This is a genomic window from Pseudomonas sp. GW460-12-10-14-TSB1, assembly GCF_017349775.1.
GTDB lineage: Bacteria > Pseudomonadota > Gammaproteobacteria > Pseudomonadales > Pseudomonadaceae > Aquipseudomonas > Aquipseudomonas piscium.
In genome coordinates this window covers 172,141-228,797 of the sequence record NZ_JACNAC010000001.1, presented here as the reverse complement: position 1 = coordinate 228,797, position 56,657 = coordinate 172,141, and the positions used below count along the sequence as shown (strand labels likewise).

Genomic DNA, 56,657 nt, shown 5'->3' with positions numbered 1-56,657 from the left:
GTTCTACGACTTCGCCGCCGAACTGGCCGATCAGTACCTGGTGATGTCCCGGGGCGAAATCGTCCAGCAGGGCCGCGGTGAAAATATGGAAGCCGAGGGTGTACGAGGACTGGTTACGATCTAACCTGTAGCGTCCGGACACTAAGCACGAATCATGAATCTGCCTGCCCACACCGCCCTGTTCACCCCCAGCTGGCATGCCGAGCTGGAACTCGGCTACGCCCGCTTTGGCGACAGCACGCGCCCGGTGCAGCGCCGGCACAAGGGCCCGCTGCGAGTGCAGAAGCACCTGTATGCCGAAGGCCCCGAAGTCTGCCAGCACATCATCGTCCATCCGCCCGGCGGGATTGCCGGCGGCGACCGCCTGCAGATCCGCGCCAGCGTCGACCGCGATGCCTGGGCGCAACTGACCAGCCCCGGTGCCGCCAAGTGGTATCGCGCCGCCGGGCCGGCCTATCAGACCCTGGAATTGAACGTCGCCGCCGGCGCCACCCTGGAATGGCTGCCCCAGGAAAGCATCGTGTTCAGCGCCGCCCAGGCCGAGTTGAGCACCCGCATCGAGCTGCAAGGCAACGCCCGGCTGTTCTACTGGGACCTGGTGGCCCTCGGCCGTCCCGCCAGCGACGAACGTTTCGACCTCGGGTATTTCCAGTCGCACCTGGATATCCGCCGCGACGGCCAGTTGCTCTGGCACGAACGCCAGCGCATTGTCGGCGGCGACGGCTTGCTCGACTCACCGATCGGCCTGGACGGCCAGCCGGTCTTCGCCACCTTGCTGGCCACCGGCGAAATCGACAGCCAGTTGCTGGAACGCTGCCGCGCACTGCCTCATGCCGTGCGCGGCGACCTGACGCAACTGCCCGGCCTGCTGGTGGCCCGCTGCCTGGCCAGCGAAGCGCTGTTGGCCCGCGCCTGGCTGATCGACCTGTGGCGCCTGTTGCGCCCCGCCCTGCTGGGCCGCGAGGCGCTGCCGCCGAGGATCTGGAGCACATGACACAGTTACCCGTAGGAGCGAGGCTTGCCCGCGACCCAGGCGCCGCAACGTTGCGGGCACACCGCGTTATCGTTCATCGCGGGCAAGCCTCGCTCCTACCCATGTTTTTCAAACTGCCCAACGACGGATCTTGAACGATGGACCTGACCCCACGCGAAAAAGACAAACTGCTGATCTTCACCGCCGGCCTGGTGGCCGAACGGCGCCTGGCCCGGGGGGTGAAGCTCAATTACCCGGAAGCCATGGCCTACATTTCCGCGGCGCTGCTCGAAGGCGCCCGCGACGGCCAGACCGTGGCCGAGCTGATGCACTACGGCACCACCCTGCTGAGCCGCGAACAGGTGATGGAAGGTATCCCGGAGATGATTCCGGAAATCCAGGTGGAAGCGACCTTCCCCGACGGCACCAAGCTGGTCACCGTCCATCAACCGATCGCCTGAGGCTGCGCCATGACGTATTCCATCCGCGATGCCGTGCATGCCGACCTGCCGGCGATCCGCGACATCTATAACGACGCCGTACTCAACACCACGGCGATCTGGAACGAGCAAGCCGTGGACCTGGGCAATCGCCAGGCCTGGTTCAGCGCCCGCCAGGCCCAGGGTTATCCGGTGCTGGTGGCGGTCGACGCCGACGACAGCGTGCTCGGTTATGCCTCGTTCGGCGACTGGCGGCCCTTCGACGGTTTCCGCCATACCGTCGAGCACTCGGTCTATGTGCGCAGCGACCAGCGCGGCAACGGCCTCGGCCCGCGCCTGATGCAAGTGCTGATCGAACGCGCCAGGACCTGCGACAAACACGTGATGGTCGCGGCCATCGAAAGCGGCAACGCCGCCTCGATCCGCCTGCACGAACGCCTGGGCTTCGTCACCACCGGACAGATGCCGCAAGTGGGCACCAAGTTCGGGCGCTGGCTGGACCTGACGTTCATGCAACTGACCCTCGATCCGGGGGCGCTACCGCCCACTATCCACAAGGAGTGATACCCGATGAACGCCGCCCAACTGCGTCGAGTCCATGCGGAGAGCTTTGCCCACTATCGCCAGGGGTTGATTGATCTGTTGTTCGACGCCGTGGGCCACGGCGCCTCGGTGGGTTTCATGGCCGACCTCGACGAGGAGCAGGCCCGCGCCTACGTCAACAGCGTCCAGGCCAGCGTGGCCGACGGCAGCCTGCTGCTGTGGGTGGTGGTGCAGGACGAGCGGGTCCTGGCCAGCGTGCAATTGGCGCTGTGCCAGAAGCCCAACGGCCTCAATCGCGCCGAGGTGCAGAAGCTGCAGGTGCGCCACGACGCGCGCCGCCGTGGCCTGGGCCAGCAGTTGATGCACGCCGTGGAACAGGCGGCGCGCCAGCACAAGCGCGGCCTGCTGTACCTGGACACCGAAGCCGGCTCGGACGCCGAAGCCTTCTACGGCGCCCTCGGCTACACCCGCGTCGGCGAACTGCCGAACTACTGCCAAAGCCCGGACGGCACCTACACCCCGACCGCCATTTACTTCAAGACTCTGGGGCAACCCGTATGATTCCAGGCCAATACCAGATCCAGCCCGGCGACATCGAACTCAACGCCGGCCGCCGCACCCTCAGCCTGAGCGTCGCCAACAGCGGCGACCGACCGATCCAGGTGGGCTCGCACTATCACTTTTTCGAAACCAACGACGCCCTGACTTTCGACCGCGCCGCCAGCCGAGGCATGCGCCTGAATATCCCGGCCGGCACCGCCGTGCGCTTCGAACCGGGGCAGACCCGCGAGGTGGAACTGGTGGACCTGGCCGGACATCGCCGGGTGTTCGGTTTTGCCGGGCGGGTCATGGGCGACCTTTAAGGTGCATTGCCTGTTCTGACGCCATCGCGGGCAAGCCTCGCTCCTACAGAAGAACGCGATCACATGTAGGAGCAGGGGGGGACGCCTAGTTCTTGCCCGCGAATAGCGAGCTACGCGAGCGGTCTCAAATCCAATTGAATCCCAAGGCAAGCACATGAAGATTTCAAGACAAGCCTACGCCGACATGTTCGGCCCCACCGTCGGTGACAAGGTGCGCCTGGCCGACACCGAGCTGTGGATCGAAGTCGAGAAGGACTTCACCACCTACGGCGAAGAAGTGAAGTTCGGCGGCGGCAAGGTGATCCGCGACGGCATGGGCCAGGGCCAGCTGCTGGCGGCCGAGGTGGTCGACACCCTGATCACCAACGCGCTGATCATCGATCACTGGGGCATCGTCAAGGCCGACGTCGGCCTCAAGGACGGGCGCATCGCCGCCATCGGCAAGGCCGGCAACCCGGACATCCAGCCCGACGTGACCATCGCCGTCGGCGCCAGCACCGAAGTGATCGCCGGCGAGGGCATGATCCTCACCGCCGGCGGCATCGACACCCATATCCACTTCATCTGCCCGCAGCAGATCGAAGAGGCGCTGATGAGCGGCGTCACCACCATGATCGGCGGCGGCACCGGGCCGGCCACCGGCACCAACGCCACCACCTGCACCTCGGGGCCGTGGCACATGGCGCGCATGCTCCAGGCGGCGGACTCGTTCCCGATGAACATCGGCTTCACCGGCAAGGGCAACGCCAGCCTGCCGGAGCCCTTGATCGAACAGGTCAAGGCCGGGGCCATCGGCCTCAAGCTCCACGAAGACTGGGGCACCACCCCGGCCAGCATCGACAACTGCCTGAGCGTCGCCGACCAGTACGATGTACAGGTGGCGATCCACACCGACACCCTCAACGAATCGGGCTTCGTCGAAACCACCCTCGGCGCGTTCAAGGGCCGCACCATCCACACCTATCACACCGAAGGCGCCGGCGGCGGCCACGCCCCGGACATCATCAAGGCCTGCGGCTTGCCCAACGTGCTGCCAAGCTCGACCAACCCGACCCGGCCGTTCACCCGCAACACCATCGACGAACACCTGGACATGCTGATGGTCTGCCACCACCTCGACCCGAGCATCGCCGAGGACGTGGCCTTCGCCGAAAGCCGCATCCGCCGCGAAACCATCGCCGCCGAAGACATCCTCCACGACCTGGGCGCCTTCTCGATGATCAGCTCCGACAGCCAGGCCATGGGCCGGGTCGGCGAGGTCATCACCCGCACCTGGCAGACCGCCGACAAGATGCAACGCCAGCGCGGTCCGCTGCCGGGCGACGGCGCCGGCAACAGCAACTTCCGGGTCAAGCGCTACATCGCCAAATACACCATCAACCCGGCGATCACCCACGGCATCAGCCACGAAGTGGGCTCCATCGAAATCGGCAAATGGGCCGACCTGGTGCTCTGGCGCCCGGCGTTCTTCGGGGTCAAGCCAACCCTGATCCTCAAGGGCGGGGCCATCGCCGCCAGCCTGATGGGCGACGCCAACGCCTCGATCCCGACCCCGCAGCCGGTGCATTACCGACCGATGTTCGCCAGCTACGGCGGCAGCCGGCACGCCACCAGCCTGACCTTTATCAGCCAGGCCGCGCTGGAGGCCGGGGTGCCGCAGCAACTGGGGCTGAAAAAGCAGATCGCGGTGGTCAAAGGCTGTCGGGACGTGCAAAAGACCGACCTGATCCACAACGATTACCTGCCGGATATCGAGGTCGACCCGCAGACCTATCAGGTCAAGGCCGACGGCGTGCTGCTCTGGTGCGAACCGGCGGACGTGTTGCCGATGGCGCAGCGCTACTTCCTGTTCTAGAAACCTGGATCCAACGGGCGCCCATCCGGGCTGCCCAACGGTCAGCAAAGCCGGGCGTCGTAGCGTGTTGAAAGCGTGAATCGCGACTAAAATTCGACACGCCGTCCTCACTCTTTGCTGCCTGACAGGGTTTCCGGCCATGCGTTTACCCGACTTCATCGTGCAACATGTCGATCGCATCGTTGATGAATGGGAGCGGTTCGCCCGATCCATCGCCCCCGAAACCGACTCCCTGACCCGCCTGCAATTGCGCGACCACGCCAAGTCCATCCTGCTGGCCGCCGCTCGCGATATGCGCACCGCCCAGACCGCCGGCGAACAGGCGGCCAAGGCGCGGGGCGAAGGTCCGGAGAAAACCCCAAGCCTCGACGAGGCCGCCGCCAGCCATGGCGAGTCGCGGCACAGCGTCGGCTTCGACCTGGTGCAGATGACCTCGGAATTCCGCCACCTGCGTGCCTGTGTGATCCGCCTCTGGGTCGCCAGCCTGGAGTCGCCGGAGCTGGCCTATTTCCAGGACATGATCCGTTTCAACGAGACCATCGACGAGGCGCTGGCCGAATCCACCGCGGCCTATGCCGAACAGGTCAACCGCTCGCGGGATATCTTCCTGGCGATTCTCGGCCACGACCTGCGAACCCCCTTGCAGGCGGTGAGCATGTCCACCGAGATGCTGGCGCGCAAAGTCGCGCTGGACGCCGATGCGCTGACCTACGTGTCGCGGATCAAGAGCAGCTCCCGGCACATGGCGGCGATGGTCGGCGACCTGCTGGAATTCGTCCGCAGCCGCCTGGGCAGCGGCCTGCCCATCGAGCCGGCGCCCATGGACCTGGCCAGTGCCGCCAAGGCGGCCATGGACGAAGCCTGCGCCGGCCAGCCGGACTGCGCGCCGGCGCTGAACTTCCATGGCGACAGCCATGGCATCTGGGATCGCGGGCGCATCGAGCAGATGCTGCAGAACCTGATCGGCAATGCCCTGCAGCACGGCAGCGGCAACCGTACCCTGACCCTCACCCTCACCGGCAGCGCCGAGCAGGTGCTGCTGACCATCCACAATTACGGTCAGCCGATTCCCAAGGAAGCCCTGCCCACCCTCTTCGACCCGCTGGTGCGCAACGCCAACGAAGAGCTCGGCGGCCCCTCCACCAGCCTCGGTCTGGGCCTGTTCATCGTCAAGGAAGTGGTCACCGCCCACCAGGGCAGCATCGAGGTCAGCTCCAACGAAACCGATGGCACCACCTTCAGCGTGACCCTGCCGCGGGTATCGCGCGCCGAACCGCTATAGGGCGAGCCCTATCACCGCCAAACACGCACAAGCCCCTGTAGGAGCGAAGCTTGCTCGCGATGAAGGATAACGCGGTGTGCCTGCAAAAACGCGGCGTCCCGATCGCGGGCAATCGAGCGTCGACCGGCCGCTCCTACAGAAGACGGGCAGGATCAGTCGACCAGCAGGCGTCCCAGGCGCTGCTTGAGCATCTGGTTTTCCGTGCGCAACTCGCGCACTTCGTCGAGCAGTTCCAGCGCCAGAGCGACGCCTTCCCACTCCAGTTCCAGATCGCGCCGCAACTTGGCGGCGCGCTTGGCGACCGCCAGTTCGTAGTCGGTGAAGCGCCAGTCGCGGGGCGCCGAGCCATGGGGATCGAGGATCCCATGCTCGACGATTTCCATCACATAGGCGGCCGGCAGATCGGCCACCTCGCAGAACTCTTCCATATCCAGCTGAACGATCAGGGTGCTCATGGTTAGCGACTCCTTGTTTCAGATCAGAATGGGTTGCGGATCAGAAATGCTCCCGCGGGTTGAAGGCAGCCTTCTTCGCCAGCTCCTGCCACAACGCCTTGACGTCGTCGCCGGAAGCCTTGGGCATTACTGCCTTGAGCTGCACGAACAGATAACCGCGATGCCCGGCCTTGTTCAGCAGGCCATGGCCCTTGGCGCGCATGCGCTGGCCGTTCTGGCTGCCGGCCGGCACCTTGAGGTTGATCTTGCCGGTCAGGGTCGGCACCGCGACCTCGGTCCCCAGCGCCAGCTCCCAAGGGGCCAGCGGCAAGGTGATGATCAGGTTCTCGCCCTCGATATCGAACTTCGGATGGGGCGCGAAACGAATGGTCAGGTACAGATCGCCATTGGCTCCGCCACCGGCGCCCGGCGCGCCCTGGCCCTTGAGGCGGATCCGCTCGCCGTCGCTGACGCCGGCCGGGATCTTCACGTTCAGGCTCTTGCTGGTGTTGCTGACGTGCTGACCCGCAGCGTTGTACTGCGGCACCTTGAAGCTGACCTTCTTCGACTCGGCCGACAGGGTCTCTTCCAGGAAGATCGGTAATTCCATTTCCACGTCTTGCCCCCTGCGCCCGGCGCTGCGCGATTGTCCACCGCCGAAACCCGGCCCGCGGTTGCCGAAGATCGAACTGAAGAAGTCCGAAAAGTCCCCGCCATCGCCGAAACCGCCGGTATCCGCGCGCCCCTTCCAGCCCGGAGGGCCCTGGAACGGTTGGCCATGCTGGCCATAACGCCGCAGATCGTCGTATTCGGCCCGCTTATCCGCGCTTTTCAGCGCTTCATAGGCTTCCGACGCGTCCTTGAATTTGGCTTCGGCGTCTTTTTCCTTGCTGACATCGGGGTGGTATTTGCGCGCCAGCTTGCGATAGGCGGCCTTGATCGCCTTGTCGTCCGCCGTCGGCTCCACGCCGAGAATCTTGTAATAGTCTTTGAAGTCCATCTAAGGATCACCATCCGTTATCAATGTGGCGCGGCGGAACGTACAGCATGCACTGCTGGCCAGCGTCGGGGCTGACCGATCTCAATACTGTGACTCACGCGGCGCGGCAGAAGTTTATCGGCAGCTGGCGGCGGTTCTTGCGACCGCCCGATGGCTGCCCGGCCCATGCCTGCAAGTTTGGGGGTGAAGAATAGTCTTTCAAGGCTTGCAGGTTTCGATTTAGCGGATAGTCGGCCTTCGATTCTGCGAACGACTGGCATACACTGCGCGGCCGTTTTTTTAACCGGAACTCGAAAGACATGAAAAACGCATCTGCGGCCCGTGCCTGCGGTATCGACTTCGGCACGTCCAACTCCACTGTCGGCTGGCTGCGCCCCGGCATGGAAACGCTGATTGCGCTGGAAGATGACAAGATCACCCTGCCGTCGGTGGTCTTCTTCAACATCGAAGAACGCCGTCCGGTGTATGGCCGCCTGGCGCTGCACGAGTACCTGGAAGGCTACGAAGGCCGGCTGATGCGCTCGCTGAAGAGCCTGCTGGGTTCCAAGCTGATCAAGCATGACACCAGCGTGCTGGGCACGGCGATGCCGTTCAAGGACCTGCTGGGCCTGTTCATCGGCCAGCTCAAGAGCCGCGCCGAAGCCGCCGCAGGGCGGGAGTTCGAGGAAGTGGTGCTGGGCCGCCCGGTGTTTTTCGTCGATGACGACGCCGCCGCCGACCAGGAAGCCGAAGACACCCTGGTGGAAGTGGCGCGCAAGCTGGGCTTCAAGGAAGTCTCCTTCCAGTACGAACCGATCGCCGCGGCCTTCGACTACGAGTCGACCATCGAACGTGAAGAGCTGGTACTGATCGTCGACATCGGCGGTGGTACTTCCGACTTCTCCCTGGTGCGCCTGTCGCCCGAGCGCCGTGGCCTGGACAACCGCCACGAGGACATCCTCGCCACCGGCGGCGTGCACATCGGCGGAACCGACTTCGACAAGCAGCTTTCGCTGGCCGGCCTGATGCCGCTGTTCGGCTACGGCAGCCGGATGAAGAGCGGCGCCTACATGCCCACCAGCACCCACATGAACCTGGCGACCTGGCACACCATCAACTCGGTGTATTCGCAGAAGTCCCAGCTGGCCCTGGGCAGCATGCGCTACGACATCGAAGACACCGGCGGCATCGACCGCCTGTTCAAGCTGATCGAGCAACGCGCCGGGCACTGGCTGGCAATGGAAGTGGAAGAGACCAAGATCCAGCTGACCCACGCCGACAACCGCCTGGTGCCCCTGGACCGTATCGAGGCCGGCCTGAGCGTGGACCTGAGCCGGGCGCTGTTCGAGTCGTCCATCGACAGCCTGCTGGAGCGCATCCGCGGCAGCGTCACGCAATTGCTGGGCGATGCCAATGTCGGCGTCGGCCAGGTCGATACGGTGTTCTTCACCGGCGGTTCCAGCGGCATCCCGGCCCTGCGCCAGAGCGTCTCGGACATGCTGCCCAACGCACGCCACGTCGAAGGCAACATCTTCGGCAGCATCGGCAGCGGCCTGGCGATCGAAGCGAAGAAACGCTACGGCTGATCAAGGATCGGGGCGCGCCCATCGCGGGCAAGCCTCGCTCCTACAGAGACTGCGAGCGCTTTGTCTTCTGTAGGAGCGAGGCTTGCCCGCAATAGCGTCAGATCGGTCCCACGCAGCTCAAACCAACCCCGCCAGCTTCAACTCACTCTTCAGGTAGGCGTAATAGATCGGCCCGGCCACCACCCCCGGCAGGCCGAACGCCGCCTCGAACACCAGCATCGCCAACAGCAACTCCCAGGACTTGGCACTGATCTGCCCGCCGACGATCCGCGCGTTGAGGAAGTATTCCAGCTTGTGGATAAAGATCAGGTAGCCCAGCGCCGCCGCGGCCACCCAGATCGACAGCGACATGCCGACGATGGTGATCAGGGTGTTGGAGATCAGGTTGCCGATCACCGGCAACAGCCCCAGCAGGAAGGTCAGCACGATCAGGGTCTTGGTCAGCGGCAGCTTGACGCCGAACATCGGCAGGATCAGCGCGAGGAAGATCCCGGTGAAGAAGGTGTTGAGCAGGGAAATCTTGATCTGCGCGAACACGATGTTGCGAAAGGCCTGGACCAGCAGGTGCAGGCGGTCGAACAGCGCGGCCGCCAGTGGCTTGCGCTTGGTCAGGTCGGGCACGCGCTGCAAGGCGATGATCGCCCCCAGCACCATGCCGATCAGCAAGGTCACGAACATGTGCGCCGCGTCCTTGCCCACCAGCTGCAGCTCGCTCAGGTGCTTGCTGGCCCAGGCGCCGATGGCCACCTGGAACTCCGCCGCGCTGGCCGGCAGATAGGAGTCGAGGAACGGCGGCAGCTGGCCGCGCGCCTTGTCCACCACCGTCATGAATTTGTCCAGGGAAGCCCCCGGGTTCTCCGCCTCGTGCAGCAGGAAGCTGATGGCGCCGGCGAACAGCAGCGTCAGCACGCTGACCACCAGGGTGCCGAGCAGGGCCACCGCCAACCAGCGCGCCCGCCGACCTTCGATCAGCCGTTGCAGTTGCGGGGTCAGCATGTTGACCAGTTCGAACACCAGCAGGCCCGCCAGCAGGCTCGGTAATAGCCGCAACGGTATTACCAGCAACAGACCGCCGAAGATGATCACCCAACTGAACAACAACAGATGACGCTGAGAAAACGTTGGCATACAGCCTCAAACAAACAGCGTGAAAGGATTGGCAGTCTGCCAGCGTTGCACTGGCGATGCGAGGCCGACAGGCGCGGGTTTGCTGGCGATCAAGAATACAGGGTGTGTCAGGCAAACCGCCGCGACCGGATCGTGAACAAGCTCGCGCCTGCAAGGGAAAAGGTTATTGCTTCTTCAGGCAGGTGCTCATGAAGGCCTTGCGCTCATCGCCCTTGAGAGCCTTGGTGGTGGCGTCGGCGTTGCAGGTCTTCATCTTTTCCTGTTGCGTGGCCGGGACGGCGGCCGCGGCTGGGGTGGCTTTCAGGCAGGTGCTCATGAAGGCTTTGCGTTCATCGCCCTTGAGGGCCTTGGTGGTGGCTTCGGCATTGCAGGACTTCATCTTGTCCTGTTGGGCCTGTTGGGCGGCGGTGGCGGCAAAGCCTTGGGAGCAAAGCAGCAGACCGACCATCAACAAAGGGATACGCAGCATCTTCATGGAGTTTTCTCCTTGTTACCGCACCGACGGGCGCGGCCTCCAGCGCAGTGTAGACAAACCCTGTTACAGGTTCACCTGTTCTGTAGGCTGGTGCGTCGGTACTGCTCGGGGGTGCAACCGGCCTGGCGCTGGAACATCGCGATAAATGCCGAGGCGCTGCTGTAGCCCATGTCGAACGCCACCTCCTGGACACTGCGCGCACTGTCCAGCGCCTCGATGGACGCCAGGAAGCGCAGGCGCTGGCGCCACTCACCGAAACTCATGCCCAGCTCGCGCACGAATTGCCGGGCCAGGGTGCGTTCGCTGACATGGATCTGCCGCGCCCAATCGGCCAGCGCGCGGTTATCCCCCGGGGCGGCCTGCAACGCCTCCAGCACACCGAGCAAGGCCGGGCTGCTGGCATAAGGCAGGTAACCGTCATGCACCGGCGCCTGTTGCAACTGGTCTAGCATCACTTGGGCCAGGCGACTGTCCGCTTCCTGCTCGGGGATCTGCACGTCGCGCGCGGCGAAGTCCTTGAGGATCGCCTTGAGAATATCGCTGATGGCCAGGGTACAGGCCTGCTGCGGTAGCACCCGGCACAGCTCCGGAGCCAGGCACACGGCGCGGTACACGATCGGCTGCGGGCTGTAGAAGCTGTGCTCGGTGCCCGGCGGAATCCAGATGGCGTACTGCGGAGGCGACATGAAGCGCTGGCCGGCGATCTCCATGTGCATCACGCCGTGGGCCGAATACTCCAGGCAGCCCCAGGGGTGACGATGTTCCAGCGCATGGCTGTGGGCGTCGAAATCGGCATAACGAAAGTACACCGGGGCCGGCAGACCGCTGAAGGGCAGCAGGTCGATGTGTTTTTTGCTCATGCTGTCCGGATTCAGGGGCGGGTTGTCTGGATCGAAGTATAGGCCTGGATCCAGACAGAGGGATAATCACCCTTCATCAACGTTCTGGTTGTCCTCATGCAATACGCTTATCCGTTACTGGCCGTCTTTATCTGGGCCGGCAATACCGTCATCAACAAGCTGGCGGTCGGGGCGATCTTCCCCGCGGAGATCGGTTTCTATCGCTGGCTGCTGGCCGGCCTGCTGTTCACGCCTTTCATGCTCAAGGCCGTGGTGGCCCACTGGGCGGTGATTCGCCCGAACCTGGGCAAGATCTTCATCCTCGGCGTGCTGGGCATGGCGGTGTATCAGAGCCTGGCCTACTTCGCCGCGACACTGACCTCGGCCACCAACATGGGCATCATCCTCTCGCTGATGCCGCTGATGTCGCTGGCCATGGCGATCGCCAGCCTCGGCCAGCGCCTGACGGCCGGGGCCCTGGTCGGTGCGGTGCTGTCGTTTGCCGGGGTGCTGGTGGTGGTGTCGTCCGGTAGCCTCGACGTGCTGCTGGAGCACGGGGTGAACCTGGGCGACGCGATGATGCTGATCGCCACCCTGGCCTATGCGATCTACAGCACCCTGCTGAAAAAATGGCAGCTGCGCCTGCCGCCGCTGGTGCTGCTGTACCTGCAGGTGCTGGTGGCCGTGGTGGTGCTGTTTCCGCTGTTTTTGGCCTTGCCGAAAACCGGCCTGACCCTGCACAACATTCCCCTGGTGCTCTACGCCTGCCTGCTGGCCTCGATGCTCGCGCCACTGGCCTGGATGCAGGCGGTGGTGCGCCTGGGGCCGAGCCGCACCACGCTGTTCTTCAACCTGCTGCCGCTGATTACCGCGCTGATCGCCGCCGTGGTGCTGCATGAACAGCTGGCGCTGTATCACCTGGTGGGTGGGGTGCTGACCCTGGGCGGGGTGATTCTTTCCGAGCGCTGGACCACAGTGCTGGGGCGCAAGGTCAGCGTCGCCTGATCGATAGTCATCGCGGGCAAGCCTCGCTCCTACAAAGGTGTATCTGTATGCCCGCGATCAACGATGACGCGATATCGCTGGCTACACCCCCGCCGCTTTCAGCCGCTGCGCATGCTCGACGAACAGCCGGATCGGCTCGGCGCCTCGGCCCACCAGCCCCAGCGACTGGTTGACGATATCGAAGTGGTCCAGGGGGTAATCGTCGCCAATCACCGTGCCCAGGTGCGAGCTGTAGCGGCCGACCATGCCATCGCACTGCCCGGCCTCGCGGACAAAGGTCCTGGCGAACAGCCGGCAGCTGCGGTTGGTGCCGTCGAACAGGTTGCGCCCGCGATCGGTCTTGCCCGGCTGCAAGGTGCCGGACCAGGAGTAGTAGCGCACCCCGTTGACCTCTTCCGGCCCCTGCCCGCCCCAGGTTTCCGGTAGGCCCTGGGGATACTGGCGGTTGAACAGCGCCACGCCCTCGCTGGTCAGCGAGCGGTGCGAGGCATGGATATCCGCCGGCAGCTTCGGCCCGCGATAGCCGGTGTCCAGCCAGCTCATCAGCACGGCAATCACCCGCAGGATAAAACTCAACACGCGCCCGCGCAGGGTGTCGATGGAATGGTGGCGCTCGATGTAGTCGGCCAGCTCCGAGCCATGATTGGGCCCGGCCACCGAGGTCACCGAGGCCACCCACTCCGGCCGTTTGGCCGCGGCGTAGCGGGCGGTGAGCGAACCCTGGCTGTGGCCGATCAGGTTGACCTTGTCCGCGCCGGTTTCGCGGCGGATCTCCTCGATCCGCGCCAGCAACTGCTCGCCGCGCACCTCAGTGCTATGCAGCGGCGAAACCTGCACCGCAATCACCGTCGCCCCGCCACGGCGCAACGCCGACTCGATGCCGAACCAGTAGGAGTACAGCACCAGCCGGATAAACCCCAGCATGCCGGGGACCAGGACCAGCGGGTAACGCGTGGCAAGCTCTTGGGACATGGGAACATCCTTGTGATCGGATTTGTATCAGGGATATCAGCGCCCAAGGCTGGATGCAGGACAGCAGCCAAGAGCATCGACAGCCAAGATGACAGCTTCACGACCACTGTATGACATTCGCCGAAGGCTAACGCGAGCAAGCTCGCTACAGGGGATTAGCAATAAATGGATCGCCCCGGGTCTGTAGGAGCGAAGCTTGCTCGCGATAGCTCCGGTTCAGGCAATGGATTTCTTCCAGTAGAACCGAAGCGGGTTTGGGGCTGCTGCGCAGCCCATCGCGAGCAAGCTTCGTTCCTACAAGGGATACGCTATTTCAACCCCACCACCCCGGCCACGATCAGCCCCACCGACACCAGCTTGACCAGCGTCAGGCTCTCCCCCAGCAAGGCAAAACCGAGGAACACCGTGCCCAGGGAGCCGATGGCGGTCCAGATCGGGTAGGCGATGCTCACCGGCAGTTCACGCATCGCCAGGGTCAGGAAGTAGATGCCGCCCAGCGCGGCCACCACCGTCAGCAGCGACGGCCATAGCCGGGTGAAACCCTCGGCGTACTTCATGCCCATGGCGAAGGTGACTTCGAAGGCGGCGGCGATCAGCAAGAACAGCCAGGCCATGTCGCCTCCTCAGAAGGTCCGCGCCAGCGCCAGCAGGCGTTGCTCGGCTTCGGCGCAGGACACCTGGAACGTGCGCTCGGCCGATTCCTCGCCTTCGGCCGCGACCACCGTGACGTCGTCGATGCCGATAAAACCCAGCGCGGTGCGCAACCATGGGTCGGCATGGTTCATGGCCTCCAGTTCGCCGCCCGGGCCAAAGCCGAAGCCACCGCGACTGGTGACAATCAGCGCTTTCTTGCCCCGTACCAGCGGCTCGTACTGGGCGATGCCGTTGTCCTGGACGGTATTGAAGGTCAGGCCCAGGCGCACGATCTGGTCGACCCAGGCCTTGAGGCCGCTGGGCACGCTGAAGTTGTACATCGGCGCCGAGATCACCAGCAGCTCATGCTCCAGCAACTCGGTCACCAGCTCGTCGCTCAGGGCCAGGTCGGCCTGCATCGACAGGGGCCGCGCCTGGGGCTCAGGATAAAACGCTGCGGCGACGAAGGCCTCGCTGACATGGGGCAACGAGGCCCGGCCAACTTCCCGACGGGTCAACTGGCCCTGGGGATGGGCCTCGAGCCAGGCCTGGAGAAAGCCTTCCGTCAGCCGCCGCGAATGGGAGCGTTCGCCACGGGGGCTGCCGTGTACTGCTAGAATTCTGCTCATCTGTCATTCCTCATCCTGGATAATTGCGGAAGACCGTAAAAGCCTTCCTGGGTGGGAATAAAACTATTGATGCCGGCCCCCGTGAACAAATGAGCAATAGTTGATCAGGATGAATCCATTTCATCCATAAGGTGACCCTTTATGTTTGCCAATCTGCCGCTGACCGCTTTGCGCGCCTTCGAATCGGCGTCCCGACTCCTGAGTTTCAAGGCCGCCGCCGAGGAGCTGTCGGTCACGCCCACGGCGATTTCCCACCAGATCCGCTCCCTGGAAAGTTGGCTGGGTGTGCCGCTGTTCCAGCGCCTGCCGCGCCAGGTGCGCCTGACCGAATGCGGCGAACGCCTGTTCCACAGCCTGCACGGCGCCTTGCTGGAAGTGGCGCAGAGCGTCGACAGCCTGCGCCCGCAACGCAGCGGCGCGAACCTGATGATCTCCACCACGCCGGCCTTCGCCGCGCTGTGGCTGGTGCCGCGCCTGGGGCGTTTTTATGCCCGGCACCCGAACATCAACCTGCGCCTGGACACCAATTGCGAGGTCATCGACCTGCAACAGGATGCGAGTGTCGACCTGGTGATCCGCTACAGCCTGGACAACTACCCGAATCTCTACGGGCTGTGCCTGTTCGATGAGTGCTTCGCGGTCTACGGCTCGCCGGAGCAGGTGGCCCAAGCCCACCAGCAAACGCCGACGCTGATCAGCGTGCGCTGGCACAACTCCAAGCTCTACGCCCATGGCTGGGAAGCCTGGTGCGACAAGGCGCAGGAAAGCTGGATGCAGGGCCGCCCAGTGATTCGCGAATACGACGAGGAACACTACGCCCTGCAGGCGGCCATCGCCGGCCAGGGCCTGGTGCTGGCCAGCAATATCCTGGTGTCGGAAAGCGTGGGCAGCGGCCTGCTGGTGCCGTATCGCCCGGAGATCCACGTCGACGGCGCGGGCTACAGCGCCTTGTGCGTGCCCGGGCGCGAACGGCATCCACCGGTGCGGGCATTTTTCCAGTGGCTGCGCGAAGAAGCCCAGGCGGCCGGGCATCCGATGCTCGCCGCCGGCTGAGGCCCTCCTACGCTGGATGCGTGGGGTCATCCGTCCCCGTAGGAGCGAGGCTTGCCCGCGATCCAGGCACCGCGGAGTGTCTGTAGTACCGCGTTATCGTTCATCGCGAGCAAGCTTCGCTCCTACACCGGATGCGCGGGGTCATCCTCCCCCGTAGGAGCGAAGCTTGCCCGCGATCCAGGCACCGCGGAGCATCTGTAGCACCGCGTCATCGCTCATCGCGAGCAAACTTCGCTCCTGCGGTGAAGCGTGAGCTTAACGGGTCGGCTTGACCGCCACCGGGGCCTTGCCCGAACGCATCTGCTGGAGCAGCGGCGCGCACTGGTTCGGCTCGCCGCCGCTCGGCGCCACCAGCGCCAGCAACCCGGCCGCCGGCCCGGCGATCACCCCCAGCGCCACCATGCCAGCGCCGCGCAACATCAGCGGTACGGCCTTGACCCCGGCCTCCGGCTTGATGAACTTGCCTTGCACATAGAGCGGCGAACGCAGGGAGAACAGGCGCAGGCCCTTGGATTCCGGAGTGATGGTCAAGTCCAGCCGCTCGCTGGCCATGTTCGCGGTGCCGTCGATGTAGATGATCGCGTTCTCGGTATCGAACACGAACAGGCGACTGGTGGCCAGGCCGGTCTTGATGCCGAAGTCGGCGGCGGCGCAATTGATCTTCACTTCCTTGTCGCCAAACATCTTGCCGATCACATAGTTGCCGACGTTGAGCCCAGCGATCTCCATCAGGCTGCGGCTGATGGCGCCGTCGTTGATCAGCATCTTCAGCTCGCCGTTGGCGCTGCCGAGCAGGGCCGCCACCGAATTGCCGCGCCCGGCGATATCGGCATCGCCGTTGAGTTCGCCGAAGCTGGTTTTCATCGGCTCGAAGGTCGGGAACAGCTGCTTGAGCTTGAAGTTGCGCGCAGTCAATTTGGCCCGGCCTTCCAGCGGCGTGGCCTGGCCGTTGAGGCGAATCTGCGCGTCCAGCTTGCCGCCGGCCACGCCGAAACGCAGCGGCTCCAGGCTCAGGCGCCCGTCGTCGAGCACCAGGTGGGTGTACAGGTCGGTGAAGGGTAAATCGGCGCTGTGGACGATACGCTTGCCGGTGAATTCGACATCGGCGTCCATGTCGCGCCAGCGCTCGGTGCGGAACTCCTCCACCGGCAGCACCTTGTCCGCCGGCTGCTTGCTGTCGCCGCCACGGGCCTTCTGCTCGGCATTGGAGTCGGCACCGATCAGCGGCGCCAGGTCGCTGAACAGCAACTGATTGGACACCAGCGCGCCGGTCAGTTTAGGCCGCGGCTGGCTGGCGACGTAGGTCAGGTTGCCATGAATGTCGCTGTCGCCGATCTTGCCGTTGAAGTCCTGGTACTGGAACTTCGCCCCGGCCGGATCGCGCAGCTGCGCGCTCAGGTGGCCATCGGTGGCATAGGCCGGCGAGTCCGGCAGAGTCACGCCAGTCAGCGGGTACAGGTTGCCCAGACTGGTGCCGGCGAGCTTCATGCGCAGATCCAGCGCGCCGAGGTTGAGCGGGTCGGTCAGGGTGCCGGCCAGTTCGACGCGGGTATCGCCGATCGTTGCCTGGACCTGCAGCGGGAACGGCTTGCTCGCGTCCTGCAGCGCCAGCAGGCCGCCGATCTTGCCGGAGCCGGCCAGGGCCTGGCCGTGATATTGCCCCTTGGCCTTGAAGGCAAAGGCATAGGACTGGGGGGCGGCCCCCTTCTCCTCGGCTTTCTTCGCCGCCTTGTCGCCGACGATGTCGCTGAACGGAATCGGCTTGCCCAGCGGGTCGACCAGCAGGTCGAGGCGGGTTTTCAGGCTTTGGTCATTGAGGGTGATATGCCCTTTGTCGAAACCGATGGCGCCGATATCCACCACCCAGTTGGAGGGTTCGGCGTTCGGGTCTTTCGGGTCGAACTGGAAAGTCCAGTTGGCGCGGCCGTCGGCCAGGCGCTCGAGGGCGGCATTCGGCTCGGTGAGGTCGATACGCGGAATGCGCACGCGCTGCGCCAGCAATGCCAGGGGCGAAATACGCAATTCGACGCGCTTGAGGCTGACCATCTGCGGCGCCTTGGACCACTCGGGGTTGCCCAGGGTCAGGTCTTCAGCCACCACATGCGGCCACGGCACCCAGGCCCGCCAGCCGCCTTCGTCGGGCTCGCGCTGCCAGATCACCGCCAGGTTGCCGTTGATGGCGAAGGGGCGATGCAGCTCTTCGGAGACTTTGGCATTGAGTGGCGGCTTGATCCGGTTCCAATCGAAGAACGCGATGATCAGTACCAGCACGGCCAGCAGCAGGAAAAGGCTACCGACTGTCCAGGCGAGAATTTTACGGGTGCGCGTCATGCACAGGGCTCCTGACTACTGACGGGCGCCTGGATGGCGACGCCCTTATGAACTGCCGGGGTTGAAATCCACCGGTCATGGAAACTAGGACTGACAAACGGCCCGCAGGTTTAACCCAAAAGCCGCGACTCAGACACAAATACACGGATTTTTCTGACCGAAGCGCCAGCTTGGCGTTACCGCCGCCGCACTTTTGCGAGGCGCAGGTGGGTCGAAAATACCCACCCCGGTGCAAAACCCTTCTTCGAAAACGCCCGTTCTAGAGCCCTCGGGCCGAACAATCAATTCTGTTGATTATTACCATTGTCTTTATGAACTTTTATATCGATTTAGCGCGCGTAACATTGGCTTCGTACCCACTTTATCGCCCCCCCAAGGAGCAACTCATCATGAAACGCCAATTACTGCTTAGCCTGACCCTCTCGATCCTGGCAGCCAACGCTTTCGCCCTGCCAGCCGCTGAACAGGCTACCCCACAAGTCAAGGCAAGCACCTCGGTATTCACCCAGACCCTGGCTGCCGATGGTGGCGACCGCACTCCACAAGGCCAAACCCTGGCTGCCGACGGTAGCGACCGCACCCCACAAGGTCAGACCCTGGCTGAAGACGGCTTCGATCGCACTCCCCTGGGCCAAGCTGTAGCTGAAGGCGGCCGTGATCGCCTGGAAGAGAAAGGTCTGGTTTAAGACGGCAACGACCGTTTGGCCTAACGCAACCCAGCTGTGAGTCAAGCCTATGATGCCTCTACAGAAAAGCCCGGTCCCTGGATCGGGCTTTGTTTTTTCCTGAGCTGCGCCGTTTTAGTCCTGCGTTCCGCCACTCCGATCCAAACCTCGCCTTCGACCCACCATCCCCACCAGGTTCGACGCCGGCAAAGTTGATTTGCTAGAGTGCGCCGCTCTCTTGATCAGAAACCAGTCAGCCGATGCTGCCCCGCGCCGAACAGAAACAACAGACTCGCAACGCTTTGATGGACGCTGCCCGCCACCTGATGGAATGCGGCCGCGGATTCGGCAGCCTGAGCCTGCGCGAAGTGGCGAAAACCGCTGGCATAGTGCCGACCGGTTTCTACCGGCATTTCGCCGATATGGACCAGCTCGGCCTGGAGCTGGTCAGCGAAGTCGGCCAGACCTTCCGCGCAACCATCCGTCTGGTGCGCCATAACGAATTTGTCATGGGCGGCATCATCGATGCCTCGGTGCGGATCTTCCTCGACGTGGTGGCGGCCAACCGCTCGCAGTTCCTGTTTCTCGCCCGCGAGCAGTACGGCGGTTCGCTGCCGGTGCGCCAGGCGATCGCCAGCCTGCGGGAAAACATCAGTTCCGACCTGGCGGCCGACCTGACCCTGATGCCCAAGCTGCAACACCTGAACATCGCCGACCTGACGGTGATGGCCGACCTGATCGTCAAAAGTGTGTTTGCCACCTTGCCGGACATCATCGACCCGCCCGCGCAAGCCCTGCCCGAGCACCTCACGCCCCAGGCGAAAATCACCCAGCAGCTGCGTTTCATCTTTATCGGCCTCAAGCATTGGCAGGGGCTGGGCAGCACGGAATAAGCCCGCCGCTTCGCTCAACCACACCACCTCCTCCACCGCCTCATATGCCCGCTATGGCCTGCGCCAGAGCGGCGCTTTGCCGCGCATCAAAAAACAGCACAGCGCACCAAGTCAGTGCTATAAATCAGATCGAATTTTGAATTTGTAACAAAATAAAACATAAGCCGGTCCCATTTTCAGGCGCTTCCCACCTGTTTCCGATCAGACCGGGCGATTGGCAAGGCACTTGCTCTACACCCTGCATCGCTCATAGCTGGAAGCCTTCCAATGCTGGTGATTCATCGCAGAATCGCGCCGCAACCCGACTGGTCCGCCGAGTTGCACCTGACCTTCGAAGCCCGCAGCAAAAGCCGTTTGCGCTGTTTTAGTGCCGACGGCGAAGACGTCGGGCTGTTTCTGGAGCGTGGCCAGCCGCCGCTGCACGACGGCGAATGCCTGCAAGCCGAGGACGGCCGGATCGTGCGGGTCTGCGCGCGCCCGGAAACCCTGCTGCATGTCACCTGCCGCAACGCCTTCGAACTGACCCGCGCCGCCTACCACCTGGGCAACCGTCACGTTGCCCTGCAAGTCGGCGATGGCTGGCTGCGCCTGCTGGACGACTATGTGCTCAAGGCCATGCTCGAACAGCTCGGCGCCAGCACCGAAACCATAGAGGCGCCATTCCAGCCGGAACACGGCGCCTACGGCGGCGGCCATCATCATTCCCGCCACGGCGACGAGGACTTCAACTACGCGCCGCGGCTGCACCAGTTCGGCGTGCGCCCATGAATCCGGCCTGGGCCCTGCTGCGCCTGGCCAGTCCACAGCTGCCGATTGGCGGCTACAGCTATTCCCAGGGCCTGGAAATGGTCGTGGAACAGGCCACCGTCAAGGACCCGCACAGCGCCCGGCGCTGGATCGGCGATCAGTTGCTGCTCAACCTGGCGCGCTTCGAAGCGCCGCTGTTGCTGGCCCATTGTCAGGCGGCCGCCGATGAGGACTGGGCGCAGCTGCTGCAGCTGTGCCAGGAACATCGCGCCAGCCGCGAAACCCGCGAGCTGCACCAGGAAAGCCGGCAGATGGGTTACTCCCTGCAACAGCTGCTGAACGGCCTGCCCGAGCTGGATGTGCCGGCCCGCGCCTTTCTCGAGCAGATCGCCGAGCCGCACCTGGCCCTGGGCTGGGCCCTGGCCGCGCGGGCCTGGCGGATCAGCCCGCAGGACGCCCTGGCCGCCTGGCTGTGGAGCTGGCTGGAAAACCAGCTGGCGGTGCTGATGAAAACCCTGCCCCTGGGCCAGCAGGCCGCCCAGCGCCTGACCAGCGAACTGCTGCCGCTGTTGCAACAGGCCCAGCGCCATGCCTCGAGCCTCGACCCCGAACATTACGGCAGCGCCGCCTTCGGCCTGTCCCTGGCGTGCATGGCCCATGAGCGCCAGTACAGCCGCCTGTTCCGTTCATAAGTCCTTTTATTTTGGTGCCTTTATTTTGGAGAGCCGCATGAACACACAACCTCTGCGCGTCGGCATCGGCGGCCCGGTGGGCTCCGGCAAGACCGCCCTGACCCTGGCCCTGTGCCTGGCCCTGCGCGAACGCTACAACCTGGCGGTGGTGACCAACGATATCTACACCCGCGAAGACGCCGACTTCCTGGTGCGCAACGAGGCCCTGGCGCCCGAACGCATCATCGGTGTGGAAACCGGTGGCTGCCCGCACACGGCGATTCGCGAAGACGCCTCGATCAACCTCGAAGCGGTAGATCAATTGAATCGGCGTTTTCCCGGCCTCGACCTGATTCTGGTGGAGTCCGGCGGCGACAACCTGTCGGCGACCTTCAGCCCGGAACTGTCCGACCTGACCATCTATGTGATCGACGTGTCGGCGGGCGACAAGCTGCCGCGCAAGGGCGGCCCGGGCATCTGCAAGTCCGACCTGCTGGTGATCAACAAGATCGACCTGGCGCCCCTGGTCGGCGCTTCGCTGGAGATGATGGACGGCGATACCCGGCGCATGCGCGGCGGCAAGCCGTTCGTCTTCAGCAATCAGAAGACCGGCCAGGGCCTGGAGGAAATCATCGCCTTTATCGAACGCCAGGGACTGCTGACCGCGGCCTGATCGCTCTTTTCAAACTGCTCAACAAGGAAGCCTGTCCATGACCCTCAAACGCATTCTCGGCACCCTCGCCCTGCTGCTGACTCCCGCCCTGGCCTTCGCGCACCCGGGCCACGGCGACAACGGCCTGATCGCCGGTATCAGCCACCCGATCGGCGGCCTCGACCACTTGCTGGCGATGGTTGCGGTTGGCCTGTGGGCCGCACAGCAACAAGGCGTGGCGCGCTGGGCACTGCCCTGCACTTTCGTCGGCACCATGCTGATCGGCGGCGTGCTGGGTTTTGAAGGACTGAACCTGCCGGCCCTGGAAAGCGGGATCGCCGCGTCGGTCCTGGCCCTCGGCCTGGCCGTGGCCCTGGCGGTGCGTCCGCCGCTGAGCCTGGCGGTGGCCGCCACCGCGCTGTTCGCCCTGTTCCACGGCGTGGCCCACGGCCTGGAACTGCCGGACATGTCCAGCCCCTGGACCTATGCCGCAGGCTTCGTCGCCGCCACCGCGGCACTGCACGCGGCCGGTTACGCCGTGGTACGGGTCCTGCCACAAGCCGCCGCGCCGCTGGTGCGCCTGGCGGGTGCGGCGTCGGCCGCTACCGGCGCCTGGTTGCTGGCAGGCTGAAACGGCCCCTAGTAGGAGCGAGGCTTGCCCGCGATGCGTTCTTGGCGACAGACCGCGTCGCCTGGATCGCGAGCAAGCTTCGCTCCTACAACCAAACGTCCACCGGCGTGTACCACGATCCCCGGGGCCTTCTCTGCTACCATGTCGCGCATTCCACCCTGCCGTGACGACGCCAGCCAATGCCCGATGTTTCCAGCCCCGTTTCCCCGTCTGAATCGACCGCCCTGTTCAAGGCCGTGCAGCAGCATTTCCACACCGTGATCGTGCCGCTCTGGCAGGGGCCGGGCTGGAATCCGGAGCTGGCGCTGCCCTTCGAGGCGCTGGACGCCGAGCATGCCCCGCTGCCGCAGCAACGTTATCGGGCCATGGCCTGCGCCCGGCAGCTGTACCTGTTTTCCAGCCTGATCGGCGATGGGCGCACGCCGCTTGCCCAAGAGCGCGCCGCGGCGCTGTTCCGTTCCCTGCAACGGCACTTCCACGACGCCGAGCACGGTGGCTGGTTCTACAGCATCGATGCCCAGGGCGCACCGCTGGACAGGCGCAAGGACCTCTACACCCACGCCTTCATCATCTTTGCCTGCGCCCATTACTGGGCCAAGGTCCGCGAGCCGCTGGTGGAGTCGGTGCTCAACGCCGCGCTGAAAGTGGTGACCGAGCGTTTTGCCAGCGGCGATAGCCTGTACGAGGCGGTTCTCGCCGAAGACTGGTCGTCCCTGGCGTCCGGCCCCTTGCAGAACCCGCTGATGCACCTGGCCGAAGCCTTCCTCGCCACCCTGGCCGTGCGTGACGACGCCGCTGTGCAAGGTGCATTGCTGGCCCTGTGCGAGGCCATGCAGCAGCGCTTCATCGAGCCACAGCATGGGCTGATGATGGAGAAACCCCTGGGGGCTGTGGATAACTGGTTCGAGCCGGGGCACCAGTTCGAATGGTTCTTCCTGCTGCAATCCTCGGCCCTGCTGCGTGGCTGCCCGTTGCACGCCTCGCTGGAACGAGCCTTTGCCTATGCCGAGCACGTCGGTGTGGATAACCACAGCGGCGCGGTGAGCGGGATGCTGAGTGTCGAGGGCGGCGTGCTCGACCCGACCCAGCGTATCTGGGCCCAGGCCGAATACCTGCGCGCCCTGACCTTGCGCCAGGACAGCGCCGAACGCCTGCAGCGTCAGTTGCTGGCGCTGCAAAAACACTTCCTGCATGCCAAGGGCTGGAACGAGTGCCTGGACGCCCATGGCGTGCTCAGCCGCCGGGACATGCCGTCGACCACGCCTTACCACCTGGCGACCTGCTACCTCGGTTTGGCTGAATACTTCGGCTGACCTTCAGTACGCTATCGCGAGCAAGCTTCGCTCCTACAGAGAAACGCGAAGCTTGCTCGCGATTGAGCGCCTGCGCTCAGGAAGGCCTCAGGCAATCCACTTGCGATCCCCGGTGAAGCTGATGGTCAGCCAGCGCGCGGCATCCGCCTTGCCGAGCTGTGTGGATATCTCCTCGCGCAGCTTGTCCAGCGTCGCCACGCCCTGCAACGGATAGTCCGCCGGCAGCACGATGTGAATCTCGATAAACCGCGCCCGTCCGTGCTTCTGCACATACGAGACGTAGTCGGCAAAGCCGTGCTCGACTTTCGCCTCGTCCATCACTTGGCGAACCTTGTCATCCAGTTGGTCCGGGACAATTCCCAGTACATCGCGCAACGCCGGCTTGAGAATATTGAAGGCCGGCGCCAGCATGCTCAGGGCCAGCAGGATCAGGATTGACGGGTCGACGTAAGCGGCCCACTGGCCATACCCCTGGGTCTTGAGCAGCAACGCGATGAGAAAGCTCACCAGCAAGCCGACCGAGAGCATCGCGTCCACCAGCCAGCTGACGTTGTCGAACTGGATCAACGAGGATTTCAACGTGCGATTGCGATAACGGACGTAGAAGAAATAGGCGAAGCAGACGACGCTAAGCACCGTCGCAAAAGGGATCACCAGGCCCAGTTCGATCTCGCGGCCACCGTTGATGATGCCGAACATACCGCTGAGAAAGGCGTAGATCGCAATCAGCAGCAAAAAGCTGCCCTCGATCAGCAGCACCATAGGTTCCAGGTGCCAGAAGCCGAACTGAAAGCGCTGGTTACTTTCCTTGGCGATCAACTTGGCGGTGATCAGCATCAGGACCTTGATGACGGTCGCGATCAGCGAAAAAAAACCATCGAACAGAATCGATTGGGAACCGGAAAAAAAACCCGTGACGATCGCGGCGATCGCCACGGCGAACATCAGGATGGTCGATTGTTTGAGCAGTACCTGCTCACCTCGGTTACTCACATTTCCTCCTCGAGAACCTTTGAATTCGCGGCCTTGATGCAAGGCAGCGGTGGGTTGCGGAGCGGGAGTCTACCTTGTGCAGGCTGATTCGGGCCTGAACGGCTGTGTTGCCAAACGCATCGGCAGGTGAGGTGTTGCAGTGTAGAACGCAATCGCGGGCAAGCCTCGCTCCTACAGAAATCGCGTCTGTAGGAGCGAGCGGGCGGCGATCCGACTTGCCCGCGATGGATAGTGACGCGGTCTCAGCCCTTGGCGTTGCGCTCGATGGCGAAACCGGCCCAGGTCTGGCTCACCGGCATCAGCTCCAGGCTGTTGATATTGACGTGGGCCGGGGTGTTGAGCACCCAGAAGATGGTGTCGGCGATGTCCTGCGGCTGGATCGGCTCGGCACCGGCGTAGGTGGCGTCATAACGCTCCTGGTCGCCTTTGAAACGCACCAGCGAGAACTCGCTTTCGCACAGGCCCGGCTCGATGTTGGTCACCCGCACGCCAGTGCCTTGCAGGTCGCAACGCAGGTTCAGGGAGAACTGTTTGACGAACGCCTTGCTCGCGCCATACACGTGGCTGCCCGGGTAGGGGTAGTTGCCGGCGATGGAACCGAGGTTGACGATGCCGGCGCCGCGGCCATGGGCGATCAGCCGTGGCAGCAGCAGGCGGGTGCTGTACATCAGGCCCTTGATGTTGGTGTCGACCATGGTGTCCCAGTCGTCCAGGTCGCACTTGGGCGCCGGGTCGACCCCCAGGGCCAGGCCGGCGTTGTTGATCAGCCCGCGCAGCTTGGCAAAGGACGGCGGCAGGTTGGCGATCGCTTCTTCCATGGCCTTGCGGTCCCGCACATCGAGCACCAGGCCATGCACTTCGGTCTGCTTCGACAGTTCGGCGCACAGGGCGTCGAGACGCTCCTCGCGGCGCCCGGTCAGCACCAGCGACCAGCCGGCCTCGGCAAAACGACGGGCACAGGCTTCGCCAAAACCGGAGGTCGCGCCGGTAATAAACAGGGTGGAAGTCATGGTGTTCTCCTTGCTGGGCGTCGAACCGCCGTGGAAATGAAAAATCGTTTCGCAGCATGCCCGGCCTGAATCGCAGCGGCAACCGAGTGTTGTTCATGGGCAGAATGAACGACCTTCGCTTACTGGAAAATCTCTGTCATCGCCCGGCGACTGTACAAAAAACAACCAACCACCGCCAAGCCAGGCAGGTCGTGGCCCGCAGCCATATGCACGCACCTTATCCACAGGACGCTCCACAGTCTTTGGGGGCAAGTGCAAAAGTCTGCAAGCCGCTATCCACAGGGGCTGCAGGCGGTTTTAGAAAGTTTTTTGCTTGACCCGGGCATGGCGTCCATGCAGCCCCGACCGACGAAGTCGACCGGGCGGTCAGGCGAGGGATGGCTTCAAGCCAGTAACGACGCTGCCTGGACGAGTCTTTCCAGAGTTTAATCACAGACTTATCCACAGGCTTGTCCAGGGTGTTTTCGCCCTTTGCCTGCGACAATAAAAAGGTTGACAACGGCTGCTCAAGGTCCGGCAAAAACGCCTGATCAAAAAACAATCACCCGCCTGCAGGCCACGCCGATCAAGGCGTACAGCCAGCTACTCCCACGTTACCCACAGCCAGTTCCACAGCAAACGGGGACAAGTCAAAACCGTGGCAAAACAACTATTTGCAGCGTCTTTATGCCGCGCTTTGCCAGCTTGCGCAGAATGTTTTCCACAATTTGCGCCTTCTGCTGTGGACAAGGTCATCCGCTGCCGCCGGCTTCTGTAGGAGTGAGGCTTGCCCGCGATGAACGATGACGCGATATATCGAACTCACGCGGTGAGCTGATCGCGGGCAATCGAGCGTCGACCGGCCGCTCCTACAGAAACAGAGACAGTCGGATGTGGATAAAAAATGCCCCGGCGGCGCGAGCCGGCGGGGCAGGTCTTATCCACAGTACGCAGGCTCAGTGCCCGCCCAGATACGCGTTACGCACCTCCTCGTTGACCAACAGCTCCTTGCCGGTGCCGCTCAGGCGGATCTCGCCGTTGACCATCACATAGGCTCGGTCCGACAACTTCAGCGCGTGGTTGGCGTTCTGCTCGACCAGGAAGATGGTCATGCCGGTAGAGGCCAGCTCGCGCAGGGTGGCGAAGATCTGCTTCACCACGATCGGCGCCAGCCCAAGGCTCGGTTCGTCCAGCAACAGCAGCTTGGGACGGCTCATCAGCGCGCGGGCGATGGCGAGCATCTGCTGCTCGCCGCCGGACATGGTCATGGCCCGCTGGGTCCGACGTTCCTTGAGCCGCGGGAACAGTTCGAACATGCGCTGCATGTCTTCGGTGGCGTACTTGTCGCCGATGGGAATGGTGCCCATCAGCAGGTTCTCTTCCACCGTCATGTCCGGAAACACCCGGCGCCCTTCCGGCGACTGGGCGATGCCGTTGGAGGCGATGTAGTGCGAGGACTTGTGGGTGATGTCCACACCGCGATAGATGATCTGCCCGGACTCGGCCCGCGGCTGGCCGAAAATCGACATCAGCAGCGTGGACTTGCCGGCACCGTTGGAGCCGATCAGGCTCACGGTTTCACCTTCGTTGATGTGCAGCGAGACTTTCTTCAGGGCCTGGATCGGCCCGTAGTACACATCCAGGTCCTTGAGTTCGAGGATAGGTGCAGTCGTCATACCAGCTCCTCTTCGTCCGCACCCAGGTAGGCGGCAATCACTTTCGGGTCGTTGCGGATCGCTTCGGGCCCGCCCTCGGCGATCACGTTGCCGTGGTCGAGCACCACGATGTGGTCGGAAATACTCATCACCATGCCCATGTCATGTTCGATCAGCACCACGGTCAGGTCGTGCTCGTCGCGCAGCAGCCGGATCATCGCGCTGAGCGCTTCGGTTTCCTGGGGATTGAGGCCGGCGGCCGGTTCGTCAAGGCAGATGATCTGCGGCCGGGTGCACATGGCGCGGGCGATTTCCAGGCGGCGTTGCTGGCCGTAGGACAACTCGCCGGCCAGGCGGTTGGCGCAGTCCACCAGATCCACCACTTCCAGCCAGTAGAAGGCATGGTCCAGGGCATCGCTTTCGGCCTTCTGGTAACCCTTGGTGTTGAGGATGCCGGACAGCAGGTTGCGGTTGACCCACATGTGCTGGGCCACCAACAGGTTCTCCAGCACCGACATTTCCCTGAACAGGCGAATGTTCTGGAAGGTCCGTGCCAGGCCTGCCCGGTTCACCAGGTGGGTACCGCCGAACATCTTGTAGAACAGCCGGCTGGCAAAGCGCTTGGGCGACACGAAGTCGGTCACCCGGAACGGCTCGCCCAGCAGCTTGATGACGTTGGTCGGCGTACCCCGGGTATTGAGGGCGATGTGCCCGCCCGTGGCCTTGTAGAAACCGGTCAGGCAGTTGAACACCGTGGTCTTGCCGGCGCCGTTGGGGCCGATCAGGGCGAAGATGGAGTTGCGTTTGACCTCCAGGCTGACGTCGCTCAGGGCCTTGATGCCACCGAAGTGCATCATCAGGTTCTCTACCTTCAGGATCACTTCATCACTCATGATGCGCTCCTCTCGGTCAAGGCACCCTTGCGCGGGGTCACGCCGGTGCGGCTGATGCGAATCAGGCCCCGGGGTCGCCAGATCATCATCAACACCATGAGGATGCCGAACAGCAGCACCCGGTACTCGGAGAAGCTGCGCAGCAGCTCCGGCGCCACGGTCAGCACGAACGCCGCGATCACCACGCCCACGGTTGAACCCATGCCGCCCAGGACCACGATGGCCAAAATCAGCGCCGACTCGAAGAAGGTGAAGGACGAGGGGTTCACGAAGCCCTGATAGCTGGCGAAGAACACCCCGGCCAGGCCCGCGGTGGAAGCGCCGATGGTGAAGGCCGAGAGTTTCACCAGCACGTGGTTCAGGCCCATGGCGCGGCAGGCAATCTCGTCTTCGCGCAGCGCTTCCCAGGCCCGGCCGACCGGCATGCGGGTCAGCCGGTGCTTGATGTAGAGCACCAGCAGCACCACGATGAACAGCACGATGTAGATGAACAGGAACTTCAGGTTGGGGTTGTATTCCAGACCGAAGAACTCGTGGAACGGCACCCCGCCATCCTTCGCCCGCCGTCCGAACTCCAGGCCGAAGATGGTCGGCGACGGCACCGGCATGCCGTTCGGGCCGCCGGTGAAGGACAGCCAGTTGTTAAGGATCAGGCGGATGATCTCACCGAAGCCCAGGGTCACGATGGCCAGGTAGTCACCGTGCATGCGCAACACCGGGAAGCCGAGTATGCACCCCGCCAGCGCCGCGGCGAGGGCAGCCAGGGGCAGCACGGTCCAGAAGCCCAGGCCCAGGTACTGATAACCCAGGGCCAGGCCGTAGGCACCGATGGCGTAGAACGCCACGTACCCCAGGTCGAGCAGCCCGGCCAGGCCAACCACGATGTTCAGCCCCAGGCCCAGCAGCACGTAGATCAGGCCGAGGATGACCACGGTCAGCAGGTACTTGTTGGCGAAGAACGGGAAGACGATGGCGATCACGATCAGCGCCGGGATGATCCAGCGCAGCCGCGACTTGTAGTCCGGCGCCCGCACATGCACACCGGAGCTGCTGCTTTCGAAACCCTGGAGGATCCTCAGGCCCTTGGGCGTCTGCAGGAACAGGCTCAAGGCAAAGCGGCCGATCATCACGATCGCCACCAGCCAGCCGACACGGGCCGGTTGCAGGTTGAAGCTGTAGCCCTCGAGTACCACACCCACGATAGGACCGAACACGATCAGCGAGATCAGCCCGGCCAGCACGGCGTCGATGACGCTCTTTTTGATATCAATCGGTTTATTGGCAGCAGACATACTTATACCTTCGCCACGAGTGGGCGACCCAGCAGGCCTTGGGGACGGAAAATCAGAATCAGCACCAGCAGCGAGAAACTGAACACGTCTTTGTAGTCGGAGTTGATCAGACCGGAGAACAGCGACTCGGAGATCCCGAGGATGATGCCTCCGAGCATCGCGCCCGGCAGCGAACCGATACCGCCGAGGACCGCCGCGGTGAACGCCTTGATGCCGATGACGAAGCCGGCATAGAAGTCGAACGTGCCGTAGTTCATGGTGATCAGTACGCCCGCCAGCGCAGCCATGGCGGCGCCGATGATGAACACGTAGGAAATCACCCGGTCGGTGTTGATCCCGAGGATCGAGGCCATCTTACGGTCTTGCTGGGTGGCGCGGCACATGCGGCCGAGCTTGGTGTACTTGATGATGTAGGTGAGCAACGCCATGCCGGCGAATGCCGCCACCAGGATGAAGATCTTGGTGTAGGTGAGCTGGACGAAACCGGTGCCGATATCGACCTTCCAGGCGCCGGCCAGCAGCGTCGGTACACCTTGTTGCTTGGCGCCCTGGCTGATCTGCGCGTAGTTCTGCAGGATCAGCGAGATCCCGATGGCGCTGATCAGCGGCGCCAGGCGGGTGGAGTTGCGCAGGGGTTTATAAGCGACGCGCTCGATGACCCAGCCGTAGATCCCCGTCACGACGACGGTGAAGACCAGGGTACCGAGAATGAGCAGCGGGAAGGATTCGATGCCGAAGTAGGCCAGCAGAGCCAGACTGATTGCCGCGAGGTAAGCGGAAATCATGTAAACCTCGCCGTGGGCGAAGTTGATCATGCCAATGATGCCATAGACCATTGTGTAGCCGATGGCGATCAGACCATAGACAGACCCGAGGGTCAGTCCATTGATCAGTTGCTGCAGGAAAATACCATCCATAACGCAATCTCACGCACTTGAGAGACTGCACACAGCGGATACGACGGCCTGGGGTTCAACCACCCGCGCAACACGACAGTTGTGCAGCTCTACGAGAAAAGACAGGTACTGCACGGACACGCATGCAGCAGGCCTGCGCCCTCCCCTGGAGGAAGGGCCGGCCTGCCCGGACGCTCATGTCACTTCTGTTTTTCCAGCTGGTGGTATTTGCCGTCCTTGTCCCACTGGTAAACCACGTAGTCGGAGACTTTCAGGTCGCCCTTGGCGTCCCAGGTCTTCTCGCCCATCACGGTTTTCACCGGGTTGGCCTTGAGCCACTTGGCGGCGTCTTCGCCCTTGTTGGATTTGGCGCCGTTGAAGCCGGCAGCCAGGGCCTGGACCGACGCGTAGGCATACAGGGTGTAGCCTTCAGGCTCGGTGCCGGCCTTGCGGAAAGCGTCGACCACGGTCTTGCTGTCCGGCAGCAGGCGCGGGTCGGCGCCGAAGGTCATGTACACACCGTCGACGTACTGCGGGCCGCCAGCGGTGGTCACCAGTTCGTCGGTGACGATACCGTCGTCGGACATAAACTTGACGTCTTTCAGGCCCTGCTCGCGCAGCTGGCGGACCAGCGGGCCGGCTTCCGGGTGCAGACCGCCGAAGTAGACGACATCGGCACCGGCGGCGCGGATCTTGGTGACCACGGCGCTGAAGTCTTTTTCGCCACGGGTCAGGCCTTCGTACAGCACCGGCGTCACGCCGCGCTTGCTCAGCTGTGCCTTGGTGGCGTCCGCCAGGCCCTGGCCGTAGGTGTCCTTGTCGTGCAGCACCACGACTTTCTTGCCCTTGAGCACGTCGACGATGTAGTCGCCGGCGACGATGCCCTGCTGGTCGTCACGCCCGCACATGCGGAACATGGCGGAGAGGCCACGTTCGGTGACCTGCGGGTTGGTGGAGCCCGGGGTGATGGCGATCACGCCAGCTTCGTCGTACACCTCGGAAGCGGGGATGGTGTTGGAGGAGCAGAAGTGCCCGACCACGCCGATCACCTTGTCCTGGTCGACCAGGCGGTTGGCTACGGCCACGGCCTGTTTCGGTTCGCAGGCGTCGTCGCCCTTGACCAGGACGATCTTCTCGCCATTGACGCCGCCCTTGGCGTTGATTTCGTCAGCCGCTGCCTGTGCACCCTTCATGTACTGCTCGCCAAATGCCGCGTTGGCGCCTGTCATGGGACCCGCTACGCCGATCTTGAGGTCGGCCTGAGCAAACGCAGAAACACCCAACGCAGCTGCCACTGCGAGGGCCAGAAAGCCTTTCTTGTAAAACGTCTGGGACATGAGGTGGTGCTCCAAGGTTTTTTTAGTTGGCACTGCGACTTCACCGAATGCTCAGAGCAAGGGCCGTGCCATTGGTTTTTTATTCTGAAAAAAGTCGCTCTTTTATTGTTATTTCGACTGTTTCGAGCCCTTTTTTATTGGGCGTGCAACCGTCTAAACCGCGGAAGGTGAAACCTTACAAAACATCAGGCGCAACCCGCCTGCGCCATCATTGCAACCGCGGCGCAAATCAACGTGCAACCAGCCTGTAACAGCCTGCGTAACCGAACTGCACACTACTGGTGCGGGACTGCTACGCCCCGCACCACTACAGGCTAGTCGCTGCGCCGAAAAGCGCCGCACCGCGCAACATATTTCCTCTGTCAGATAACGATGCGCAGGCACTGGCCCGCGTGATACAGCGAGAACCCGGCCTCGTACAGGCAACTGCGCAAGCCCACGCCGGCCAGGGGCTGCATGGGGGCGAAGGGAATCGGCAAGGCCTGAGGATTTCCGTTACACAGGTAATCGGCGAACGCCTTGCCGACCACGGTGCCCGTGGTCACGCCCCGGCCGTTGTAGCCGGTGACGGCCACCAGACCGGGCGCCGGTTCGAACAGGCGCATCAGGTGATCGGGGGTAAAGGCGATGCAACCGGTCCAGGTGCACTCCCACTCCACCGTTTTCAGGTAGGGGAAATAATGCTGCTGCACCCGGTCGGCCCAGGCCTTGAGGAACCAGGCCGGCTTCTGGTTGCCATTGCCCAGGCTGCCCAGCAACAGGCGGCCGTCGGCGTCCCGGCGAATGCTGCTGAGCACCTGGCGGGTATCCCAGGAACCCTGGCCACCCGGCAGGATCCGCTGCGCGGCTTCCTCGGTCAGCGGCCTGGAAGCGACCTGGTAGTAGTAACCGGGGAAAAAATTGCGCCGCAACTCGGTCCAGTCGCCTTCGGTGTAGGCGTTGGAGGCAATCACCACCTGCTCGGCCAGCACCGAACCCTGCGCGGTCTGCACCGACCAGCGCTGGCCCTGGCGTTCAAGACGGGTTACCGGCGAGTGATCGAACAACTGCCCCCCCAGGTCGGCCGCGGCCTTGGCCAGGCCACTGACATAGGCCATCGGGTTGACCGTGCCGGCCCGGCGATCGAGCAAGGCGGCGGCGATCTTCCTGGTGCCGGTGGCGGTTTCACAGGCCGCCCCGGTCAACAGCTCGACCGGCGCGCCCCGGCGCTTCCACTGGGCTTCCCGGCTGCGCAGGTCGGCCTCGCCCCGGGCGTTGTGCGCCATGTGCAAGGTGCCTTCGCGGCGCAGCTGGCAATCGATGCGGTATTTGTCGATCAGGCTGAACACCAGGGCCGGCGCCGCCCCCAGCATGCGGTTGAGCTGGCTGCCGACCGCCTCGCCGAAACCGGCTTCGATCTCGTCCGGCGGAATCCACATCCCGGCGTTCACCAGCCCCACGTTGCGCCCCGAACCACCGTGACCGGTGCGATGGGCTTCCAGTACGCAGACCCTTTTGCCCTGCTCCAGCAGGTGCACGGCGGCCGACAGGCCGGTAAAGCCCGCGCCGATCACGCAGACATCCACAGTGACCTCACCCTTGAGCGCGGCATTGTCAGGCCTTTGCGGCGTCAGTTTTTCCCACAGGCATTCTTCGCGTAACGGCATTGCCAAGCTCCACAGTGAAACCCAACAAACAAAAACACAGCATCGCGGGCAAGCCTCGCTCCTACGGTGCTCTGTAGGAGCGAGGCTTGCCCGCGATGGGGTCGATCAATCGAAGGTAATACCCTGCGCCAATGGCAACTCCAGCGAGTAGTTCACGGTGTTGGTCTGCCGACGCATATAGGCACGCCAGGCATCGGAACCGGATTCGCGGCCGCCGCCGGTTTCCTTCTCACCACCGAAGGCGCCGCCGATTTCCGCGCCGCTCGGGCCGATGTTGACGTTGGCGATGCCGCAGTCGCTGCCCACCGCCGACATGAACTTCTCGGCCTCACGCACATCGGTGGTGAAGATGCAGGACGACAGGCCTTGCGGCACGGCGTTGTTCAGGCGCAGCGCTTCGGCGAAATCGCTGTAGCCCACCACATAGAGAATCGGCGCGAAGGTCTCGCTGCACACCACGTCGCTCTGTTCCGGCATCTCGACGATCGCGGGCGATACGTAATAAGCGTTGGGGAACTGGTCTTGCAACTGGCGCTTGCCGCCGAACACCCGGCCGCCCTCGCTCAGGGCCTGCTCCAGCGCATCCTGCATGTTGTCGAAGCTGTGCTTGTCGATCAGCGGACCGATCAGGTTGCCTTGCAGCGGATGGCCGATGCGCACCTTGGAGTAGGCGGCCTTGAGGCGGGTGACGATTTCTTCCTTCACCGACTCATGGGCAATCAGCCGGCGCAACGTCGTGCAGCGCTGGCCGGCGGTACCGACGGCGCTGAACAGGATGGCGCGCACGGCCATGTCCAGGTCGGCGCTCGGCCCCAGGATCATCGCGTTGTTGCCGCCCAGCTCGAGGATGCTGCGGGCGAAACGCGCGGCGACTTTCGGCGCCACTTCGCGGCCCATGCGGGTGCTGCCAGTGGCGCTGATCAGGGCCACGCGCGGGTCGTCCACCAGCGCTTCGCCGGCGTCGCGCCCACCGATGATCACCTGGCTCAGGTATTCGGGGGCATCGCTGAAGTTCTTCAGCACACGTTCGAACAGCGCCTGGCAGGCCAGGGCGGTCAACGGGGTCTTTTCCGAGGGCTTCCAGATCACCGGGTTGCCGCAGACCAGCGCCAGGGTGGTGTTCCAGGCCCAGACTGCGACCGGGAAGTTGAACGCACTGATCACCCCGACGATGCCCAGCGGGTGCCAGGTCTCGCGCATGTGGTGGCCTGGGCGCTCGGAGGCGATGGTCAGGCCGTACAGCTGGCGCGACAGGCCGACCGCGAAATCGCAGATGTCGATCATTTCCTGCACTTCGCCCAGGCCTTCCTGGGTGATCTTGCCGGCTTCCCAGGACACCAGCTCGCCGAGGTCGGCCTTGTATTCGCGCAGCACTTCGCCGAACTGGCGCACCAGCTCGCCGCGACGCGGCGCCGGCACCTTGCGCCACAACTCGAATGCATGCTCCGCGCGACTGACCTGCTGCTCCACCTCGGCTGCGCCCTGCCAGTTCACGGAAGCGATGCGGCTGCCGTCGATCGGCGAATGCACGGGCTGCTTGCCCGATTGATACAGGGCCGGGTTCACACCAAGACGATCAAGCAATGCGGCAACCATGGGTCACTCCTTACAGATGGAAAGCAAAAAAATCGCAGCCGCTGACACGGCTATTCAGATCTGTAGTTGTAGCCGGCCCGAGACTTGCCAACAAACGACGATTAGGCGAGATATCATTCCGTTTATTCATGCTGCGCAGCCGAGACAAGAACAAGGAACCCTCGATGCTGAATAAACGCTACCTGCCCTCGATCACCGCCCTGCAGTGTTTCGAGGCCGTCACCCGGCACCTGAGCTTCACCCGCGCCGCCGAAGAACTGAACCTGACCCAGAGCGCGGTCAGCAAGCAGGTCGCGCAGTTGGAAGAACTCCTGCAGCACCTGCTGTTTCGCCGGGTACGCCGGCGTCTGCAACTGACCCCGGCCGGCGATCTGTACCTGGTGGAGGTGCGCAAGATCCTCTCGCAGATCGAGATGTCGACCCATTACCTGCGCTCCTACGGTGGCGAAACCGAAGTCCTGCGGGTGTCCACCCCATCGACCTTCGGCGCGCGCTGGCTGGTGCCGCGCCTCAAGGGCTGGCGCCTGCGCCACCCGCAGATCCACCTGGACCTGTGCAACGAACAGGAAGCCGACGACCTGCTGCAGGGCCGCAGCGACATGGCGTTCTACTTCGGCCAGGGCTCACGCCCCGGCACCGAGTGCCTGAAGCTGTTCGGCGAAGAACTGGTGGCGGTCTGCGCCCCCGGCAGCCTGCCGGACAAGCCGTTCACCGACCCGACGCAGTTGGCCGAACTGGTGCTGCTGCAACTGGCCTCGCGGCCGCAGGCCTGGCATGACTGGTTCGACAGCCAGGGTTACCACACCGAGCACAGCTATCACGGCCCGCGCTTCGAAACTTTCTATATGTGCATCCGGGCCGCTCAGGTCGGCTGCGGCGTGGCCCTGCTGCCGCGGTTCCTGGTGGAGGAAGAGCTGGCCGAGGGCAAGCTGGTGCTGGCCTGGGACTATGCCATGCCCAGCCACGATGCCTATTACCTGGCCTACCCTGAACATGCGGCCGAAGTGCCCAAGGTGCGGGACTTCGTACGCTGGATGCTGGAGCAGATCGACAGCCCGACGCCGGCCTGATCCGGGATGGGTGCAGGCCGCACGGGCGCTATCGCGGGCGGGCTTCGCTCCGACAAGAGCAGCGCCGTACCCGTAGGAGCGAGGCTTGCCCGCGATGAGGCCAACAGCCCCGACAATGCCCCAAGCAAAAAACGCTGGCAAAACCCACAGCGGATATGCGCCACTACTGCCTTTATTGAACAAGCTGGAAAGCCGCGCCCTTGATCGCGGCCAGCATGGAGATTCCCGTTATGAGCGAGAGTGTGTTTGCCGATCGCATCGTGCAGAACCTGCTCGACACCGACTTCTACAAACTGACCATGATGCAGGCGGTGCTGCACAACTACCCCAATGTGGAAGTCGAATGGGAATTCCGCTGCCGCAACAGCGAGGACCTGCGCCCCTACCTGGCGGAGATCCGCTATCAGTTCGAGCGCCTGGGCGACCTGAGCCTGAGCGCCGACCAGTTGAGCTTTCTCGAACGCATCAGCTTCCTGAAACCGGACTTCCTGCGCTTTCTCGGGCTGTTCCGCTTCAACCTGCGTTATGTGCATACCGGTATCGAGAACGGCGAGCTGTTCATCCGCCTGCGCGGGCCCTGGCTGCATGTGATCCTGTTCGAAGTGCCGATGCTGGCGATCGTCAGCGAGGTGCGTAACCGCTATCGCTACCGCGAAGTCGTCCTGGAACAGGCCCGCGAACAGCTGTATCGCAAGTTCGACTGGCTGAGCGCCAACGCCAGCGCCGATGAATTGTCGCATCTGCAGGTGGCCGACTTCGGCACCCGCCGGCGCTTCTCGTACCGGGTCCAGGAAGAGGTGGTGAATGTGCTCAAGCACGACTTCCCCGGACGATTCGTCGGTACCAGCAACGTGCACCTGTCCCGCGAGCTGGACATGAAACCCCTGGGCACCATGGCCCACGAATGGATCATGGCCCACCAGCAACTGGGGCCGCGGCTGATCGACAGCCAGATCGCCGCCCTCGACTGCTGGGTCCGCGAATACCGTGGCCTGCTGGGGATCGCCCTGACCGACTGCATCACCACCGACGCCTTCCTCAACGACTTCGATCTGTACTTCGCCAAGCTGTTCGACGGTTTGCGCCACGACTCGGGCGATCCGATCGCCTGGGCGGAAAAAGCCATCGCCCACTACCTGAAACTGGGCATCGAGCCGATGAGCAAGACCCTGGTGTTCTCCGACAGCCTGACGCTGCCCAAATCCCTGGAGATTTTTCGCGCGTTGCATGGTCGGATCAATGTCAGCTTCGGTATCGGCACCAACCTGACGTGCGATATTCCCGGTGTCGAGCCGATGAGCATCGTGCTTAAAATGGCCGCCTGCAATGGCCAGCCCGTCGCCAAGATCTCCGACGAAGCGGGCAAGACCCATTGCAAGGATCCCAACTTCGTCGCTTATCTGCGCCACGTTTTCCAAGTACCTGCCGCCCTTTCTGGCACATCAAGCAAGGAGTGAATCATGCAAGCCGTACAGCGTGAGATTGCTGAACAGCTCAAGGTCCAACCCCCTTTCAAGGACCAGGCCGCTCTCGAGGCAGAAGTCGCCCGGCGGGTCGCGTTCATCCAGCAATGCCTGCTCAATTCCGGGCTCAAGACCCTGGTGCTGGGCATCAGCGGTGGCGTCGACTCCCTGACCGCGGGCCTGCTGGCCCAGCGGGCGGTGCGCGAACTGCGCGCCAGCAGCGGCGACCAGGGCTATCGTTTCATCGCCGTGCGCCTGCCGTACGACGTGCAGTTCGACGAACACGATGCCCAGGCCTCGGTGGACTTCATCGAACCCGACGAGCGCCACACCGTGAACATCGGTCCGGCGGTCAAGTCCCTGGCCAATGAAGTGGCGGCCTTCGAAGGCCACCAGGCGGTAACCCGGGACTTCGTGCTCGGCAATACCAAGGCACGCATGCGCATGGTCGCGCAGTACACCATCGCCGGCGCCGCCCACGGCCTGGTGATCGGCACCGACCACGCCGCCGAAGCGGTGATGGGCTTCTTCACCAAGTTCGGCGACGGCGCCTGCGACCTGGCGCCGCTGAGCGGGCTGGTGAAGAACCAGGTGCGGGCCGTTGCCCGGCATTTCGGCGCGCCGGAGTCGCTGGTGGAGAAGATCCCTACCGCCGACCTCGAAGACCTGTCTCCGGGCAAGCCGGATGAAGCCTCCCACGGCGTGACCTACGCCGAGATCGACGCCTTCCTCCACGGCCAGCCGGTGCGCGAGGAAGCGTTCAAGATCATCTGCAACACCTACAACAAGACCCATCACAAACGCGTGATGCCGTTCGCGCCTTGAGGTGATGAGGTGACGCAAAAGCCCGCCGCGGGAAATCCTCGGCGGGCTTTTTGTTGTGTGTTGGCTGGGCTGGCGTTATCGCGAGCACGCTTCGCTCCTGCAGAAGCTTGTGGGTGCCAGGCTTGCCCGCGACCGACCGCCCACAAAAAAGCGCCCCGAAGGGCGCTTTTTCATCACGCGGGATCAACCTATCACTTCAGCACCACGGCGCCTTTCATCATCGAGTTGTGGCCCGGGAACGAGCAGAAGAACTCGTAGCTTTCGCCAGCGGTCAGCTTCGACACGTCGAAGGTCACCGAGTCTTTTTCGCCAGAGCCGATGATCTTGGTGTGGGCGATGACGCGGCTGTCGCCTGGTTTCAGGTAGTCCTTGTCGATGCCGGCAGCCATGCCGTCGGTCGCGATGCCGGCCATGTCCGCGCTTTTGCTCAGCACCCAGTTATGGCCCATGACGTTCTTCGGCAGACTGCCAGAGTGGGTCAGGTTCACGGTGAAGGTCTTGCAGCTCTTGTCGATGGTGATTTCCTTCGTGTTGAAGGACATCTGGTCGGTAGAGTCGACATCGACCTTGCATTCGGCGGCCATCAGCTGGCTGCTGGCCAGTGTCAGCAGGGATACCGCAACGAGTTTGGCAAACATGGTGAATCTCCAAGGCAGGGTTAACAAAATCCATCTGAATCCATGAAGGTGAAGACTGCCTGAATTTTTCACAAGTTCCTATGATTCAAATCAAGAAATTGTATACAACTTTGCGCTATCGGCCTGATCGAGAGAATCAAACAGCCAGCCGACTGCCGCGGACCTATGCTCGGCGCACATCACTATCGGAGTGTCTGCCATGCACCTCAACAGCCTGTTCCGCAGCCTGCTCGCCGCCTACGCCTGTGGCGCCAGCGGCACCTATGAAAGCCCCCGCCGCGAGGATTGACCCTTGGAGCGCGGCCGACCAGCCATTACTCTGTGGCCCTCACCGACCATGGAGTAAGGCATGTCTTTAACGTCTGTATGCGTGTTCTGCGGTGCCAGCACCGGCACCAACCCGGCCTACCGCGAGGCCGCCGAAGCCCTCGGGCGCCATCTGGCCGAACGCAAACTGACCCTGGTCTATGGCGGTGGCGCTGTCGGCCTGATGGGCCTAGTCGCCGACGCGGCCCTGGCGGCCGGCGGTGAAGTCATCGGTATCATTCCCCAGAGCCTCAAGGACAAGGAAATCGGCCATCCGGGCCTGACGCGCCTGGAGGTGGTCGACGGCATGCACGCCCGCAAGGCACGCATGGCCGAGCTGAGCGACGCCTTCATCGCGCTGCCGGGCGGCCTGGGCACCCTGGAAGAATTGTTCGAGGTCTGGACCTGGGGCCAACTGGGCTACCACGCCAAGCCCCTGGGGCTGCTGGAAGTGAATGGCTTCTACGAGAAACTCACGGGTTTTCTCGATCACATCGTCGGCGAAGGCTTCGTTCGCGCCCCGCACCGTGACATGCTGCAAGTGAGCGAATCGCCGCGCAAACTGCTGGATGCGCTGCAAGCCTGGCAACCCAGGGTAGCCCCCAAATGGGCCGAGCAAAAACCCGATTAACCGCCGGGCTCCGATACAAGGCAGAATACGCGCCGCTCAACCTCACCTTCGACCCCAGAGGATCGCCCATGGCTAAACCCAATTACTCCTTCGCCAAACGTCAGCGAGACCTGGCAAAGGAGCAGAAGAAAGAGGAAAAGCTGCAACGCAAGAAAGCGGCCGCTGAAGAAGCCGGCGCACCGAGCCCGGATACAGAAGACGAAGTGGCCGTCGACGACGCCAATACAGCAGACGATCAGACCCCCAAGGCCTGAGACCCGCCAGGCCTGATGCTTCTATCAGGCCCTCGGGATCTAGGGTCGGCCATCCGTTGCCGACCCTCGGATACCCAGCGCTTTGACAATCGAATCGCGATACCCCCGTGGCAAGTTGGCCGGTAGCTGGTCAGTTGCGAACAGGCCGATTTCCTTGTGCTCGTGGCTGACGGTCGGCACAAAACCACCCAGGAGCCGGCAGCGATAGGTCGAGATAAACACATGCTTGCCGGGGATGACCTCAAACAGGTACGAATCCAGCGGCTCCTCCACCGCCACCCGCACGTCCAGCTCTTCCTCGATCTCCCGCGCCAGACATTGCGGCGCCGTCTCCCCCAGCTCGATCCGCCCGCCGGGCAGCTCCCACTCGTCACGCTCGTTGAGCATCAGCACCACCAATCCTTCGGGGGATTGCAGCACGCCCTTGATCGATACCGGGAACATAAGCGACTCCTGTAAAGCCTGTAGCCGCTGCCGAAGGCTGCGCTCGGGCGCGTAGCGGCCGTATTTTTCAGACCGCTGGAAGGTTCTGCGAACCTTATCGCAGCCTGCGGCAGCGGCTACAAAGAGATCCGTTCATTCAGCGGCATCACCGTCACCCGCACTTCCGGGTCGTGGCTGCCGCCGCCGAGAATCACCCCGCGCAACGGCGAGACATCGGAAAAGTCCCGGCCCCAGGCCAGGGTGATGTGTTCCAGTGCCGGCTGCACGTTGTTGGTCGGGTCGAAATCCACCCAGCCGAGCACCGGGCAGAACACCGAAACCCAGGCATGGGAGGCATCCGCGCCGATCAGGCGTGGCTGCCCCGGTGGCGGCTGGGTCAGCAGATAGCCGCTGACATAACGCGCCGCCAAACCGCGGGAACGCAAGCACGCCAGCATCAGGTGGGCGAAATCCTGGCAGACCCCGCGCCGCCGCTCCAGCACCTCCACCAGCGGTGTCGCCACCTGGGTGGCTTCGGCATCGAAGGTGAACTCGCTGAAGATCTTCTCCATCAACGCCTGTACCCCCAGCAGCAACGGGCGCCCGGCAGGGAAACAGCTTTCGGAAAACTCGACGAAGCTTTTCTTCAGGTGCACATAAGGCGACTCGAAGCGATAGCGGCAAGCCTCCATCAAGGCCGCGGACAACGGCCGGCTGCTGTAGGTCAGCGCATTGCGGGTGGCGTCCCAGGGCAATGACCGGGTGAAGTCCAGCGCAGGCCGGGCCAGCACCTCCACCGTCAGCTGCGCATTGACCAGCAACTCGTCATGGGGACGCTCGAATGCCAGCCGGGTCAGCGGATTGCCGAACACATCCAGCTCGTCGCGGCGGGTGGTGGGGTCGGGGCTGATCAGCAGCTCCTGCTGGCTGCAATGCTGCCAGGCGCAGGCCCGCGGCCACAGGTGCGCCAGCTGCTGGGCCAGGGAAACCGGGCTGTCGTAGTGGTAATGGGTATCGTGGAAGATCTGGTAATGAGCGCTCATCAGACGGACACCGTTTGTTGGCTGACATCGTCGACATGGGCGAAATGCCGCAGCGCCAGGCGGTCGGAAACCTGCCCGCTGGCGTCGGCGATTTCCTGCAACAGGTCGGCCAGGCCTTCGAGTGCCGCACGCACGCTGGCCTCGCCGAACAGCGGGTTCTCCAGGCAGCCCAGGTCGAAGCGCGACAGGCGCTTCACCAGCACGGGCAAGCCGGCCTCGCGCGGCACGCCAAAGTCGTCGTTCAAGCGATTGAGGGTCCGGGTCACCAGCTTCAGCTGGAACAGCACTGCGTGGGGGTTCTGCTCATCGAGCAGCAACAAGTCGAGCACCGGGATCAACTGCGCCACCGCCAGGTAGCGCGAACGGTAGGTGATGCTGCTGTTGCCCAGTTCCAGCAGCCACTCCAGCCCGGCCTGGTCGGGCGCGGAGGAATCGCGCAGGAAGGCCGCCAGGCTGCTGCTGAGGAACTGCAGGCGCTCGATGCGCCGGCCGATCATCAAAAAGCGCCAGCCTTCGTCGCGGGTCATATCGTCCAGGGCAAAGCCCGACAGGGCCGCCAGGGACATCACCAGGCGGTTGAGGAAGTCCAGCAACTCGCCGAAGTCCGGCTCGCGGGCTTCCAGCGCCAGGGCTTCGCGCTGCAATTCCACCAGCGCCTGCCAGTTTTCCCGCGAGAGCTTGCCGCGCACCTGGGATGCCGCCCACTGCAGGCGTTGCAGGTTGGAGCGCAGGCTGAAGGACCAGTCGTCCCCCTGCAGGGCCGCCAACAGACGCTCGGGCAGCTCGCCCTCGTCTGGCAGCAGCATCAGGCTTTCGCCCAGATCGACCGCCGCCTGCAAGGCCTGCGGGTCATCGCCGTCGACATAACGCGCGAGCATGATCCGCAACAACCGCGCGCTGCCATCGCAACGCTCGCAGTAGCGGCCGAACCAGAACAGGTTTTCCACCACCCGCGACGGCAGGTACGGATCACGCCGCACCAGGTCATGCACGCCGATGGTCCGCTGGCCCTTCCACTGTTCGCCGCTGGGCGCACGCTCGCCCAGCACCCAGGTGTCCTTGCTGGCGCCGCCGCGCTGCATCGATACCACTTCGGCATCGGCCTCGGCGGCCACCCGGGTCAAGCCGCCCGGCAGCACCCGATAACCGTCGCGGCTGGCCACGGCATACACCCGCATGCCGATGGCCCGCGGTTGCAGCTGGCCGTCTTCGGCCTGCCAGACCGGCGCCTGGGACAGCTGCGCCAGTTCCTGGGCGACATAGGCATAAGGTCGCGCCCGCATGCGCTCGGCCAGGGCCTGGCGCTCTTTCTCGCAGAGGTCGCGGCCGAACAAGGGGGCAAAACTCTGGGACGGGAACGCCGGCTTGATCAGCAGCTCCGGGAGTTTTTCCAGGGCCTGGGCCAGCACCGGTGCCTCGCCGCACCACCAGGTGGCGACCGACGGCAGGATCAGTTCTTCGCCAAACAGGTGCTCGCTGATCTTCGGCAGGAAACCCAGCAGGCCTGGCGATTCCAGCACGCCGCTGCCCAGGGCATTGGCCACCAGCACCCGGCCCCGCCGCGCCGCCTCCAGCAGCCCCGGCACACCGAGGGCCGAGTCGGTGCGCAGCTCCAGCGGGTCGCAGAAGTCGTCGTCGAGCCGGCGCATGATCGCGTGCACCCGCCGCAGGCCGCTCAGGGTCTTGAGGTAGACCGTGGCGTCGCGCACCGTCAGGTCGCCGCCCTCCACCAGCGGATAACCGAGCTGGCGCGCCAGGTACAGGTGCTCGAAATAGCTCTCGTTGAAACGCCCCGGGGTCAGCAGCACGATCAGTGGCGCTTCGTCGTCCCGGGGTGCCTGGCGGGCCAGGGTTTCCTGCAGGGTGCGGAAGAACCCGGCCAGGTGCTGCACCTGCAGGTCGCGGTACAGGTCCGGAAAGGCCCGGGACACGATCATGCGGTTTTCCAGGGCGTAGCCGGCGCCGGAGGGCGCCTGGGTACGGTCAGCGGTGACCCACCAGCGCCCGTCCGGGGTGCGCGCCAAGTCGACCGCGTACAGGTGCAGGAAAGCGCCGTCCGGCGGCTGGATGCCCTGGCACGGCCAGAGAAAATTGTTATGGCCGAACACCAGTTCGGCCGGCAGCAGGCCTTCGCTGATCAGCCGCTGGGGGCCGTACAGGTCGGCCAGTACCGCATTGAGCAAACGCGCCCGCTGGGCGATCCCGGCGGACAGCTGCTGCCATTCATCGGCGGCGATCACATGGGGCAGCAGGTCCAGTTCCCACGGCCGGTCGGCGCCCTTGGGGTCGGCATAGACGTTGTAGGTGACGCCGTTTTCCTGGATCTGCCGGGTCAGCAGGGCCTGGCGCTGCATCAACTGCGCCGGCGTGCTGCGCTGCAACTGGTCGAACAGCCGGCGCCAGTGCGGGCGCACCGCGCCGCTGGCGTCGAGCAGTTCGTGGTAGGTACCCGCCGTCAGCGGGTAGTGGTCAAGCAGGTCAGGCATGGAGAGCTCGGCAGACGGCAAGGTAAGTCAGATTAACGCAGACACATGACACCCGGATATGCGAAACATCCGGGCGTCGCGTCTACTTTAGAAACGTCGCAAATCGAGTGTCATCGGCAACTCGTCGTTGATCGTCAGGCTCGGCACCGACAAGGTGCCGGGGCTATGCCCCAGGCGGAAGAAGCGCGCCATGCGCCGGCTTTCGGCCTCGTTGGCATTCACCGGCAGGCTGTCGTAGTTGCGCCCGCCCGGGTGGGCCACGTGATACTGGCAACCGCCCAGGGAGCGCTGCATCCAGGTGTCGAGCAGGTCGAACACCAGGGGCGCGTGCACCGGGATGGTCGGCTGCAGGCAGTTGAACGGCTGCCAGGCCCGGTAACGCACACCGGCGACGAACTCCCCGACCCGCCCGGTAGGCTGCAGCGGCACCGCGACACCGTTGCAGGTCAACAGGTAGCGCTGCGGCGCCAGCCCGGTGAGCTTGACCTGCAAGCGCTCCAGCGACGAGTCGACATAACGCACCGTGCCGCCAGCGGAACCCTCCTCCCCCAACACATGCCAAGGCTCCAGGGCCTGGCGCAGCTCCAGCTCGACACCGCCGACCGCGTAATCGCCGACCTTGGGGAAACGGAACTCCAGGTGCGCGGCGAACCATTCGGCGCGCAGCGGATAGCCGGCGGCATTGAGCTCGACTATGACGTCGGCGAAGTCCTGCTCGATGAAGTGCGGCAACAGGAAGCGATCGTGCAGCTCGGTGCCCCAGCGCGCCAGCTTGGCCGGTGCATAGGGCTCGCGCCAGAAGCGCGCGACCAGCGCCCGCAACAATAGTTGCTGGGCCAGGCTCATGCGCGCATGAGGCGGCATTTCAAAGGCGCGCAGTTCCAGCAGGCCCAAGCGCCCGGTAGCACCGTCCGGCGAGTACAGCTTGTCGATGCAGAACTCGGCTCGGTGGGTGTTGCCGGTGACGTCGATCAACAGGTTGCGCAGCAGCCGGTCGACCAGCCACGGCGGACACTCCTCGCCCGGTTCGGGCATCTGGGCAAAGGCGATTTCCAGCTCGTACAAGGCATCGTTGCGCGCCTCGTCGACCCGCGGCGCCTGGGAAGTCGGGCCGATGAACAGCCCGGAGAACAGGTAGGACAACGACGGATGGTTGTGCCAGTAGCTGATCAGGCTGCGCAACAGGTCCGGCCTGCGCAGGAACGGCGAATCCGCCGGCGTCGCACCGCCCAGCACGAAGTGGTTGCCGCCGCCGGTGCCGGTGTGGCGCCCGTCGATCATGAATTTCTCGGTGGTCAGGCGGGTCTGCCGGGCTTCCTCGTAGAGGAATTCGGTGCGCTCCACCAGTTCGTCCCAACTGGCGGACGGCTGCACGTTGACCTCGATCACGCCCGGGTCCGGGGTGACGCGGAAGTTGCTCAGGCGCGGATCGCTCGGCGGCTCGTAGCCCTCCAGCAATACCGGGCAATGCAGCTCTTCGGCCGTGGCCTCGATGGCGCAGACCAGCTCCAGGTAATCCTCCAGGCGCTCCAGGGGCGGCATGAACAGGTACAACCGCCCGCCCCGCGCCTCGGCGCAGAACGCGGTGCGGGTCAGCCAGTCGGCGGACTGGTCGATCTGCGGCACCCGCTCATCGGCCTCGGCCGCCTCGCTATGTTCACGCAGTTGCGCGCTGTCCGGCAGCTCGGGCAACTCCTGGTTCGGATCGGTGGGATGCACATAGGGGTACTCCGCCGCTGTCACCCAGGGCTGGGACGCCAGCGGCAGGCGATAACCCAGGGGCGAATCCCCCGGCACCAGCCGGCAATGGGTGTCACGCAGGTACCAACGGCCACTCTGCCACTGGTCGCCCTTGGCGGTGCGGGCCAGCGGCAGGATCTGGCCGATGACCTTGTCCAGGCCCTGGCTGAACACCTTGCGCAGGCGCGCCCGCTCCAGCTCGTCCGCCAGCCGTGAATCCTCGGCGCTGACGTTCTGCGGCAAGCTGCCTTCGCGCCACAGGTAGTAGAGGTTATCTTCGTAGGCCGGGAACACGAAGCGCGGCGGCAGCTTCAGGCGCTCGGCGACACTGGCCAGGAAACGCCCGGCCAGTTCGCTGTCGGCGCCGTAGTCTTCGTGCTCGTCGGCAATCAGCGCGGCGTTGTGCCAGATCGGCACGCCATCGCGACGCCAGTAACAGTTCAGCGACCAGCGCGGCAGTTGCTCGCCCGGGTACCACTTGCCCTGGCCGAAATGCACCAGGCCCTTGGGCGCGTAGTGGTTGCGCATGCGCTGGAACAACTCGGCGGACAGCCGGCGCTTGTTCGGCCCGAGGGCCGCGGTGTTCCATTCGGCGCCATCCGGGTCGTCGATCGAAACGAAGGTCGGCTCGCCGCCCATGGTCAGGCGCACGTCGCCCTCCAGCAGGTCGGCATCGATCTGCTGGCCCAGGGCTTGGATCGCCAGCCATTGCTCTTCGGTGTAGGGCTTGGTAACGCGTGGCGCTTCCCAGATCCGCTCCACCGACATCTCGTGGCTGAACTCGCATTCGCAAGGCTCCACCAGGCCGCTGATCGGCGCCGCCGAGGACGGATCGGGGCTGCACGCCAACGGGATATGCCCTTCCCCGGCAAACAGCCCGGAAGTGGCGTCCAGGCCGATCCAGCCGGCGCCGGGCAGGTACACCTCGCACCAGGCGTGCAGGTCGGTGAAATCCACCTCGGTGCCGGACGGGCCGTCGAGGGATTTGACGTCGGCGGTCAGCTGGATCAGGTAGCCGGAAACAAACCGCGCGGCCAGCCCCAGGTTGCGCAGCAGCTGCACCAGCAGCCAGGCGGAGTCGCGGCAGGAGCCGGAAGCCTTGTCCAGGGTCTGCTCTGGCGTCTGCACGCCCGGCTCCATGCGGATCAGGTAGCCGATGTCTTCGCTCAGGCGCTGGTTCAGGCCCACCAGGAAATCCACCGCCGGCAGCGGCGTGCGGTCGATGCCCGCCAGATACGCCTTGAACTTCGGCGTCAGCGGCAGGGTTTCCAGGTACGGCGCCAGCTCCCGCTGCTCATCGGCGGCGTAGGCGAAGGGGATCTTCTCCGCATAGGGCTCGAGGAAGAAATCGAACGGATTGAACACCGCCATCTCCGCCAGCAGATCGACTTCGATGCGCAGCTCGTCGGTCTTTTCCGGGAAGACCAGGCGCGCCAGGTAGTTGCCCTGGGGGTCCTGCTGCCAGTTGATGAAGTGCTGCTCGGGCTGGACCTTCAGCGCATAGGAGAGAATCCGCGTGCGGCTATGGGCCGCCGGACGCAGGCGAACGATCTGCGGGCCGAGTTCGACCGCGCGGTCGTAGCGGTAATGCGTGACATGGTGCAATGCGACATGGATCGACACGGCGTGCCTCCTGCGGGCCTGAACGTACACGAAAGCGCGCAAGACTTATGCCAGAGCACCAGTCCCGGCGCTTCCACCGACTGCCGTGGGCAGTACAGCACCAAAAGCGCGCGGCGCGTGCTTTAGCGTGCGCAGGGTTGCACATAAATGTGGCGACAGGATGCAGCCGGTGGTCAGCGCACCCGCTTCAGGCCGGCCTCCAGTTGCCGCAGGCGCCGGCGTTTGCGCGCCGCCACTTGCAGCACCTTGAGCCCGCGCTGGTAGCGCCGGGTGCTCATCAGGTACAGCCCGGTCAGGGGGATGCACAGGACAAAGGCCGGAAAGAGTCGCTGGCGGGAATCCAGCAGGACCAGCACCGCACACGCCAGGCAGAACACCAGCGCGCCGAACAAGGCCCAGGCCCCGCGCGGGTAACCGCGGATCACCAGCAGGAAACACAGGCTCATCAGCAGGCCAACGCCCAGCATCGCCATCAGGGCGTAGTTGGCGACCTGGAAGTCCCGGGGGAAATACAGATGGGGCACCTGCGCGGCGGTCAGCGAGAGGCTGAAGACCGTCGTCATCATCACCGCGATGTGAATCACCCCGAAGCGCCGCACATAGGGCTGCCAGGCGAGCCATTCGGCGGTCTTGAGAAGCAGCAGCTTGTCTTCGATCTGCTGTTGTTGCGGGGTTTTCCTGCGACGTAACACGCTGCTCTTCCTTGAGTCGATGCCAATCCTGGGGCGCACCTTAACAAACCCGAATCGCGAAATGCACAACGCCAACCCTGGGGTTGGCGTTGTGTCTGTACAGCAGCTGCCTTAGCGGGGCACGACCGGTTTGCGGGTCGGCTTCTTGCCTTTGCCCTTGGCCGCATCCGTGCGTTCCTTGGCGGCCTGCTTGTTGCGGGCCATCGCGGCGGCCTTGGCCTGTTCGCGCTTGTCCCACGGGTTGCCGCCGTCGCTGCCACGCGGTGGCAGGCCGGTGTGCTGGGTGAGGATCCGGGTGGTTTCCTTGGCCACTTTGTGGCTGCCAGCCGGTGTCGAGTTCTTGCGACGGGCGCTCTGGTAGCTGTCGGTAGCCGGCTGATGCAACGGAATCAACTGGTGCTTGCCCGGCCCGATCAGGTCGGCGCGGCCCATGCGGGTCAGTGCTTCACGCAGCATCGGCCAGCCTTTCGGATCGTGGTAACGCAGGAACGCCTTGTGCAGGCGACGCTGCTCCTCGCTCTTGACGATGGTCACCCCGTCACTCTTGTAGGTGACCTTGCGCAGCGGGTTCTTGCCCGAGTGGTACATGGCGGTGGCGGTGGCCATCGGCGACGGGTAGAAGGCCTGCACCTGGTCGGCGCGGAAACCGTTGCCCTTGAGCCACAGGGCCAGGTTCATCATGTCTTCGTCGGTGGTGCCCGGGTGCGCGGCGATGAAGTAAGGAATCAGGTACTGCTCCTTGCCTGCTTCCTTGGAGTACTTCTCGAACATCCGCTTGAACCGGTCGTAGGTACCGATACCCGGTTTCATCATCTGGTTGAGCGGACCTTCCTCGGTATGTTCCGGGGCGATCTTCAGGTAGCCACCGACGTGGTGGGTCACCAGCTCCTTGACGTATTCCGGCGACTCGACCGCGAGGTCGTAGCGCAGGCCGGAAGCGATCAGGATCTTCTTCACCCCCGGCAAGGCGCGGGCGCTGCGATACAGCTGGATCAGCGACGAGTGATCGGTGTTCAGGTTCGGGCAGATGCCAGGGAACACGCAGGACGGCTTGCGGCACGCGGATTCGATTTCCGGGCTCTTGCAGGCGATGCGGTACATGTTCGCGGTCGGGCCGCCGAGGTCGGAGATGACCCCGGTAAAGCCTGGAACCTTGTCACGAATCTCTTCGATCTCGCGAATGATCGATTCTTCGGAACGGTTCTGGATGATCCGCCCTTCGTGCTCGGTGATCGAGCAGAAGGTGCAGCCGCCAAAGCAGCCACGCATGATGTTCACCGAGAAACGGATCATGTCGTAGGCCGGGATCTTCTCCTTGCCGTACGCCGGGTGCGGGATGCGCTGATACGGCATGCCGAACACGTAGTCCATCTCTTCAGTGGTCATCGGGATGGGTGGCGGGTTGAACCAGACATCGATCTCGCCATGCTTCTGCACCAGCGCACGGGCGTTGCCCGGGTTGGTTTCCAGGTGCAGCACGCGGTTGGCGTGGGCGTAGAGCACCGGATCGTTACGCACCTTTTCCATCGACGGCAGGCGGATCACGGTCTTGTCCCGGGTCATCTTCGGGCTGGCCAGGATCTGCACGACCTTGGCTTCCTGGGGATCTTCAACCGGCCCCTTCTCTTGCTCGATGGCGCAGGCCTGGGTGTCCTGGGTGTTGACGTAGGGGTTGATGATCTTGTCGATCTTGCCCGGACGGTCGATACGCGTGGAGTCGACTTCGTACCAGCCCTGGGGCGTGTCACGGCGAATGAAGGCGGTGCCGCGCACGTCGGTGATGTCTTCGATCTTGTGCCCGTAGGACAGGCGCTGGGCGACTTCGACAATCGCCCGCTCGGCGTTGCCGTAGAGCAGGATGTCGGCGCTGGCGTCGATCAGGATCGAGTTGCGCACCCGGTCCTGCCAGTAGTCGTAGTGGGCGATGCGGCGCAGGGAGGCTTCGATGCCGCCCAGGACGATCGGCACGTGCTTGTAGGCTTCCTTGCAGCGCTGGCTGTAGACCAGGCTGGCGCGGTCCGGACGCTTGCCCGCCAGGCCACCCGGGGTGTAGGCGTCGTCGGAACGGATTTTCTTGTCCGCGGTGTAGCGGTTGATCATCGAGTCCATGTTGCCGGCCGCGACGCCGAAGAACAGGTTCGGCTCGCCGAGCTGCATGAAGTCGTCTTTGGACTGCCAGTTCGGCTGGGCAATGATCCCGACGCGGAAGCCCTGGGACTCCAGCAGCCGGCCGATGATCGCCATGCCGAACGACGGGTGATCGACGTAGGCATCACCGGTGACGATGATGATGTCGCAGGAATCCCAGCCGAGCTGATCCATCTCCGCCCTGCTCATCGGCAGGAACGGTGCCGGTCCGAAACATTCGGCCCAGTACTTGGGATAGTCAAATAACGGCTTGGCTGCTTGCATGTCGATGACCGGTATAGGTGTAGATAAGGGCGCGTTTATTTACAGAGAAATTCGCGGGCGCGGAATATAGCACAAAAAATGACCAATTCCGACGACCATGGTCGGAAATCGGTGGGGCGTTTATCGCGGGCAAGCCTCGCTCCCAGGAACACGATGACCTTGGAGGCTTGCCTGCGATCGAGAGGCTGGGACTTACTCGTCGTCGTCGAAGTTGTAGCTGCCCGGCGCGAGGTTCTCGAAGCGGGTGTACTTGCCGATGAACGCCAGGCGGATAAAGCCGATCGGGCCGTTCCGCTGCTTGCCGATGATGATCTCGGCAATGCCTTTATGCTCGGTCTCGGGGTGATACACCTCGTCCCGGTACACGAACATGATGACGTCGGCGTCCTGCTCGATCGCTCCGGATTCCCGCAAGTCGGAGTTCACCGGGCGCTTGTTCGGACGCTGCTCGAGGGAGCGGTTGAGCTGGGACAGGGCCACCACCGGGCAGTTGAATTCCTTGGCCAGGGCCTTGAGGGAACGGGAGATCTCGGAAATCTCGTTGGTCCGGTTGTCACCGCTGGAACCCGGGATCTGCATCAGCTGCAGGTAGTCGATCATGATCATCGCGATGTCGCCGTGCTCGCGCACCAGGCGGCGAGTCCGCGCGCGCATTTCCGAGGGGCTGATACCGGCGGTGTCGTCGATGAACAGCTTGCGGTCGTTGAGCAGGTTGACCGCCGAGGTCAGGCGCGGCCAGTCGTCGTCTTCCAGCTGACCGGAACGCACCTTGGTCTGGTCGATACGGCCGAGGGACGACAGCATACGCATGATCAGCGATTCGCCTGGCATCTCGAGGGAGTACACCAGCACCGCCTTGTCGCTGCGCAATACGGCGTTTTCCACCAGGTTCATGGCAAAGGTGGTCTTACCCATGGACGGACGGCCGGCGACGATGATCAAGTCGGCTGGCTGCAGGCCGCTGGTCTTCTCGTCGAGGTCGGTGTAGCCGGTGGACAGGCCGGTGATGGCGTTGTCGGTGTTGAACAGGGTGTCGATGCGGTCGATGGCCTTGGTCAGCAACTCGTTGACGCCTACCGGGCCGCCGGTCTTCGGACGGGCTTCGGCGATCTGGAAGATCTGCCGTTCGGCTTCGTCGAGGATCTCTTCGGCGGTGCGGCCTTCGGGGTTGAAGGCGCTGTCAGCGATCTCGGTGCTGATGCCGATCAGCTGGCGCAGGGTGGCGCGCTGGCGAACGATCTGCGCATAGGCCTTGATGTTGGCCACCGACGGCGTGTTCTTCGCCAGCTCGCCCAGATAACCCAGGCCGCCGACCTGGGACGTCTGGCCTTCCTTGTCCAACTGCTCGGACAGGGTCACGACGTCGATCGGCATGTTCTGATCGGCCAGCTTGGCGATCGCACGGAAGATCAAACGGTGGTCATGCCGATAGAAATCGCCGTCGGAGACTTGATCGAGCACCCGCTCCCAGGCGTTGTTGTCCAGCATCAGACCACCGAGCACGGCCTGTTCGGCCTCGATGGAATGTGGCGGCACCTTCAGGGCAGCGGTTTGCAGATCGTATTGCTCGGGAGCGGAGATATCGTTCATGGCCACTTGGTTTTTTAGGAAAAGCAGGGGTTTGAAAAACTGAGGGTACAGAAAGACAAAGGGCACGACCTGTAAACAGGATCGTGCCCGATGTTACCGGCTAGCTCCCGAGGGTGCTAGCCGACAAGTACTGCTTAAGCTGCTACCACGACAACGCGTACGGTGGCTTCAACTTCGGCGTGCAGGTGCACGGCTACGTCGAATTCACCTACGTTGCGGATGGTGCCGTTCGGCAGACGAACTTCGCTTTTTGCCACTTCAACGCCGGAGGCGGTCAGTGCATCAGCGATGTCGTGGGTGCCGATCGAACCGAACAGCTTGCCTTCGTCACCAGCGGTGGCAGTGATAGTCACTTCCAGCTCAGCCAGTTGGGCAGCGCGAGTTTCGGCAGAAGCCTTTTTCTCTGCAGCCAGTTTTTCCAGCTCGGCACGACGCGCTTCGAACGCAGCCAGGTTGGCAGCGGTAGCAGCGGTGGCTTTGCCGAAAGGCAGCAGGTAGTTACGGCCGTAACCAGCCTTAACGTTTACCTTATCGCCCAGGTTGCCCAGGTTGGCGATTTTTTCCAGCAGGATCAGTTCCATTTGGTAATAACCTCTTAACTTTTAACCTTCACCGTTCGCAGAGCCGTTATCAGCGTCTTTCGGCGCCGAACGACCGCGAAAATCAATCAGGCTGTCGACTATGGCCAACACCACGAGCAACGGATAGATCAGCTGCATAAACAGCAACAGCGTTACGTACAACCCCACCAGCCAGAACCTGGCCAGTCGCCCTTGCGCCACCAGCCCATGAATCAGGGCCAGCCCGGCGAACACCAGCGGTACGCTGCACAACGGCGTCAGCATCGCCATCTGTGGACCGAGATTCGGTCCCAGCAGCATGCAGGCCAGCAGCAACATCGCCAGTCCCAGCGGGAGCTTGATAGCGCGAAACTCGCGCCCAAAACCACCCGGGTTGTACAACAACGCCTGCCAGTAGCGCCCGACAATCAGGCTCAGCACACTGACGACCTGCAACAAGGCCGCTATCAGGCCGGTCAGGACCGGTGCAATCAGTGAGGCGAGACGAGCCCGCTCTTCAACCGATAGTTGCTGGTAGAGATCACCGAGGGCCAACGGCAGGATTTTTACCAACTCCTGCGAGAGCATCTCGATCTGGGGGCGGTAAGCCACACCCAACACTCCAGCAAACACCAGGCCCAGCGCTATGCTGACCAGCAGCACACGGTTCCAGGATTCGCTTGCGCGCAAAATCAACGCAAGGCCCGAAGACCCCAGCAGCACCATGAGTGCGCGTGGATCGCCGGAATACAGCCACCAGAACAATGCCGGCAGCAATCCCAGGGCGAGGACACCAAGGGCGTCGCTCAAACCGCGCCGCAGGAGCACCAGGCTTCCCGCAGCAGCACCCAACCAATACAACAACGGCAATGCCGCACATCCGGCCACTACCAGAGTGGCCTGCATACGGCCGCGCATGATGAACTCAGCTAAGGCGCGCATGCATTCAATCCCTTACTACTTGTCGACTGCCCGGTCTCAGCGGCCGTGGCTGTCGGTGTAGGCCAGCAGGGCCAGGAAGCGGGCGCGCTTGATAGCGGTGGCCAGCTGACGCTGATAACGAGCTTTGGTACCGGTGATACGGCTTGGAACGATTTTGCCGGTCTCGGATACGTAGGCTTTCAGAGTGTTGAGATCTTTGTAATCGATCTCTTTCACGTCTTCAGCGGTGAAGCGGCAGAATTTACGACGACGGAAGAAACGTGCCATGTAATTGGCTCCTCAAAAGGTCCGTGGATTACTCGTCAGCGTTATCGCTGGCGTCGCTGTTATCGCTGTCATCGCCATCGGCGCTGTCAGAATGCTCAGGACGGTCACGACGCTCACGGCGCTCACTGCGGTTCTCTTCAGCCTTGAGCATCTCGGATTGGCCAGTGATGGCTTCTTCGCGACGGATGACCAGGTTACGGATCACAGCATCGTTGTAACGGAAGTTGTCTTCCAGCTCAGCCAGGGCTTTACCGGTGCACTCAACGTTCAGCATCACGTAGTGAGCCTTGTGAACATTGTTGATTGCGTAGGCCAGTTGACGACGGCCCCAGTCTTCCAGACGGTGGATTTTGCCGCCGTCTTCTTCGATCAGCTTGGTGTAACGCTCAACCATGCCGCCGACTTGCTCGCTCTGGTCAGGGTGGACCAGAAAGATGATTTCGTAATGACGCATGAATGCTCCTTACGGGTTGTAGCCTGCCGCTCAAAAGCGGTCAGACAAGGAGTGAATGACACTTGTGTGTCTTGCCAGAGATAGGCACATATGCGCCTGCCGCAACGGCAAGGGGCGCAATTGTAGAGAAGGGGCAACAGCGGCGCAAGGCAATTGGTGATTATTTGAACAATTTGGCGCCAGGGCACGCCAAACCTGCCGGACGGGCCTGCTCACGATTACGGCACCTCAGTCGGGCCGCTATCGCGAGCAAGCTCGCACCTGCATAGAGGGAGGAAACTCAGGCCTTCTTGGCTGCGCTCTTGGCCTTGGCCGCACGCTGGCGCGTGGCCTCGAACAGGCACACGCCGGTAGCCACCGAAACGTTGAGACTGCTGACGCTACCGGCCATCGGCAGGCGCACCAGGAAGTCGCAATGCTCACGGGTAAGGCGACGCATACCCTTGCCTTCGGCGCCCATGATCAGGATGGTCGGCCCGGTCAGGTCCTGGTCATACAGTTCCTGCTCGGCTTCGCCAGCCGTGCCGACGACCCACAGGCCGCGCTGCTGGAGCTTTTCCAGGGTGCGCGCGAGGTTGGTCACGGCCACCAGCGGAATCACTTCCGCGGCACCGCACGCCACTTTACGCACGGTCGGGGTCAGGGTCGCCGATTTGTCTTTCGGCACCAGCACCGCCAGCGCGCCAGCCGCATCGGCGGTACGCAGGCAGGCACCGAGGTTGTGCGGGTCGGTCACACCGTCCAGCACGAGAAGCAGCGGCGCACCTTCGGTACGGTCGAGCAACTCATCGAGCATCGCCTCGCCCCAGACCTGGCTTGGGCTCACTTCAGCCACGACGCCCTGGTGAACGCCTTCGACCCAGGCGTCCATTTCGCGACGCTCGGCCTGACCGACCGCCACGCGATTCTGCCCGGCCAGGTCCACCAGCACCTGTACGCGCGGATCGCTGCGGCCTTCGGCCAGCCAGATCTGCTTGACGCGCTTGGGGTGGTGACGCAGCAATGCTTCTACAGCGTGCACGCCGTAGATCTTTTCCAACTGACTCATGACTTGGCCTTGGGTTTACGCGCCCCGCCGCTTTTCGCCGCAGGACCTGCGCCCGCTTTCGGCGGGCCTTTACGATGTTTGCTCGGCTTGCTGGACGCCGGCTTTCCGGACTTTCCCCCAGACGCCGCTTTACCGCCGCTTTTGGCTTCGGCCAGCAACGCCTGCTTCATTTCACGGCTCTTGCGCACTTCGGCGTTTTTCGCCGCGGCATCGCTGGAGCGGTAGGCCTCGACCGGCTTTTCCTTGGCCGGGCCACGACGGCCGGTCTTGGCTGGAGCAGGCTCGGCAGCAGTCTTGGCTGGAGGCACATCGACGGCGCCGCGTTTTTTGCGACCGATCGGCGCGCTGATGGTTTTTTCCGCCATCTCGAAGTCGATCTTGCGCTCATCCAGGTCGACGCGCATGACCCGCACTTCCACGCTGTCACCCAGGCGGAAGCTGCGGCCGGTGCGCTCGCCCGCCAGGCGGTGATGCACAGGATCGAAGTGGTAGTAGTCGCCCGGCAGCGCCGTGACATGCACCAGACCTTCGACATAGATATCGGTCAGTTCGACGAACAGGCCAAAACCGGTCACCGCGGTGATCACGCCTGGGAACGATTCGCCCACGCGGTCCTTCATGTACTCGCACTTGAGCCAGTTCACCACGTCGCGGGTCGCTTCGTCGGCACGCCGCTCGCTCATCGAGCACTGCTCGCCAAGCTGCTCGAGAACCGCCTCGTCATACGGATAGATGCGCGCCTTCGGAATGGTCATCGCACCGGCACGACGCACGTGAGGGGTGTTCTGCTTGGAATGGATGACACTGCGAATCGCCCGGTGCGTCAGCAGGTCCGGGTAACGGCGAATCGGCGAGGTGAAGTGGGTATAGGCTTCGTAGTTCAGGCCGAAGTGGCCCTGATTGTCAGCGCTGTACACCGCCTGGCTCAACGAACGCAGCATCACGGTCTGGATCAGGTGGAAATCCGGACGATCCTTGATGTTTTCCAGCAATGCCTGGTAGTCCTTCGGCGTCGGGCCGTCCTTGCTTTTATGCAGGGACAGGCCAAGCTCGCCGAGGAAGGCGCGCAGTTTTTCCAGGCGCTCTGGCGGCGGGCCGTCGTGGACGCGGTAGAGCGCAGGGATTTCGTGTTTCTTGAGGAATTCGGCGGTGGCCACGTTGGCCGCCAGCATGCATTCCTCGATCAGCTTGTGCGCATCGTTGCGAGTAGTCGGGCGAATTTCGGCGATCTTGCGCTCGGAACCGAAGATGATCCGGGTTTCCTGAGTCTCGAAGTCGATGGCGCCACGGGTATGGCGGGC

General features: G+C 63.6%; 55 protein-coding genes (2 of these 55 only partly in view). 23 read left to right on the top strand and 32 right to left on the bottom strand.

All coding sequences use genetic code 11. The features are described from left to right. The 8 genes from urtE to J4D52_RS00975 form a co-directional block, all read left to right on the top strand. Positions 1–124 carry the final stretch of an urea ABC transporter ATP-binding subunit UrtE gene (gene urtE, locus J4D52_RS01010; RefSeq protein ID WP_102675964.1) on the top strand. It extends 575 nt beyond the left edge of the window, so only the last 124 of its 699 coding nucleotides appear in the window; its start codon lies beyond the left edge, outside the window; the stop codon is at positions 122–124. 30 nt (positions 125–154) lie between these two features. Further along, complete coding sequence (locus J4D52_RS01005) at positions 155–994, top strand: urease accessory protein UreD (RefSeq protein ID WP_102675963.1); 840 nt, start codon at positions 155–157, stop codon at positions 992–994. A 137-nt stretch (positions 995–1,131) separates the two neighbouring features. Further along, positions 1,132–1,434, top strand: a complete 303-nt coding sequence (gene ureA / locus J4D52_RS01000; RefSeq protein WP_007937143.1) for an urease subunit gamma — start codon at positions 1,132–1,134, stop codon at positions 1,432–1,434. Between the two features lie 9 nt (positions 1,435–1,443). Beyond that, positions 1,444–1,977: a GNAT family N-acetyltransferase gene (locus tag J4D52_RS00995; protein ID WP_102675962.1), complete on the top strand. Its 534-nt coding sequence runs from the start codon at positions 1,444–1,446 to the stop codon at positions 1,975–1,977. 6 nt (positions 1,978–1,983) lie between these two features. Next, positions 1,984–2,517 (top strand): N-acetyltransferase, encoded by a 534-nt coding sequence (locus tag J4D52_RS00990; protein WP_063428063.1) that lies wholly within the window; start codon positions 1,984–1,986, stop codon positions 2,515–2,517. Continuing rightward, on the top strand, positions 2,514–2,819 hold the full coding sequence (locus tag J4D52_RS00985; protein WP_009046740.1) for an urease subunit beta: 306 nt from the start codon (positions 2,514–2,516) through the stop codon (positions 2,817–2,819). The genes J4D52_RS00990 and J4D52_RS00985 overlap by 4 nt, the downstream gene beginning before the upstream one ends. 154 nt (positions 2,820–2,973) lie before the next feature. Further along, positions 2,974–4,674: an urease subunit alpha gene (gene ureC / locus J4D52_RS00980; RefSeq protein ID WP_102675961.1), complete on the top strand. Its 1,701-nt coding sequence runs from the start codon at positions 2,974–2,976 to the stop codon at positions 4,672–4,674. Positions 4,675–4,813: 139 nt separating this feature from the next. Continuing rightward, positions 4,814–5,956: a sensor histidine kinase KdpD gene (locus tag J4D52_RS00975; protein ID WP_102675960.1), complete on the top strand. Its 1,143-nt coding sequence runs from the start codon at positions 4,814–4,816 to the stop codon at positions 5,954–5,956. 152 nt (positions 5,957–6,108) lie between these two features. On the opposite strand, the gene J4D52_RS00970 is transcribed toward J4D52_RS00975, so the two are convergent. Then, positions 6,109–6,411 (bottom strand): chaperone modulator CbpM, encoded by a 303-nt coding sequence (locus J4D52_RS00970; RefSeq protein WP_025808012.1) that lies wholly within the window; start codon positions 6,409–6,411, stop codon positions 6,109–6,111. 40 nt (positions 6,412–6,451) lie between these two features. After that, positions 6,452–7,390: a DnaJ C-terminal domain-containing protein gene (locus J4D52_RS00965; RefSeq protein WP_025808014.1), complete on the bottom strand. Its 939-nt coding sequence runs from the start codon at positions 7,388–7,390 to the stop codon at positions 6,452–6,454. Between the two features lie 299 nt (positions 7,391–7,689). Between J4D52_RS00965 and J4D52_RS00960 the strand changes: the two genes are divergently transcribed. Continuing rightward, on the top strand, positions 7,690–8,955 hold the full coding sequence (locus J4D52_RS00960; RefSeq protein WP_102675958.1) for an Hsp70 family protein: 1,266 nt from the start codon (positions 7,690–7,692) through the stop codon (positions 8,953–8,955). 117 nt (positions 8,956–9,072) lie between these two features. Here J4D52_RS00960 and J4D52_RS00955 read toward each other — a convergent pair whose 3' ends face one another. The 3 genes from J4D52_RS00955 to J4D52_RS00945 form a co-directional block, all read right to left on the bottom strand. Then, positions 9,073–10,083: an AI-2E family transporter gene (locus J4D52_RS00955; protein ID WP_007932772.1), complete on the bottom strand. Its 1,011-nt coding sequence runs from the start codon at positions 10,081–10,083 to the stop codon at positions 9,073–9,075. Between the two features lie 163 nt (positions 10,084–10,246). Continuing rightward, positions 10,247–10,558 (bottom strand): PsiF family protein, encoded by a 312-nt coding sequence (locus tag J4D52_RS00950; protein ID WP_025808016.1) that lies wholly within the window; start codon positions 10,556–10,558, stop codon positions 10,247–10,249. A gap of 71 nt (positions 10,559–10,629) precedes the next feature. Beyond that, on the bottom strand, positions 10,630–11,418 hold the full coding sequence (locus J4D52_RS00945; protein ID WP_096372942.1) for a helix-turn-helix transcriptional regulator: 789 nt from the start codon (positions 11,416–11,418) through the stop codon (positions 10,630–10,632). Between the two features lie 96 nt (positions 11,419–11,514). On the opposite strand from J4D52_RS00945, the gene J4D52_RS00940 reads away from it, so the two are divergent. Next, on the top strand, positions 11,515–12,402 hold the full coding sequence (locus J4D52_RS00940) for a DMT family transporter (protein WP_102675957.1): 888 nt from the start codon (positions 11,515–11,517) through the stop codon (positions 12,400–12,402). 81 nt (positions 12,403–12,483) lie between these two features. On the opposite strand, the gene J4D52_RS00935 is transcribed toward J4D52_RS00940, so the two are convergent. The 3 genes from J4D52_RS00935 to J4D52_RS00925 form a co-directional block, all read right to left on the bottom strand. After that, positions 12,484–13,374, bottom strand: a complete 891-nt coding sequence (locus J4D52_RS00935) for a triacylglycerol lipase (protein ID WP_102675956.1) — start codon at positions 13,372–13,374, stop codon at positions 12,484–12,486. A 308-nt stretch (positions 13,375–13,682) separates the two neighbouring features. Beyond that, the gene (locus J4D52_RS00930) at positions 13,683–13,988 is read right to left on the bottom strand and encodes a multidrug efflux SMR transporter (RefSeq protein WP_009046729.1); all 306 of its coding nucleotides are present in this window, start codon (positions 13,986–13,988) and stop codon (positions 13,683–13,685) included. 9 nt (positions 13,989–13,997) lie between these two features. Then, positions 13,998–14,636, bottom strand: coding sequence for an FMN-dependent NADH-azoreductase (locus J4D52_RS00925; RefSeq protein ID WP_053277235.1), 639 nt, complete (start codon positions 14,634–14,636; stop codon positions 13,998–14,000). 141 nt (positions 14,637–14,777) lie between these two features. On the opposite strand from J4D52_RS00925, the gene J4D52_RS00920 reads away from it, so the two are divergent. Beyond that, positions 14,778–15,689, top strand: coding sequence for a LysR substrate-binding domain-containing protein (locus J4D52_RS00920; protein ID WP_102675955.1), 912 nt, complete (start codon positions 14,778–14,780; stop codon positions 15,687–15,689). A 255-nt stretch (positions 15,690–15,944) separates the two neighbouring features. Here the strand turns inward: J4D52_RS00920 and J4D52_RS00915 are convergent, their stop codons facing one another. Continuing rightward, entirely contained in the window at positions 15,945–18,020 is a 2,076-nt protein-coding gene (locus J4D52_RS00915; RefSeq protein WP_102675954.1) for an AsmA family protein, read from the bottom strand. Positions 18,021–18,409: 389 nt separating this feature from the next. Here J4D52_RS00915 and J4D52_RS00910 point away from each other — a divergent pair, with 389 nt between their 5' ends. The 7 genes from J4D52_RS00910 to J4D52_RS00880 all read left to right on the top strand — a co-directional run bounded on the left by J4D52_RS00910 (position 18,410) and on the right by J4D52_RS00880 (position 23,592). Continuing rightward, positions 18,410–18,706 carry a hypothetical protein gene (locus J4D52_RS00910; protein ID WP_102675953.1) on the top strand — a complete coding sequence of 99 codons (297 nt, stop codon included), beginning with the start codon at positions 18,410–18,412 and terminating at the stop codon, positions 18,704–18,706. 239 nt (positions 18,707–18,945) lie between these two features. Beyond that, complete coding sequence (locus J4D52_RS00905; RefSeq protein ID WP_009046724.1) at positions 18,946–19,578, top strand: TetR family transcriptional regulator; 633 nt, start codon at positions 18,946–18,948, stop codon at positions 19,576–19,578. 267 nt (positions 19,579–19,845) lie between these two features. Next, positions 19,846–20,346: an urease accessory protein UreE gene (gene ureE / locus J4D52_RS00900; protein ID WP_063428046.1), complete on the top strand. Its 501-nt coding sequence runs from the start codon at positions 19,846–19,848 to the stop codon at positions 20,344–20,346. Further along, positions 20,343–21,017: an urease accessory protein UreF gene (locus tag J4D52_RS00895; protein ID WP_102675952.1), complete on the top strand. Its 675-nt coding sequence runs from the start codon at positions 20,343–20,345 to the stop codon at positions 21,015–21,017. Before ureE ends, J4D52_RS00895 begins: the two co-directional genes overlap by 4 nt. A 37-nt stretch (positions 21,018–21,054) precedes the next feature. Beyond that, on the top strand, positions 21,055–21,669 hold the full coding sequence (ureG, locus tag J4D52_RS00890; protein WP_009046721.1) for an urease accessory protein UreG: 615 nt from the start codon (positions 21,055–21,057) through the stop codon (positions 21,667–21,669). Between the two features lie 37 nt (positions 21,670–21,706). Then, positions 21,707–22,279, top strand: coding sequence for a HupE/UreJ family protein (locus tag J4D52_RS00885; protein ID WP_102675951.1), 573 nt, complete (start codon positions 21,707–21,709; stop codon positions 22,277–22,279). A gap of 179 nt (positions 22,280–22,458) precedes the next feature. Beyond that, positions 22,459–23,592: an AGE family epimerase/isomerase gene (locus J4D52_RS00880; protein WP_102675950.1), complete on the top strand. Its 1,134-nt coding sequence runs from the start codon at positions 22,459–22,461 to the stop codon at positions 23,590–23,592. An 87-nt stretch (positions 23,593–23,679) separates the two neighbouring features. Here J4D52_RS00880 and J4D52_RS00875 read toward each other — a convergent pair whose 3' ends face one another. From J4D52_RS00875 to J4D52_RS00835, 9 genes are all read right to left on the bottom strand, one after another. After that, positions 23,680–24,585, bottom strand: coding sequence for a cation diffusion facilitator family transporter (locus tag J4D52_RS00875; protein ID WP_053277227.1), 906 nt, complete (start codon positions 24,583–24,585; stop codon positions 23,680–23,682). Between the two features lie 242 nt (positions 24,586–24,827). Next, complete coding sequence (locus J4D52_RS00870) at positions 24,828–25,595, bottom strand: SDR family oxidoreductase (RefSeq protein ID WP_007925222.1); 768 nt, start codon at positions 25,593–25,595, stop codon at positions 24,828–24,830. Between the two features lie 935 nt (positions 25,596–26,530). Further along, a complete protein-coding gene (locus J4D52_RS00865; protein ID WP_009046717.1) occupies positions 26,531–27,250 on the bottom strand; it encodes an ABC transporter ATP-binding protein in 720 nt (239 codons plus the stop codon). Further along, positions 27,247–28,122: an ABC transporter ATP-binding protein gene (locus tag J4D52_RS00860; protein WP_023970244.1), complete on the bottom strand. Its 876-nt coding sequence runs from the start codon at positions 28,120–28,122 to the stop codon at positions 27,247–27,249. The genes J4D52_RS00865 and J4D52_RS00860 overlap by 4 nt, the downstream gene beginning before the upstream one ends. Continuing rightward, positions 28,119–29,414, bottom strand: a complete 1,296-nt coding sequence (gene livM / locus J4D52_RS00855; RefSeq protein ID WP_009046715.1) for a high-affinity branched-chain amino acid ABC transporter permease LivM — start codon at positions 29,412–29,414, stop codon at positions 28,119–28,121. The genes J4D52_RS00860 and livM overlap by 4 nt, the downstream gene beginning before the upstream one ends. A gap of 2 nt (positions 29,415–29,416) precedes the next feature. Then, entirely contained in the window at positions 29,417–30,331 is a 915-nt protein-coding gene (locus J4D52_RS00850; RefSeq protein WP_053259441.1) for an ABC transporter permease subunit, read from the bottom strand. 179 nt (positions 30,332–30,510) lie between these two features. Then, entirely contained in the window at positions 30,511–31,647 is a 1,137-nt protein-coding gene (locus tag J4D52_RS00845; protein ID WP_009046713.1) for a branched-chain amino acid ABC transporter substrate-binding protein, read from the bottom strand. 362 nt (positions 31,648–32,009) lie between these two features. After that, the gene (locus J4D52_RS00840) at positions 32,010–33,293 is read right to left on the bottom strand and encodes an FAD-binding oxidoreductase (protein WP_063428029.1); all 1,284 of its coding nucleotides are present in this window, start codon (positions 33,291–33,293) and stop codon (positions 32,010–32,012) included. Positions 33,294–33,398: 105 nt separating this feature from the next. Next, complete coding sequence (locus J4D52_RS00835; protein ID WP_063428027.1) at positions 33,399–34,889, bottom strand: aldehyde dehydrogenase family protein; 1,491 nt, start codon at positions 34,887–34,889, stop codon at positions 33,399–33,401. A gap of 164 nt (positions 34,890–35,053) precedes the next feature. Between J4D52_RS00835 and J4D52_RS00830 the strand changes: the two genes are divergently transcribed. The 3 genes from J4D52_RS00830 (at position 35,054) to nadE (ending at position 38,247) form a co-directional block, all read left to right on the top strand. Next, on the top strand, positions 35,054–35,959 hold the full coding sequence (locus J4D52_RS00830; RefSeq protein WP_025808040.1) for a LysR family transcriptional regulator: 906 nt from the start codon (positions 35,054–35,056) through the stop codon (positions 35,957–35,959). 230 nt (positions 35,960–36,189) lie between these two features. After that, positions 36,190–37,416, top strand: coding sequence for a nicotinate phosphoribosyltransferase (gene pncB / locus J4D52_RS00825; RefSeq protein ID WP_063428025.1), 1,227 nt, complete (start codon positions 36,190–36,192; stop codon positions 37,414–37,416). 3 nt (positions 37,417–37,419) lie between these two features. Next, the gene (gene nadE, locus J4D52_RS00820) at positions 37,420–38,247 is read left to right on the top strand and encodes an ammonia-dependent NAD(+) synthetase (protein ID WP_025808044.1); all 828 of its coding nucleotides are present in this window, start codon (positions 37,420–37,422) and stop codon (positions 38,245–38,247) included. A 191-nt stretch (positions 38,248–38,438) separates the two neighbouring features. Here the strand turns inward: nadE and azu are convergent, their stop codons facing one another. Beyond that, positions 38,439–38,885, bottom strand: coding sequence for an azurin (gene azu, locus J4D52_RS00815; RefSeq protein ID WP_009046707.1), 447 nt, complete (start codon positions 38,883–38,885; stop codon positions 38,439–38,441). 349 nt (positions 38,886–39,234) lie between these two features. Between azu and J4D52_RS00810 the strand changes: the two genes are divergently transcribed. Beyond that, positions 39,235–39,822 carry a TIGR00730 family Rossman fold protein gene (locus J4D52_RS00810; protein ID WP_025808045.1) on the top strand — a complete coding sequence of 196 codons (588 nt, stop codon included), beginning with the start codon at positions 39,235–39,237 and terminating at the stop codon, positions 39,820–39,822. Positions 39,823–39,890: 68 nt separating this feature from the next. After that, complete coding sequence (locus tag J4D52_RS00805; RefSeq protein ID WP_102675949.1) at positions 39,891–40,076, top strand: hypothetical protein; 186 nt, start codon at positions 39,891–39,893, stop codon at positions 40,074–40,076. A gap of 39 nt (positions 40,077–40,115) precedes the next feature. Here the strand turns inward: J4D52_RS00805 and J4D52_RS00800 are convergent, their stop codons facing one another. The 13 genes from J4D52_RS00800 to rnr form a co-directional block, all read right to left on the bottom strand. After that, entirely contained in the window at positions 40,116–40,520 is a 405-nt protein-coding gene (locus J4D52_RS00800; protein WP_102675948.1) for an NUDIX domain-containing protein, read from the bottom strand. 116 nt (positions 40,521–40,636) lie between these two features. Beyond that, on the bottom strand, positions 40,637–41,542 hold the full coding sequence (locus tag J4D52_RS00795) for a transglutaminase family protein (protein WP_102675947.1): 906 nt from the start codon (positions 41,540–41,542) through the stop codon (positions 40,637–40,639). After that, positions 41,542–44,028, bottom strand: a complete 2,487-nt coding sequence (locus J4D52_RS00790; RefSeq protein WP_102675946.1) for a circularly permuted type 2 ATP-grasp protein — start codon at positions 44,026–44,028, stop codon at positions 41,542–41,544. The genes J4D52_RS00795 and J4D52_RS00790 overlap by 1 nt, the downstream gene beginning before the upstream one ends. Before the next feature lie 87 nt (positions 44,029–44,115). Next, a complete protein-coding gene (locus J4D52_RS00785) occupies positions 44,116–47,391 on the bottom strand; it encodes a DUF2126 domain-containing protein (protein ID WP_102675945.1) in 3,276 nt (1,091 codons plus the stop codon). Between the two features lie 173 nt (positions 47,392–47,564). Beyond that, positions 47,565–48,083, bottom strand: coding sequence for a hypothetical protein (locus tag J4D52_RS00780; protein WP_102675944.1), 519 nt, complete (start codon positions 48,081–48,083; stop codon positions 47,565–47,567). 111 nt (positions 48,084–48,194) lie between these two features. Beyond that, a complete protein-coding gene (locus tag J4D52_RS00775; protein ID WP_102675943.1) occupies positions 48,195–50,495 on the bottom strand; it encodes a YgiQ family radical SAM protein in 2,301 nt (766 codons plus the stop codon). A 192-nt stretch (positions 50,496–50,687) separates the two neighbouring features. Continuing rightward, entirely contained in the window at positions 50,688–52,085 is a 1,398-nt protein-coding gene (gene dnaB, locus J4D52_RS00770; protein WP_011058951.1) for a replicative DNA helicase, read from the bottom strand. A gap of 134 nt (positions 52,086–52,219) precedes the next feature. Then, positions 52,220–52,666 carry a 50S ribosomal protein L9 gene (rplI, locus tag J4D52_RS00765; protein ID WP_007921484.1) on the bottom strand — a complete coding sequence of 149 codons (447 nt, stop codon included), beginning with the start codon at positions 52,664–52,666 and terminating at the stop codon, positions 52,220–52,222. Positions 52,667–52,687: 21 nt separating this feature from the next. Then, a complete protein-coding gene (locus J4D52_RS00760; protein WP_025808057.1) occupies positions 52,688–53,587 on the bottom strand; it encodes a hypothetical protein in 900 nt (299 codons plus the stop codon). 36 nt (positions 53,588–53,623) lie between these two features. Beyond that, the gene (gene rpsR / locus J4D52_RS00755; RefSeq protein WP_002551829.1) at positions 53,624–53,854 is read right to left on the bottom strand and encodes a 30S ribosomal protein S18; all 231 of its coding nucleotides are present in this window, start codon (positions 53,852–53,854) and stop codon (positions 53,624–53,626) included. A gap of 28 nt (positions 53,855–53,882) precedes the next feature. Beyond that, on the bottom strand, positions 53,883–54,308 hold the full coding sequence (gene rpsF / locus J4D52_RS00750; RefSeq protein ID WP_007921481.1) for a 30S ribosomal protein S6: 426 nt from the start codon (positions 54,306–54,308) through the stop codon (positions 53,883–53,885). Between the two features lie 280 nt (positions 54,309–54,588). Next, the gene (gene rlmB, locus J4D52_RS00745) at positions 54,589–55,356 is read right to left on the bottom strand and encodes a 23S rRNA (guanosine(2251)-2'-O)-methyltransferase RlmB (RefSeq protein ID WP_023970226.1); all 768 of its coding nucleotides are present in this window, start codon (positions 55,354–55,356) and stop codon (positions 54,589–54,591) included. Continuing rightward, on the bottom strand, positions 55,353–56,657 hold the 3' portion of the coding sequence (gene rnr, locus J4D52_RS00740; protein WP_025808070.1) for a ribonuclease R. Its footprint extends 1,302 nt past the window's final position; the window shows 1,305 of its 2,607 coding nt (coding positions 1,303–2,607); the start codon falls outside the window, past its right edge; the stop codon is at positions 55,353–55,355. The genes rlmB and rnr overlap by 4 nt, the downstream gene beginning before the upstream one ends.

Coding starts and splice junctions, on each gene's coding strand:
- J4D52_RS00795 (WP_102675947.1), bottom strand. CDS start 41,542: ATGAGCGCTCATTACCAGATCTTCCACGATACCCATTACCACTACGAC.
- J4D52_RS00800 (WP_102675948.1), bottom strand. CDS start 40,520: ATGTTCCCGGTATCGATCAAGGGCGTGCTGCAATCCCCCGAAGGATTG.
- J4D52_RS00945 (WP_096372942.1), bottom strand. CDS start 11,418: ATGAGCAAAAAACACATCGACCTGCTGCCCTTCAGCGGTCTGCCGGCC.
- J4D52_RS00895 (WP_102675952.1), top strand. CDS start 20,343: ATGAATCCGGCCTGGGCCCTGCTGCGCCTGGCCAGTCCACAGCTGCCG.
- dnaB (WP_011058951.1), bottom strand. CDS start 52,085: ATGAACGATATCTCCGCTCCCGAGCAATACGATCTGCAAACCGCTGCC.
- J4D52_RS00910 (WP_102675953.1), top strand. CDS start 18,410: ATGAAACGCCAATTACTGCTTAGCCTGACCCTCTCGATCCTGGCAGCC.
- nadE (WP_025808044.1), top strand. CDS start 37,420: ATGCAAGCCGTACAGCGTGAGATTGCTGAACAGCTCAAGGTCCAACCC.
- J4D52_RS00760 (WP_025808057.1), bottom strand. CDS start 53,587: ATGCGCGCCTTAGCTGAGTTCATCATGCGCGGCCGTATGCAGGCCACT.
- livM (WP_009046715.1), bottom strand. CDS start 29,414: ATGTCTGCTGCCAATAAACCGATTGATATCAAAAAGAGCGTCATCGAC.
- J4D52_RS00995 (WP_102675962.1), top strand. CDS start 1,444: ATGACGTATTCCATCCGCGATGCCGTGCATGCCGACCTGCCGGCGATC.
- J4D52_RS00865 (WP_009046717.1), bottom strand. CDS start 27,250: ATGACGACTGCACCTATCCTCGAACTCAAGGACCTGGATGTGTACTAC.
- J4D52_RS00950 (WP_025808016.1), bottom strand. CDS start 10,558: ATGAAGATGCTGCGTATCCCTTTGTTGATGGTCGGTCTGCTGCTTTGC.
- ureE (WP_063428046.1), top strand. CDS start 19,846: ATGCTGGTGATTCATCGCAGAATCGCGCCGCAACCCGACTGGTCCGCC.
- J4D52_RS00935 (WP_102675956.1), bottom strand. CDS start 13,374: ATGTCCCAAGAGCTTGCCACGCGTTACCCGCTGGTCCTGGTCCCCGGC.
- J4D52_RS00830 (WP_025808040.1), top strand. CDS start 35,054: ATGCTGAATAAACGCTACCTGCCCTCGATCACCGCCCTGCAGTGTTTC.
- J4D52_RS00915 (WP_102675954.1), bottom strand. CDS start 18,020: ATGACGCGCACCCGTAAAATTCTCGCCTGGACAGTCGGTAGCCTTTTC.
- rlmB (WP_023970226.1), bottom strand. CDS start 55,356: ATGAGTCAGTTGGAAAAGATCTACGGCGTGCACGCTGTAGAAGCATTG.
- J4D52_RS00835 (WP_063428027.1), bottom strand. CDS start 34,889: ATGGTTGCCGCATTGCTTGATCGTCTTGGTGTGAACCCGGCCCTGTAT.
- J4D52_RS00845 (WP_009046713.1), bottom strand. CDS start 31,647: ATGTCCCAGACGTTTTACAAGAAAGGCTTTCTGGCCCTCGCAGTGGCA.
- J4D52_RS00965 (WP_025808014.1), bottom strand. CDS start 7,390: ATGGACTTCAAAGACTATTACAAGATTCTCGGCGTGGAGCCGACGGCG.
- J4D52_RS00990 (WP_063428063.1), top strand. CDS start 1,984: ATGAACGCCGCCCAACTGCGTCGAGTCCATGCGGAGAGCTTTGCCCAC.
- J4D52_RS00985 (WP_009046740.1), top strand. CDS start 2,514: ATGATTCCAGGCCAATACCAGATCCAGCCCGGCGACATCGAACTCAAC.
- azu (WP_009046707.1), bottom strand. CDS start 38,885: ATGTTTGCCAAACTCGTTGCGGTATCCCTGCTGACACTGGCCAGCAGC.
- J4D52_RS00790 (WP_102675946.1), bottom strand. CDS start 44,028: ATGCCTGACCTGCTTGACCACTACCCGCTGACGGCGGGTACCTACCAC.
- J4D52_RS00970 (WP_025808012.1), bottom strand. CDS start 6,411: ATGAGCACCCTGATCGTTCAGCTGGATATGGAAGAGTTCTGCGAGGTG.
- ureC (WP_102675961.1), top strand. CDS start 2,974: ATGAAGATTTCAAGACAAGCCTACGCCGACATGTTCGGCCCCACCGTC.
- J4D52_RS00880 (WP_102675950.1), top strand. CDS start 22,459: ATGCCCGATGTTTCCAGCCCCGTTTCCCCGTCTGAATCGACCGCCCTG.
- J4D52_RS00920 (WP_102675955.1), top strand. CDS start 14,778: ATGTTTGCCAATCTGCCGCTGACCGCTTTGCGCGCCTTCGAATCGGCG.
- J4D52_RS00885 (WP_102675951.1), top strand. CDS start 21,707: ATGACCCTCAAACGCATTCTCGGCACCCTCGCCCTGCTGCTGACTCCC.
- J4D52_RS00960 (WP_102675958.1), top strand. CDS start 7,690: ATGAAAAACGCATCTGCGGCCCGTGCCTGCGGTATCGACTTCGGCACG.
- rplI (WP_007921484.1), bottom strand. CDS start 52,666: ATGGAACTGATCCTGCTGGAAAAAATCGCCAACCTGGGCAACCTGGGC.
- J4D52_RS00905 (WP_009046724.1), top strand. CDS start 18,946: ATGCTGCCCCGCGCCGAACAGAAACAACAGACTCGCAACGCTTTGATG.
- J4D52_RS00940 (WP_102675957.1), top strand. CDS start 11,515: ATGCAATACGCTTATCCGTTACTGGCCGTCTTTATCTGGGCCGGCAAT.
- J4D52_RS00975 (WP_102675960.1), top strand. CDS start 4,814: ATGCGTTTACCCGACTTCATCGTGCAACATGTCGATCGCATCGTTGAT.
- ureA (WP_007937143.1), top strand. CDS start 1,132: ATGGACCTGACCCCACGCGAAAAAGACAAACTGCTGATCTTCACCGCC.
- pncB (WP_063428025.1), top strand. CDS start 36,190: ATGAGCGAGAGTGTGTTTGCCGATCGCATCGTGCAGAACCTGCTCGAC.
- J4D52_RS00930 (WP_009046729.1), bottom strand. CDS start 13,988: ATGGCCTGGCTGTTCTTGCTGATCGCCGCCGCCTTCGAAGTCACCTTC.
- rpsF (WP_007921481.1), bottom strand. CDS start 54,308: ATGCGTCATTACGAAATCATCTTTCTGGTCCACCCTGACCAGAGCGAG.
- J4D52_RS00775 (WP_102675943.1), bottom strand. CDS start 50,495: ATGCAAGCAGCCAAGCCGTTATTTGACTATCCCAAGTACTGGGCCGAA.
- J4D52_RS00870 (WP_007925222.1), bottom strand. CDS start 25,595: ATGACTTCCACCCTGTTTATTACCGGCGCGACCTCCGGTTTTGGCGAA.
- J4D52_RS01005 (WP_102675963.1), top strand. CDS start 155: ATGAATCTGCCTGCCCACACCGCCCTGTTCACCCCCAGCTGGCATGCC.
- J4D52_RS00810 (WP_025808045.1), top strand. CDS start 39,235: ATGTCTTTAACGTCTGTATGCGTGTTCTGCGGTGCCAGCACCGGCACC.
- J4D52_RS00840 (WP_063428029.1), bottom strand. CDS start 33,293: ATGCCGTTACGCGAAGAATGCCTGTGGGAAAAACTGACGCCGCAAAGG.
- J4D52_RS00850 (WP_053259441.1), bottom strand. CDS start 30,331: ATGGATGGTATTTTCCTGCAGCAACTGATCAATGGACTGACCCTCGGG.
- J4D52_RS00805 (WP_102675949.1), top strand. CDS start 39,891: ATGGCTAAACCCAATTACTCCTTCGCCAAACGTCAGCGAGACCTGGCA.
- J4D52_RS00955 (WP_007932772.1), bottom strand. CDS start 10,083: ATGCCAACGTTTTCTCAGCGTCATCTGTTGTTGTTCAGTTGGGTGATC.
- ureG (WP_009046721.1), top strand. CDS start 21,055: ATGAACACACAACCTCTGCGCGTCGGCATCGGCGGCCCGGTGGGCTCC.
- J4D52_RS00925 (WP_053277235.1), bottom strand. CDS start 14,636: ATGAGCAGAATTCTAGCAGTACACGGCAGCCCCCGTGGCGAACGCTCC.
- rpsR (WP_002551829.1), bottom strand. CDS start 53,854: ATGGCACGTTTCTTCCGTCGTCGTAAATTCTGCCGCTTCACCGCTGAA.
- J4D52_RS00860 (WP_023970244.1), bottom strand. CDS start 28,122: ATGAGTGATGAAGTGATCCTGAAGGTAGAGAACCTGATGATGCACTTC.